Raw genomic sequence first — 57,671 nt, 5'->3', positions numbered from 1 at the left:
CGAGAATGGCAAGCCTGTGAAGGAAGCCGGCCCGTCGATCCCGGTCGAGATCCTTGGCCTGGACGGTACCCCGGAAGCCGGTGACGAGCTGTCCGTGGTTGCCGACGAGAAGAAGGCCCGCGAAGTTGCCCTGTTCCGTCAAGGCAAGTACCGCGAGGTCAAGCTGGCCCGTGCTCACGCTGGCAAGCTGGAAAACATCTTCGAGACCATGGGTCAGGAAGAGAAGAAGACCCTCAACATCGTCCTCAAGACCGACGTGCGTGGTTCCCTGGAAGCACTGCAGGGCTCGCTGGGCGGTCTGGGCAACGACGAAGTTCAGGTTCGCGTGATCGGTGGCGGCGTCGGTGGTATCACTGAAAGCGACGCCAACCTGGCGCTGGCTTCGAATGCAGTACTGTTCGGCTTCAACGTGCGTGCCGATGCCGGCGCGCGCAAGATCGTCGAGCAGGAAGGTCTGGATATGCGTTACTACAACGTGATCTACGACATCATCGAAGACGTCAAGAAAGCCCTGACCGGCATGCTCGGCAGCGATGTTCGCGAGAACATCCTGGGCGTTGCAGAAGTGCGTGACGTGTTCCGTTCGCCGAAGTTCGGCGCCATCGCTGGCTGTATGGTCATCGAAGGTACCGTTTACCGCAACCGTCCGATCCGCGTACTGCGCGATGACGTTGTGATCTTCGAAGGCGAGCTGGAATCGCTGCGTCGCTTCAAGGACGACGCTTCCGAAGTGCGTTCGGGCATGGAGTGCGGTATTGGCGTCAAGAGCTACAACGACGTCAAGGTCGGCGACAAGATCGAAGTCTTCGAGAAAGTCCAGGTTGCTCGTACCCTTTAAGGGTGAGCAGGGCGCCAGCCCCCGCCGCAGGGCGGTGGGCAGCGCCTCAGTAGGTAGCGCCCGGTCAGGCTTCAGCCTCACCGGGCGTTTGCCGCTTTAAGTTACAGGTAGCAAGAATGGCCAAAGAATACAGCCGTACCCAACGTATCGGTGATCAGATGCAGCGCGAGCTGGCCGAGCTGATCCGCCGTGAAGTCAAGGACCCACGCGTCGGTCTGGTGACCATCACCGCTGTGGATGTCAGCCGCGACCTGGGCCACGCCAAGGTCTTCATCACCGTCATGGGCGAAGAAACGCCAGACGCCGTGCAGCAGTCGCTCAAGGCCCTGAACAGCGCCGCAAGCTTCCTGCGCCTGCATCTGGGCCGCTCGATGCAGCTGCGCAGCGTGCCGCAGTTGCACTTCCACTTCGATGAAAGTGTCAGCCGCGGTGTCCACCTGTCGGCGCTGATCGAACGTGCAGTGGCCGAAGACCGCCTGCACAAGGATGCCGACGAGCCGGACGCCAAGGAGTAAGCGGTGGCCCAGGTCAAACGTATCCGCCGCAACGTCAGCGGCATCATCCTGCTCGACAAGCCGCTGGGCTTTACCTCCAACGCTGCGCTGCAGAAGGTGCGCTGGCTGCTCAATGCCGAGAAGGCTGGCCATACCGGCAGCCTCGACCCGTTGGCGACCGGCGTGCTGCCGCTGTGCTTCGGTGAGGCGACCAAGTTTTCGCAGTACTTGCTCGATTCCGACAAGGGCTACGAAACGGTCATGCAGATGGGGCAGACTACCAGTACCGCGGACGCTGAAGGCGAAGTCCTGCAGACCCGTGAGGTAACCGTTGGTCGCGCCGATATCGAAGCGGTGATCCCGCGTTTTCGCGGTGAAATCCTTCAAGTACCGCCGATGTACTCGGCGCTCAAGCGCGACGGCCAGCCGCTATACAAACTGGCGCGTGCAGGAGAGGTAGTGGAGCGCGAGGCGCGTTCTGTTACTATTGGCCGCTTGGAGTTGCTCGAGTGCGAAGGCACCCGTGCGCGGTTGTCGGTTGGCTGCAGCAAAGGCACCTATATCCGTACCCTGGTGGAGGATATCGGCGAGGCCCTGGGCTGTGGCGCCTATGTCGCCGAGTTGCGCCGGACCCAGGCCGGGCCTTTCGCTCTGGCCCAGACGGTAACCCTCGAGGAACTCGAGCAGGCCCATGCCGAAGGTGGCAACGAAGCGCTCGATCGCTTCCTGATGCCGTCCGACAGCGGGCTGCAGGACTGGCCACTGGTGTGCCTCTCCGAGCACAGCGCTTTCTACTGGCTGCATGGCCAGGCAGTGCGTGCGCCGGATGCACCACAGTTTGGCATGGTCCGCGTACAGGATCACAATGGCCGCTTCATCGGTATCGGTGAAGTGAGCGAAGACGGGCGCATTGCGCCGCGTCGACTGATTCGGTCGGAATGACCGAAACCATCGGCCGAGGCTTTGGCTGAAACCGGTGGACCGAGGGTGGCTGTCAATAGGCACGGTCACAGCTCATTTTATTAATACAGGGTTTTGTCCCTGGCCTATTGGGCCCCGTTTGCGGGATCCGTTTAAGTTTGGAGAAGCCTCATGGCCCTCAGCGTTGAAGAAAAAGCTCAGATCGTTGCCGAATACCAGCAAGCCGCCGGCGATACCGGTAGCCCGGAAGTGCAGGTTGCTCTGCTGACCGCCAACATCAACAAGCTGCAAGGCCACTTCAAGGCCAACGGTAAAGACCACCACTCCCGTCGTGGTCTGATCCGTATGGTTAACCAGCGTCGTAAGCTGCTGGACTACCTGAAGGGCAAAGACACCACTCGTTACAGCGCCCTGATCGGTCGCCTGGGCCTGCGTCGCTAATAGCGGCCTGGTCAGTGGTGTGCATGGCGTGTCGCAGGCTTCGGCTATGCTGCTTTGCAGCATCGCTGTCGGACACGCCACGCGTATCTCCGAGGTTGGCAGCCTGGTTTTGCTGAGCGGTTCACCGCGCAGCAGCCAGGCTCCCAACCTCGTGTTGTATCTGGACGGTCAATGGGGCCGATTCCCCGTTCTGCCCAAGAATTCGCAAGAAACCAGTTCCCCCAGAGCCACTGAAAAAGGTAGGAAACCGTGAACCCGGTAATCAAGAAATTCCAGTTCGGTCAATCGACCGTTACTCTCGAAACGGGCCGTATCGCCCGTCAGGCAACCGGCGCCGTGCTGGTGACCGTCGACAACGACGTCACCGTGCTGGTAACCGTGGTCGGTGCCAAGCAGGCCGATCCAGGCAAGGGTTTCTTCCCGCTGTCGGTCCACTACCAGGAAAAGACCTACGCCGCCGGCAAGATCCCGGGTGGCTTCTTCAAGCGTGAAGGCCGTCCTTCCGAGAAAGAGACGCTGACCTCGCGCCTGATCGACCGTCCGATCCGTCCGCTGTTCCCAGAAGGCTTCATGAACGAAGTGCAGGTTGTCTGCACTGTGGTTTCCACCAGCAAGAAGACCGATCCGGACATCGCCGCGATGATCGGTACTTCGGCTGCACTGGCAATCTCCGGCATTCCGTTCGAAGGCCCGATCGGTGCTGCCCGCGTTGCCTTCCACGAAAGCACCGGCTACCTGCTGAACCCGACCTACGAGCAACTGGCTGCCTCGAGCCTGGACATGGTCGTTGCCGGTACTTCCGATGCCGTGCTGATGGTTGAATCGGAAGCTCAAGAGCTGACCGAAGACCAGATGCTGGGCGCCGTACTGTTCGCCCACGACGAGTTCCAGGTGGTTATCCAGGCTGTCAAAGAGCTGGCTGCAGAAGCTGCCAAGCCGACCTGGGACTGGAAACCGGCCGTTGCCAACACCGAACTGTTCAACGCCATCCGCGCTGAGTTCGGCGAAGCTGTTTCGCAGGGCTATACCATCACCGTCAAGGCCGACCGCTACGCGCGCCTGGGCGAGCTGCGCGACCAGGCGGTTGCTAAGTTCTCCGGTGAAGAAGGCCAACCTTCGGCTGGCGAAGTCAAAGACATCTTCGGCGAAATCGAATACCGCACCGTTCGCGAAAACATCGTCAACGGCAAGCCACGTATCGACGGCCGCGACACCAAGACCGTACGTCCGCTGAACATCGAAGTCGGTGTGCTGCCGAAAACCCACGGTTCGGCGCTGTTCACCCGTGGCGAAACCCAGGCCCTGGTCGTTGCGACCCTGGGTACTGCGCGCGACGCCCAGCTGCTGGACACCCTCGAAGGCGAGAAGAAAGACCCGTTCATGCTGCACTACAACTTCCCGCCGTTCTCGGTGGGCGAGTGTGGTCGCATGGGTGGTGCCGGCCGTCGCGAAATCGGCCACGGCCGTCTGGCCCGTCGTTCGGTTCAGGCCATGCTGCCAGCCGCTGACGTGTTCCCGTACACCATCCGCGTGGTTTCGGAAATCACCGAATCCAACGGTTCCAGCTCCATGGCTTCGGTCTGCGGTGCTTCCCTGGCACTGATGGACGCTGGTGTACCGATGAAGGCGCCAGTTGCCGGTATCGCCATGGGCCTGGTCAAGGAAGGCGAGAAGTTCGCAGTCCTGACCGATATCCTCGGTGACGAAGACCACCTCGGCGACATGGACTTCAAGGTTGCGGGTACCGCCAAAGGCGTTACCGCACTGCAGATGGACATCAAGATCAACGGCATCACCGAAGAGATCATGGAAATCGCCCTGGGCCAGGCCCTGGAAGCGCGCCTGAACATCCTCGGCCAGATGAACCAGATCATTGGCGAGTCGCGTACCGAGCTGTCGGCCAACGCCCCGACCATGATCGCGATGAAGATCGACACCGACAAGATCCGTGACGTCATCGGCAAAGGCGGCGCCACCATTCGCGCCATCTGCGAAGAGACCAAAGCTTCGATCGATATCGAAGACGACGGCTCGATCAAGATCTTCGGCGAGACCAAGGAAGCTGCAGACGCTGCCAAGCAGCGCATCCTGGGCATCACCGCTGAAGCCGAGATCGGCAAGATCTACGTCGGTAAGGTCGAGCGCATCGTCGACTTCGGCGCCTTCGTCAACATCCTGCCTGGCAAGGACGGCCTGGTGCACATCTCGATGCTGAGCGACGCTCGCGTTGAGAAAGTGACCGACGTGCTGAAAGAAGGTCAGGAAGTCGAAGTGCTGGTACTGGACGTGGACAACCGCGGCCGTATCAAGCTGTCGATCAAAGACGTTGCCGCTGCCAAGGCTTCGGGCGTCTAAGCGACTGACTCGCAAAAGGAAAAAGGGCCCCTCGGGGCCCTTTTTTTTATGGGTCTCGGGAACCTTTTGCGTGCTTGCATCTTGCATGCAGGTTTTTCACCCTGATTGCAAAATGCACGACATACGTTTGCTTGAAAATTAGCTAAGTAGTTGATTTATATGAAAACAAGCGAGACGGCAAAGCTGGCACAGCGCATGCAACTACACTCTTACCTGTCGCCAGGACTTACGGCGCAGACCTTTCGAAAAACAGGAGTGACCCACATGAAGAAGTTCGCCATTGCTGCCGCTACTGCTACCGCTCTGACCCTGACCATGGCTAACGCGGCGTTCGCCCAACAGTCCACCCAGGCCCCCATGACGATCGCGGCCGGTGAGGTGACCAAAGCCAAGGAAGCGACCTCGGACACCTGGATCACTACCAAGGTGAAATCGGACCTCATGACCGAGAAGGGCATTCCAGGCTCCGATATCAAGGTCGAGACCAACAAAGGGGTTGTCTCCCTGTCGTCGACCACTGCCATCACCGAATCGCAGAAAAAAATGGCGGTTGATATCACCAAGAAAATCAAAGGCGTGAAGGCCGTCTCTGCGGATGGCCTGAAAGCCGAATAAGGAATGTCCCGTCGGCCAAACGGACTTGGCCACCTTCACTGAAAAGCCCCTGCCTGCGCCGGGGCTTTTTCATGGGCGCTCAATACACCGGATTGCGGGCGATCACATCGCTCTCGAAGCATTCCTGTTCGACGATCAGCGGCTCGACCAGCGGGCGGCTGTCGCGGAAATGGGCAGTCTGGGTGTGTGCTTCGTACGCATCATCGTCACGGTAGATCTCGTACAGGTAGATGACGTCCGGGTCGATCCGGTCCTGAGAGACGTCGAACACCAGGCAACCTGGCTCAGTGGCGACCGAGGCAGCGGCATTGACCTTGATGGCGGTGAGAAAGGCTTCGGCGCAGCCGGGTTTGACGCGGGTCTTGATGAACAGGCTATACACAGGGCGGTCCTTTTGTTTTAAATTCTATTCAGAATTGTATACAAAAATGGAGTCGTGCCAATGTCCGAATTACCTGTTCGTCCCGGTCGCCTGAATGGTCTGCGCCACATCGCCCTGCTGGTGCCCAACCTGGAGGAGTGCGAGCGTTTCTATGTCGATGTCATGGGCATGGAGGTGCTGAACCGGGCCAACGAAGACCTGGTTTACCTGACCTGCGGTAACGACAACTTGTCGCTGGGGCGTGGGGCAGGGGCGGCCAATGGGCTGCAGACCTTGGACCATTACGGGTTCATCGTGGACAGCGTTGATGAGCTGGAGGCCTGGTACCAGTATTTCAAGGCGCGTGGGGTGACCTTGCTCGACCGGCCGTTCAACCATGGTGACGGTGCGCGCAGCTTCCACCTGCTGGACCCGGCGGGGAACAAGGTGCAGCCGCTGTATCACCCATCGGTGTCAGGGCAGCGGCTGGTATAAGCCTTTACCGGGCTTTTCGCGGGGCAAGCCCCCTTCTACAGGAGCATGCGGTCCCTGTAGGAGCGGGCTTGCCCCGCGAAAAGGCCGGACCTGCTCACCCGGATCACTCGGCATCAAGGTGCATCGGCGTAATCACCCGCCCATCACTCTCGGCCTGCCCCAGGTTGGTATCGATGAAGTACACCCGATCATCCTCGAGCTTGCCCTTGTCGACCAGGTAGTCCTTGATGCTGCTCGCCCGCTCCTGGCCAAGGGTACGCAGCAATGCAGTGCTTTCAGCCCAGGACTTGATCACCGCCTCCCGCAACTTGGCGGTGCGCTCGTCACGGCTCAACTGCTCCCATTCTGCCGGCGGCTGCTGCTTCAGGCGGGTACGGTAGATACCTTCGAGCATTGCCGGTTTGTCGCTGTCATCGACCAGCAGCATCGAGGCGTTCGCCGGTACCTTGTCGCCACGGCGTTGCAGGATCTTGTACCAGGTCGCCTGATACTCGCGCTCCAGGCGCTGCTGGGCGATCAATGGGCCGTCGCTGCTCTGGGCGCTGGTGCCTTCGATTTCCAGGCGCAGCTCCGGGCGCTCCTTGAGGGCGGACGCGAGCTTGTCCAGCGTCGACTGCGCATCGCCACTGAGTTCACTGGAGCCTGGGGCAAACGACACGGTACCGAGGTCTTCCGAGCCACCACCGGAAATCAGCCCACCAATGAACTTGAACGGTGCCTGGGCCGCACGCAGCACCAGGTTGCGCAGGGTCTGCCAGACGATTGGCATGACGCTGAATTGCGGGTTGTTCAGGTCGCCTGAAACCGGCAGTTCGATTGAGATCCGCCCTTCGGTGTCCTTGAGCAGGGCAATCGCCAGGCGGATCGGCAGGTCCACCGCATCGGGGCTGTCGACCTTTTCACCCAGCTGCAGCTGCTCGACCACCACCTTGTTTTCGGCCTTGAGCTGGCCGTTGGTGATCAGGTAATGCAGGTCGAGGTTCAACCGCCCCTTGCGGATGCGGAAGCCGGCGAACTTGCCGGAGTAGGGCGTCAGGGTGGTCAGTTCGACGCGCTTGAAGCTGGTGGCGATATCCAGGCTGGCCAGCGGGTTGAACGGGTTGAGTGCGCCCTTGATGGTGACCGGGGCATAACGGTCGACCTTGCCTTTGACGTCGACTTTGGCCGGTGCCGGCTTGCGGTTGTCGATGGTGCCGATCTGGCCATTGAGCTGCTGGATGGCGGTGGCGAAGTTCGGTGTCAAGGTCAGGTCGGCGAAGTTGGCCGAGCCATCGTTGATGTCGATCTGGCCGATGTGGATGCCCAGGGGTTTGCTGGCCGCGGTGCTGGCTGGTTTGGCCGGACTGCGGGCCGATGCGCCGGCCGGTTGCGGGATGAGCAGGTCGTCGACACTGGTGGTGCGGTCTTCGTTGATGATGAAGCGCGCGTAGGGCTGCAGCAGGGTCACCTTGTCGATCGACAGGGCATCACCGTGCACATACGACAGGCCATCGACGTTGACTTGCTGCCATTTGACGAAATCTCGGCCCTTGATGGTGTCCAGGGTGTGCAGCTGGTTGACCTGTGCCTTGCCAGCGACGTTGAAGGCCAGTGGCTCGGTGCTCTTGAGGTCGACCTTGAGGTCGCTGGCGAGCATGCCGCTGCGCAGTTCGAGGCGAATGAACGGGCTGATGTAGGCCTGCGCAACACGCAGGTCGATGTCTCGGGTGCTGACATCGAGCTTGGCCGTGATCGGCGCCAGGTTCACTTCACCGGCCGCCTGCAGCTTGCCTTGCTTGCCAATGCCGGTGTCGAGCTTGAGCGTGAAAGGCGACTGGTTGAGGCTGTCGAAACCCTGCATGTCGAGATTCAGCGGGCCAACATCCAGTGCCACCGGTTCGTTCTGGCTGCGGTCGGCAAGGTGGACCTGATAGTTGCGCAGTTGCACGTCCTTGAGCAGTACCTGCCAGGGCTTGCTCGGCGCTTTCGCGGCTTTTTCTTCTGCGCTCGGTTCGGCAGCAGCTGGCTCGGCCTTTTCCTTCGGTGTGGCCTTGGCCGGCTGGCTGGCGAACAGCTTCTGCCAGTCGAGTTGGCCGTCCTTTTCCAGGGCTGCCCAGGTTTCCAGTTTTTCGCTGCGCACCTTGCCGACGGTGACCAGCTGCTTGGCCAGGTCGATGGATGTCTCGCTCACTTCCAGGCTGGCCAGGCGTGCCAACGACCGGCCATCCGGGGCCTTGATGGCGAACGGCGCGATCTTGAGCGCGGTGTTGTCCAGCAACAGCTCGGTTTGCTTGGACAGGTTCAGCTTGTAGTGGGTGTCCATGCTGAATACGCCGTCCTCGAGCACAAGGGGCACGGCATCACGCACATAGGGCCAGAACAGCTTCATGTTGCCGTCGGTGACCTTCAGCGTGCCTTCCGAGGCAATCGGCGCCAGGCTGAGGGTACCGCTCCAGTCGACACGTCCACCGTTGGGGCCAATCGCCACCAGGGTCATGTCGGCGTTGTCATCCGGCAGGGTGCTGAGGTTCTTCAGCTCCAGGTTCATGTCGTCGTAGACGAACTCGATCGGCTCGCTCGGGCGCTGATCCTGAAAATGCAGGTAGCCGCCGCTGAGCTTGATACTGTCGATACGCATTGGGAACGGGTCGCTGGGCGGCTCGTCCGGCTTGGGTTCGCTGGCAGGCAACTTGAACAGTTGGGTCAGGTTGAGCGTGCCGTCCTTGGCGAACAGCACTTCGTTGCGTGGCTTGTCGAGCTCGATCGCCTGCAGGTGGAGGGCACGTTTCCACAGGCTGTCGAGCGCCAGGTTGGCGTACAGCCGTTCGAAGCCGATCTGCTCCTTGCCGGGCTCGCCGAGCTGCAGGCCCCACACTGTCAGCTCGAGGCTGAAGGGGTTGAGTTCGATGCGTTGCAGGTGCGCCGGCACGGTGGCGTATTGCGCCAGCTGCTGGTTGGCGATACGCAAGGCGACACCAGGGAGAATGAGGAAGCCGAGCAGGCTGTAGAGGGCCACGAGAGCCAACAGGGCGCCGAGGGCGCGAGTCAATCCTTTGTACATGTGTCGCTTCATCTGTCTAAGCAGGAGTGCTTGGAGTATGGCACGTTAAATCGGTTCCGCTGAGGCGACCATTTCCCGTCAATCGATACCCATGCGTCGCCTGGCCCGGTGCGCCGAGCTGTCACGCATGGCCCAGCGCAGGATCGGTGCTGTGCGGCGCAGGCCAAGGCGGATCATGCGCTGTTGCAGCGACCCTTGCTGCAGGCCGAGCATGGTCTGGGCCCAGTCTGGAAGCAGATCGATGCCGGCATGCAGCATCAGCTTGCCGACCGGCTCGGCAAGGCGGCTCGGGGCTGGGGCTTCGAGCAGGATCCTGACCACTTCCAGGCTATGCGCGCTGCATTGCAGTTGTGGACGCATCTGCTGCAGATAATCCTCGACCTGCTGGCAGGAGCGTGGCACACCACGGGCACCGAGGCGTTCGGCAACCAGGGCGATCTCGGCGTAATAGGTGTCCTGATCGGCACGTGACAGTTGAGGGTCGCGGTAGCGCAAATGGGCAGCGAGAAAACTGCTGACTTCGGCCACATGCACCCAGGTCAGCAGGTCCGGGTCGCTGGCGGCATAGGGGCGGCCGTCCGGAGCTGTACCGGTTACCTGCAAGTGGATGGTGCGCACCTTGTCGATTAACCATTCGGCATCACGGGTGGAGCCGAACGTGGTGCCGGAGATGAACTGACTGGTGCGACGCAGGCGCCCGAGCAAGTCCTCGCGGAAATTGGAGTGGTCCCACACCCCGGCCAGGGCCAGCGGGTGCAGCAGCTGCAGCATCAGGGCACTGATGCCGCCGACCAACATGCTCGGGAAGTCGCCATGCACCCGCCAGCTGATGCTGTGCGGGCCGAACAGGCCGGGGTCGCCCTTGGGGGATTCGAGGTCGAGCTGGCCGAGGGCCAGCCCGGTGAGGCTCATGACCTGGGTTTCGATGCGTCGGCGTAGGGCTTCCATGGCGTCCTGTGCTTCAGGGCGGCCATGGAGCGTGGCCGCCCACTATTGATTGAGGCGTTTGTCGATCAGGCCCTGAACCACGCTCGGGTCGGCCAGGGTCGAAGTGTCGCCGAGGTTATCCAGTTCGTTGCAGGCGATCTTGCGCAGTATACGCCGCATGATCTTGCCCGAGCGGGTCTTGGGCAAGGCCGGTGCCCACTGAATCAACTCTGGCTTGGCGAAGCTGCCGATCTCTTTGCTGACCAGCGCCAGCAACTCGGCCTTGAGCGTGTCGTCCGGGGTGATGCCATTCATGGGGGTAATGAAGGCATACACGCCCTGGCCCTTGAGGTCGTGCGGGTAGCCGACCACGGCAGCCTCGGCGACGCTGTCGTGCAGCACCAGCGCGCTTTCCACCTCGGCGGTGCCGATGCGGTGGCCGGAGACGTTGATCACGTCATCGATGCGCCCGGTGATCCAGTAGTCGCCGTCGGCATCGCGGCGGGCGCCATCACCGGTGAAGTAGTAACCGGGCATGGGTTTGAAGTAGGTATCGACCATACGCTGGTGGTCGCCGTAGACGCTACGGATCTGCCCGGGCCAGCTGGCCTTGATCACCAGCAGGCCGGCGCCGGGGCCTTCGATCAGCTGGCCCTTTTCGTCCAGCAGCGCCGGTTGCACGCCGAACATCGGCTGGGTAGCGCAACCGGGCTTGAGCTTTTGCGCCCCTGGCAGTGGCGTGAGCATGATGCCGCCGGTTTCGGTCTGCCACCAGGTATCGACGATGGGGCAACGCTGCTGGCCGACGGCTTCGAAATACCATTCCCAGGCTTCCGGGTTGATCGGCTCGCCCACGCTACCGAGCAGGCGCAGGCTCTTGCGCGAGGAGCCCTGCAGCGGTGCCGAACCTTCACGCATCAACGCACGCAGCGCAGTGGGCGCGGTGTAGAAGATGTTCACTTGGTGTTTGTCCACCACCTGCCAGAAGCGCGAGGTGTCCGGGTAATTAGGTACGCCTTCGAACATCAGTGAAATCGCGCCGTTGGCCAAGGGCCCGTAGACGATGTAACTGTGGCCCGTGACCCAGCCGACGTCGGCGGTGCACCAGAACACCTCGCCGTCGCGGTAGTCGAACACCACCTTGAAGGTCATCGTCGCCTGCAGCAAGTAGCCCGCGGTGGTGTGCAGTACACCCTTGGGCTTACCGGTACTGCCGGAGGTATACAGGATGAACAGTGGGGCTTCGGCGTCCATCGGTTCGGGCGGGCATTCGTCGCCGGCCTTTTCGGTCACTTCGTGATACCAGAGGTCGCGGCCCTCGTTCCACGCGACATCGCCGCCGGTTCGGCGCACCACGAACACGTTGCTGACCGCGGGGCAGCTGCTCAGGGCTTTGTCGACGTTGTGCTTGAGCGGGATGCGCTTGCCGCCGCGCACGCCTTCATCGGCAGTGATCACGGTGCGGCAGTCGGCATCGAGAATGCGGTCCCGCAGGGCATCCGGGGAGAAACCGCCGAACACCACTGAGTGGATGGCACCGATGCGCGTGCAGGCGAGCATGGCGTAGGCGGCTTCGGGAATCATCGGCATGTAGATGCATACCCGGTCACCTTTGTGCACGCCGCGTGCCTTCAGGGCATTGGCCAGCCGGCAGACCTGGCGGTGCAGCTCGCGGTAGCTGATGGCCTTGGAGTCCTTGGGGTCGTCTCCTTCCCACAGTAGGGCGGTCTGCTCGCCGCGCTGGGCCAGGTGACGATCGATGCAGTTGTAGCTGACGTTCAGTTGGGCGCCGTCGAACCAGCGGGCCTTGCCAGTCTTCAGGTCGCATTGCTGCACGCTCGACCAAGGCTTGATCCAGTCCAGGCGTTTGGCCTGTTCGGCCCAGAAGGTGTCGGGGTCATCGACCGACTGGCGGTAGAGGCGCTGGTAGTCGTCGGGGGAGAGTCTGGCGGACTGGCTGACGGCCAGGGCCTGGGGATACTGCTTGATATCGAACATGGCGGGTGGTCCTGCTCTTGTGAGGGGCGAGGGACAGCAGCGGCTATTCGATGGACAGTGTAGCTGGAGGGAGCGTTCAACCTGTGCCGACCCCAAGGTCGGCACAGGTTGGCGGTCAACCGCGGTGACGGCCGCGGAAGTAGTTGATCAGACCTTGAGTGGAACCATCTTCGGCACTGTCTTCCAGGCTGCCGACCAGGCGCTGGTAAACACCCTTGCCCAGCTCCTTGCCCAGCTCCACGCCCCACTGGTCGAAGGCGTTGATGCCCCAGATCACGCTCTGCACGAACACCTTGTGTTCGTACATCGCCACCAGAGCGCCCAGGCGACGCGGGCTGATGCGCTCGACCACCAGGGTGTTGCTCGGGCGGTTGCCCGGGATCACCTTGTGCGGCGCGAGCTTTTCGATGTCCGCTTCGTTCAGGCCCTTCTGGCGCAGTTCGGCCTCGGCTTCTTCACGGGTCTTGCCGAGCATCAGCGCCTGGCTCTGCGACAGGCAGTTGGCGTACAGCCACTGATGGTGGTCGGCCACCGGGTTGAAGCTGACCACTGGCACGATGAAGTCGGCCGGGATCAGCTGGGTGCCCTGGTGCAGCAACTGGTGGTAGGCATGTTGACCGTTGCAGCCGACGCCGCCCCAGATCACCGGGCCGGTATCGGTCTTCACCGGGGTGCCATCCTGCAGCACACTCTTGCCATTGGACTCCATGTCCAGCTGTTGCAGGTGCTTGGTGATGTTGCGCAGGTAATGGTCGTACGGCAGGATCGCGTGGCTGCTGGCGCCCCAGAAGTTGCCATACCAGACACCCAGCAGCGCCAGCAACACCGGCATGTTCTTGTCGAACGGTGCGGTCTGGAAGTGCTGGTCCATGGTGTAGGCACCCGACAGCAGCTCTTTGAAATTGGCGGTGCCGATGGCCAGGGCGATCGGCAGGCCGATGGCCGACCACAGCGAATAGCGCCCGCCTACCCAGTCCCACATCGGGAAGATGTTCTCTTCGCGAATACCGAAGGCCACGGCGGCGGCCTTGTTGCTGGAAACCGCGATGAAGTGGCGGTACAGCTCGGCTTCCGAGCCGCCCTGGGCCAGGTACCAGGTGCGCGCGGCCATGGCGTTCTTCAGGGTCTCGAGGGTGTTGAACGACTTCGACGAGACGATGAACAGCGTGGTTTCGGCGCGCAGGTTCGCCGACAGTTCATGGAACTCGCTACCGTCGATATTGGCCAGGTAGTGGCACCGCACCCCGCGCTGGGCATAAGGCAGGAGGGCTTCGGAGACCAGCTCGGGGCCGAGGAACGAGCCACCAATGCCGATGTTGACCACATCGGTGATCGGCTTTTCGCTGTAGCCACGCCACAGGCCGTCATGAATACGGCCGACCAGCTCGGTGATCTGGTTGAGTACCTTGTGTACTTCCGGCATCACGTTGACGCCGTTGACGCTGAGCTTGTCGCCTACCGGGCGGCGCAGCGCGGTGTGCAGCACCGGGCGACCTTCCGAGGCATTGATGATCTCGCCGCTGAACATCGACTTGATCGCGTCCTGCAGGCCGACTTGTTCGGCCAGGTTCACCAGAAGATCTCGGGTTTCATCGGTGATCAGGTTTTTCGAATAGTCGAGGAACAGCCCGCAGCTACTCAGGGAGAACTGGTCGAAGCGCTTGGCGTCGGCGGCAAAGGCTTCGCGCATGCTGAAGCCTTGCATGGCGTCGCGGTGTTGTTGCAGGGCCTGCCAGGCAGGCAGGGCCGTAACATCGTGGGGGGTGCGGTAATACGCCATTGCGCGGAATTCCTTGATGCGAGGTGTGCCTTGGACAGGGCAGTCATTGCCGGGTTCAGGCTGGCCATCATTATAGGCAAAGGCCGCGCGCAGGGAATGGGTATGAAGGGAGGATTTTGGGGCCGCCAAGCGGCCCCAGGCGAGTTATGCGGTCTTTTCGTCCAGGTGCAGATACAGGTTGTCGATCAAACGGGTGTTACCCAGATACGCCGCAACCAGGATCACCAGGTCCCGGTCGCCAAAGGTCGCCGGGCGCAGATTCAGTGCATGGCGCACTTCCAGATAATCCGGACGCAGGCCGGCAGCGCTCAGCTGCGCCTTGCCTTGCTCGATCAGTGCCGCGAAATCCACCTGGCCGCGACCCAGCGCCTCGCCGATCTGCTGCAAGGTGCGATATACCACCGGCGCCGTGGCCCGTTGCTCAGTTGTCAGGTAACCATTGCGCGACGACAGCGCCAAGCCATCTTCGGCCCGCACGGTCGGCTCACCGATGATCTGGATGGGCATGTTCAGGTCGCGCACCATGGCGCGGATCACCGCCAGCTGCTGGTAATCCTTTTCGCCAAACACGGCCAGATCCGGCTGAACCATGTTGAACAGCTTGCTGACCACGGTCGCAACGCCCTCGAAATGCCCAGGGCGGCTGGCACCGCACAGGCCTTCGGACAGGTTGGGCACGCTGACGCGGGTTTGCACGCTCATGCCGTCGGGGTACATCTCTTCCACGGTGGGCGCGAACAGCAGGTTGCAACCTGCCTGAAGCAGGCGCTCCTGATCGGCGGCGAGGGTACGCGGGTATTTGTCCAGGTCTTCGTTGGCACCGAACTGCAGTGGGTTGACGAAGATGCTGGCGACCACGAAGTCGGCACGTTGGGCGGCCTTGGTCACCAGCGCGGCGTGGCCGCTGTGCAGGTTGCCCATGGTCGGCACGAAGCCGATGCGCTTGCCTTCGCCGCGTGCACGGGCGACGGCTGCACGCAGTTCGCGGACGGTCTTGACTGTGTTCATGCGCTGAATCCGTGTTCGGCAGCGGGGAAGGTAACGTCCTTGACGGCCTTGACGTAGGCGGTGAGGGCGCTCTGGATGTCGGATTGGCCTGCCATGAAGTTCTTCACGAACTTCGGTACCCGGCCGCTCAGTGACAGGCCGAGCATGTCGTGCAGGACCAGTACCTGGCCATCGGTGGCACTACCGGCACCGATGCCGATCACTGGAATGCTCACCGCCTGGGTGATTTCCGCAGCCAGTTCGCTTGGTACGCATTCGAGCAGCAGCATCGCCGCGCCGGCTTGCTCCAGGGCAATGGCGTCGGCGCGCATCTGCCGCGCTTGCGCTTCCTGGCGGCCCTGGACCTTGTAACCGCCCAGCACGTTGACGGTCTGCGGGGTCAGGCCCATGTGCGCACACACCGGCACACCGCGTTCGGCCAGCAGGCGGATGGTTTCGGCCAGCCAGGCAGCGCCTTCGAGCTTGATCATGTGGGCGCCGGCCTGCATCAGCGTGGCGCAGTTGGCAAAAGCCTGCTCGGGTGTGGCGTGGGCCATGAACGGCAGGTCAGCGAGGATCAGCGCACCGTCGTTGCCGCGTTTGACGCAGGCGGTGTGGTAGGCCATCTCGGCAGTGGTGACGGGCAGCGTGCTGTCATGGCCCTGCAGGACCATGCCCAGGGAGTCGCCCACCAGCAACACGTCGACGCCGGCCTGGCTGCAGGCCTTGGCGAAGGTCGCATCGTAGCAGGTCAGCATGGTGATCTTTTCACCCTTGGCCTTGAGGCCATGCAGGGTGGTCAGGGTTACTTCAGGCATGTAGGAAAATCCTCGTTCAGGCGCTGTGAAAAACGACTGCATTCAACGCGTGTAGTCATCTTCCGGAGCGGCACATCATCGCGCGTGATGTTCGGGCACAGGTCCGTCCGGGCCTAAATACGGGTGTGCGGCACTTTGCTGCCACACGGGACGCCTATAGTCGTGAGCGAGGTGGGGGAAGTCAATCACCCTGTTACCGCAATGTTACTAACAGGGTGTTACTGGCGTTACCGTGTTCTGAATAATGTCTCAAACGCCCGGTTTACAGGCGTTCCAGACCGACGAACGGGCACGCTTCGAGCAACTGGGTGAGGGCACGGCCATCGGCCAGGCAGAAGTCATCCGCCACCAGTTCGGCCAACGGGTACAGCACGAAGGGGCGCGCATGCATGTGGTAGTGCGGCACCTGCAGGCGTGGGACGTCGATCACCTGGTCACCGAACAGCAGGATATCCAGGTCGAGGGTGCGCGGGCCCCAGCGTTCCTGGCGTACACGGCCCTGGTCGTTCTCGATGGCCTGCAGCGCGTCGAGCAGGTCCAGCGGCGCCAGGGTGGTATCGAGGGCTGCTACCGCGTTGGTGTAACGCGGCTGGCCAGGCAGCAGCGAGTCGCTGGTGTACAGCGCTGATGCGCCCGCCAGGCGGCTGTCGGCAATCTGGTCGAGCGCCTGCAGGGCGCTGCGCAGTTGTTCTGCGGGCGCGTCCAGATTGCTGCCGAGGCCGATGAAGGCGCGCGTGGTCACTCGAACGCCTCGTCGCCGCCGCTGCGCTTGCGCTTGCTGCCACTGCGCTTGCGTTTGCGCGGGCCGGCACCGGTGCCTTCGTCACGGCTGCCAAGCTCGCGGATCATCTCGCGGCGCTCGCTGTCGTTGGCATCCTGGTAGTCGGTCCACCACTGGCCGAGGTCGTCGGTTTCCTCGCCGGCGCTTTCGCGCAGCAGCAGGAAGTCGTAACCGGCACGGAAGCGTGGGTTGTCGAGCAGCAGGTCGGCACGCTTGCCACTGCGACGCGGCAGGCGTTCCTGCATGTCCCAGATCTCGCGGATCGGCAGGGTGAAGCGCTTCGGGATAGCGATGCGCGCGCACTGTTCGGCGATCAGGTCGTGGGCCGCACCGTTCATGGCAGGGATTGGCGGCACGCCTTGGTTCTGCAGGTGCAGCACGCGGCCTGGCAGGGCAGGCCAGAGCAGGGCGGCGAACAGGAAGGCCGGGGTGACCGGCTTGCCTTGCTTGACGCGCAGGTCGGTATTGTTCAGCGCTTGGCTGATCAGGGTATGGGTATAGGTCGGGCGCTCGTCCAGGGCATGGGCACTGGCCGGGAACAGCGGCTCGAACAGCTCCAGGTCGACCAGCATTTCGAAGGCGATGGCACCCTGGCCGGAGAGGAACAGCTTGAGGCATTCCTCGAAAAGGCGTGCTGGCGGGATCTCGCGCAGCAGCGGGGCCAGTTTGCGAATCGGCTGGAAGGTGTGCTTTTCGATGCCGAAGTCGAGCTTGGCAGCGAAACGCACGGCACGCAGCATGCGCACCGGGTCTTCCTGGTAGCGGTGGGTCGGGTCGCCGATCAGGCGCAACAGACGGTTGCGGATGTCGTGCACGCCGTTGGCGTAGTCGAGGATGCGCTCGCTGACCGGATCGTAGTACAGGGCGTTGATGGTGAAGTCGCGGCGTTGCGCGTCTTCTTCCAAGGTGCCGTACACGTTGTCACGCAGGATACGACCACTGGCGTTGTGCGACGAACGGTGGCTGTCGCCCTGGTCGTCTTCCGAGTGGGGCGCGCGGAAAGTGGCGACTTCGATGATCTCACGGCCGAAATGCACGTGGACCAGCTTGAAGCGCCGACCGATGATGCGCGCGTTGCGGAATTCGGCACGGACCTGTTCGGGCGTGGCGCTGGTGGCGACGTCGAAGTCCTTGGGCGTGATGCCCAGCATCAGGTCGCGGACGCAGCCACCGACCAGATATGCCTGGTAGCCCGCACTCTGCAGGCGCTCGACGATGTTCACCGCGTGGCGGCTGAACTGGTGGCGCTGCAGCGAGTGTTGGCTCTTGTTGATCACCTCAGGCGTGGTGCGCCTGTGGTGCTGGCCCGGTACGGGAGGGCGGAACGACTGGAACAGCTTCTTCAGCATGGGATGCACTGTTTGAAGGAATGTTCGGCCAAGAATAGGAGAATGGCCGCATGATGGGCGGGGATTCTAGCATTTACTCGGGGAATGGTGTAGGCGGTAGCAGGAGAGCCTGCCGAAGGGGAGAAACGACAAGGGGAGCCTAAGCTCCCCAAGAAGTCGTTGCGTGCTCTTATTGTTTTTTTACTGGGCTTCTTGTTTTTGTTGAGTGCCCTGTCCACAAATCTCGAAGCTTGTGGACGACCCCCAATCCAGGGGTAAAGAGCAAACGGATTGCTTTGGCCGCTGATGTCACGTTGATCCTTCGATCCAACCAGTTCAGGCGCTGCTTTTAAGTGCAGTTTTTGTTGTTCTCTGCCTGGTCGTGGGGCAAGCCCCAAACACGCATCCTCTCCAAAAGAATCAGTTAGCTGCGCCTCCGCCGTCTTGTTTTTATTGTGCGTGAGCCGTTTCGTCTTGTTCTTATTCTGAGTTGCTGTGCTTGTTATTGTTCTTGTACCAGACATATAGCAGGTGCCGTGCCAACTTTTCGAAATCCAGTAAAATCAAGGGGTTGAGGCGGTTTGGCAGATTTCTGCAGGTCGAAAATGTAGATTTTTCGTTACCGTACGCCTCGGGAACTGTTACGCCGGAAAGGTTGGGTAACAGATTTGTGCGGGAACTGAGGTGTTACCTGGGGGAGAGGGTGTGGCTTTGCCACCCTCTTCGCGGGGTTGCCCGCGAAGAGGCCAGTAGGGCCAACGGAGATCCGAATCAGTTGTCGCTGGTCGCGTTGCTCTTGCGCCGCGGGATGCCCAGGCGCTGGCGCCGTTCCCACAGGCACTTGCGGCTGACACCGAGCTTGCGTGCGAGCTCGGTCTCGGTCATGTGGTCCTGGTGCTCGAGCACGAAGTGCTGGAAGTAGTCCTCCAGCGACAGATCCTCGGTCGGCTCATGGCTGGCACTGCTCGCGCTGGCCACGACCAAGGCATTGTCGAGGATGTCATCCTCTTCAAGGTCGCTCAGCTCGATGTCGATGCCCAGCATGTCGGCGGAAATTTCCGCGCTCTCGCTGAGGATCACCGCGCGCTCCACGGCGTTTTCCAGTTCGCGCACGTTACCCGGCCAGCTGTAATGACGAATGGCTTGCTCGGCCTCGGCCGAGAAGTGCAGGTCGTCACGGCCGATGCGCGCGCTCTGGCGGGCGAGGAAGGCATTGGCGATCTCATTGACGTCACTGCCGCGCTCGCGCAGGGCCGGCAACTTCAGGGCGATCACGTGCAGGCGGTAATAAAGGTCTTCGCGGAACTGCCCGGCCTTGGCCAGGTTCTTCAGGTCGCGGTGGGTCGCGGCGATCAGACGCACGTCGACTTTCTGCGACTGTACCGAGCCGACCCGGCGAATCTCGCCTTCCTGCAGCACGCGCAGAAGGCGCGCCTGGGCTTCGAGCGGCAGTTCACCGATCTCGTCGAGGAACAGGGTGCCACCGTCGGCGGCTTCCACCAGGCCGGCACGGCCGGCGCTGGCGCCGGTGAATGCGCCCTTTTCGTGGCCGAACAGTTCCGATTCGATCAGGGTTTCCGGAATCGCCGCGCAGTTCACCGAAATCATCGGCGCCTTGGCACGTCGCGACAGGTTGTGCAGCGCGCGGGCAACCAGCTCTTTACCAGTGCCCGACTCACCCTGGATCAGCACGTTGGAGTCGGTGGGCGCGACTTTGCGGATCTTGCTGTACATGTCCTGCATCGGCGGGCACGAACCGATGATGCCGATCTCGCCATTGGCGGCACTGGCAGCCTTCTCGGCAGGCGCGGCCTTGCCGTTGGCCCGCGGCTCGGCGGCCGGGGCTGGCGCGGCAGCAGGGGCATTCTGGCGATCACGCAGGATGCGCGCTACGGCCTGGAGCATTTCATCGTGGTCGAAGGGCTTGGCGATGTAGTCCACCGCGCCCATCTTCATCGAGTCCACCGCCGAGCGCAGGCTGGCGTAGCTGGTCATGATCAGCACGGGTGTGCCCTGGCCAAGCTTGATCAGCTCGGTACCCGGGGCGCCCGGCAGGCGCAGGTCGCTGACGATCAGGTCGAAGGTGGCAATGCTGAAGCGTTCCTGGGCTTCCTGCACCGAGCCGGCTTCGCTGACCTGGTACTGGTTCCGTTCGAGCAGCCGACGCAGGGCCGAGCGGATGATGGTTTCGTCTTCGACGATCAGAATGTGCGGCATTGATTCAATTCTCTCGACGGTCTCGAATTTCAGGGGACGTCGCTACGACATGCCGGGGCAGGGTCACGCGGATCCGGGTGCCACGTTGCCGTTCGATGTCGGCCGGGCTGTCGATGGTGATTTGCCCATAATGCTCTTCCACGATGGAATAGACCAGAGCGAGCCCCAGTCCGGTTCCTTCGCCCGGGTCTTTGGTGGTGAAGAATGGCTCGAACAGGCGGTCCATGATGTTCTTCGGTATCCCGCTGCCTTCGTCCTCGACGATCAGGTCGACGGTGTGCTCGCTGACTTCACTGCGCACCCGCACGGCACTGCCGGGCGGGGAGGCATCGCGGGCGTTGGAGAGCAGGTTGATCAGCACCTGGGCGAGGCGCTGCGGATCCCCCTCGGCCCAATGGTCCGGGTCGCAGAGGTTGAAGAACTGTACTTCGAAGTTGCGCCGGTTCAATGCCAGCAGACCGATGGCGTCTTGCGCCACTTCGGCCAGGCACACCGGCTCTTCGCTGTTCTGATGGCTACCACCGGCGTGGGCGAAGCTCATCAGTGACTGGACGATGCGCGACACGCGCTTGGTCTGTTCGAGGATCTGGCTGGACAGCTCGATGATTTCGCCATCGTCTTCGCGCTCCTCGCGCAGGTTTTGCGCCAGGCAGGCGATGCCGGTGATCGGGTTGCCGATTTCGTGGGCCACACCGGCAGCCAGGCGGCCGATGCTGGCCAGGCGCTCGGAGTGCACCAGCTTGTCTTCCAGTGCCTGGGTTTCGGTAAGGTCCTCCACCAGCAGCACAAGGCCGCTGTTACCCGGCGCCAGGGGCTCGTCGATGGCCGCCTTGTGCAGGTTCAGCCAGCGCGGCTGGCCGTCCAGCGCCAGGCGCTGTTTGTGCAGGTGTTCGTCGGGCACGTTGATGAAACCCTGCAGCAGGCCGCGCCAGGGTTCGCTGATGGTCACCAGGCGCGAGCCGACCACGTGCTTGGCGGCAATGCCGGTCAGCTCTTCCATGGCCTTGTTCCACATCAGGATTTCCTGGTCCTTGGCCAGCGAGCAGACGCCCATGGGCAGCTCTTGCAGGGTCTGGCGGTGGTAGCGGCGCAGCGCGTCGAGTTCGGCGGCAAGGCCGGTAAGGCGCGAGTGGTAGTCTTCCAGGCGGCTTTCGATGAAGTGGATGTCCTCGGTGACGTAGTTCTCGTTACCGGACTTGTACGGCAGGAAGGTCTCGACCATGTCCTGGGCCACACTCGGCCCCATCAGCCCGGAGAGGTTGGCCTCGATACGGTCACGCAGGCGGCGCAGGGCATAGGGGCGGCGCTCGTCGAACGGCAGGTAGAGGTCGCGCAGGGCCTGCTCGACCTCCTTCTGCGCCGCCTTGGCGCCCAGCGGTTTGGCCAGCTGGGTAGCGAATTCCTGCGGCGAGGCGGCATGCAGTTCACGGCGCTGCGGCCGGCGCACGTTGTCCACGGCGCAGGCTTCGGCGGCGCTGACTTCTTCGCTGCTGGCGTTGGTGAACAGCGAAATCAGCGTGAACAGCAGTACGTTGGCCGCCAGCGAGGCAATGGCCGCCATGTGCCAACTGGTGTCGTCGAGCACATAGATCATGTCCAGCAACGGGATATAGAAGCCCTGCAGGTTGCCCAGCAGCGGCAGCAGCATGGTCACCATCCACACCAGGGTCCCGGCCAGCAGCCCGGCTATGAAGCCGCGGCGGTTGGCGGTCGGCCAGTACAGCACCGACAGCACGCCAGGCAAGAACTGCAGAGTGGCGACGAAGGCGACGATACCCAGGTTGGCCAGGCTCTGGTGGTTGTTCTGGGTCAGGTAGAAGACAAACCCGGCAGTGATGATGGCGACGATCAGCGCGCGGCGTGTCCATTTCAGCCAGCGGTAGATATTGCCCTCGGCCGGTGGCTGGTACAGCGGCAGCACCAAGTGGTTGAGGGCCATGCCCGACAAGGCAAGCGTAGTGACGATGATCAGCCCGCTGGCGGATGCCAGACCGCCAACGTAGGCGAGCAACGTCAATGCCTGGTTGTTGGCGGCGAGCCCCAAGCCCAGGGTGAAGTACTCAGGGTTGGTGCTCGCGCCCAGGCGCAGGCCGGCCCACAGTACCAGCGGCACCGCCAGGCTCATCAGCAGCAGGAACAGCGGCAGGCCCCAGCTGGCGCTTACCAGCGCGCGCGGGTTGAGGTTTTCGGTGAAGGCCATGTGGTACATGTGCGGCATGACGATGGCCGAGGCGAAGAACACCAGCAACAGGGTGCGCCAAGGGCCTTCCTGCAGCGGCGTATGCAGCGCCGCCAGGGCGGTCTGGTTCTGCAGCAGCCATACTTCCAGCTCATGCGGGCCACCGAACACGCCATACAGCGCATACAGGCCGATGCCGCCCAGGGCCACCAGCTTGATCACCGATTCGAAGGCGATGGCGAACACCAGGCCTTCGTGTTTCTCACGCGTGGCGATGTGGCGCGAGCCGAAGAAGATGGTGAACAGGATGATCAGCGTACAGAAGGCAAAGGCCACCCGGGCCTTGACCGGCTCGCCGGTGAGGATGCTGATCGAGTCGGCCACCGCCTGGATCTGCAGTGCCAGCAAGGGCAGCACGCCGATCAGCATGATGATCGTGGTCAGCGCGCCGGCCCAGGTGCTGCGAAAGCGGAACGCCAGCAGGTCGGCCAGCGACGACAACTGGTAGGTGCGGGTGATCTTGAGGATCGGATACAGCAGCACCGGTGCCAGCAGGAATGCACCGGACACCCCCAGGTAACAGGCGAGGAAACCGTAGCCGTACTGGTAGGCCAGGCCCACCGAGCCATAGAAGGCCCAGGCGCTGGCGTAGACGCCCAGCGACAGGGTGTAGGTCAGCGGGTGGCGAATGATGGAGCGCGGGATCAGCCCACGCTCGCTGATCCAGGCCACGCCGAACAGCACCATGAGGTACGCGGCGCTGATCAGGATCATCTGGGTCAGGCTAAAGCTCATCGGCATCTCGTTGGCTCTGCAGGATGAAGGTGACGACGATCAGGATCAGCCAGAGCAGGTAGGGGCGGTACCAGGCACCGGTCGGTTCGATCCACCAGTCCATGATGGCCGGGGAGAACAGGTAGATCCCCACGACCAGAAGCAGGACCAAACGATAGATGTACATGCTGGCCTCGATGGTTGAGCGCTGCGGGCTTGGACTTATTATTGGCGCAAATGGCCGAGGGGATGCTAGCGGGAATCCATAGGGTTCGCCAAGGTTTTGAATTTGCTGGGCTTTTGATTTCGACAGGTATTTCGCCTGTACTGGCCTGCTTTAGTGCAAATCAGCCTCTGGGACAGTAGCCTGCCGGGCAATCGCCTCCGGCCGCCATTGCTTGCGGGCAATCGCCAGCACTTCAGCCGGGGTCGCCAGCAGCAATTCTGGGTCTGCTTCCTGGCCAAGCGCCCGCAACGCCCGCAACAACAGCGGCGTCGCATGCTCCGCTTGCAATGGCGGCGAGCGGTACGACTTGCCCAACTTGTGCCCATCCGGCTGCACGATCAGCGGAATATGCAGGTAACGCGGCTGCGAAAAACCCAGCAACTCCTGCAGGTAGAGCTGGCGTGGGGTGTTGTCGAGCAGGTCGGCGCCACGCACGATGTCGGTGACGCCCTGCCAGGCATCGTCCAGCACCACCGCCAGTTGATAGGCATACAGCCCATCCCGGCGCTGGATGACGAAATCGCCCACCTCACACCCCAGGTGCTGCTGGAACTCGCCCTGCACCCGGTCGGTAAAGCGGTAGATCAGTTCTGGCACCCGCAACCGGATCGCCGCGCCCTCACGGGCATGACCCGCATTACGGCAAAAGCCTGGGTAGATGCCGTTGTGCGCCTCCAGCTGCTTGCGCGAGCAAGTACAGGCGTAGGCCAGGCCCATGTTGAACAGGCGGTCGACCACGGCGGCATAGGCTTCGTGGCGCTGGCTCTGAAAAACCACCTCGCCATCCCATTCCAGGCCGTAACGCTCAAGGGTCTGCAGGATCGCGTCGCGGGCCCCTGGCATCTCCCGGGGCGGGTCGGTGTCTTCCATGCGCAACAGCCAGCGGCCGTCTACCGCGCGGGCGTCGAGCCAGGAGGCGAGAGCGGCAACCAGCGAGCCGAAGTGCAGGAAACCGCTCGGTGTGGGGGCGAAGCGTCCGATGTAGCGGGAGTCTTTCATGGCATTGCCGGGCATATAAATGAAACGGGGCGCATGATGCGCCCCGTTCGGATGGAAGAAGTGTCAGCCTTTGCCGACAGTCTTTTCCTTTTTCTCCGAGATTTCCTTGCAGTCGAAGCACAGGTCGGCGGTCGGGCGGGCTTCCAGACGGCGCAGACCGATCTCGATACCGCAGGAATCGCACCAGCCGTAATCCTGGTCCTGGATCTTCTGCAGGGTCTTGTCGATCTTCTTGATCAGCTTGCGCTCGCGGTCGCGGTTGCGCAGCTCCAATGCAAATTCTTCTTCCTGGCTGGCACGGTCGGCCGGGTCGGGGAAGTTGGCTGCTTCGTCCTTCATGTGGTCCACGGTACGGTCCACACTGACCATCAGCTCACCTTTCCAGGCATTGAGGAGTTTGGTGAAGTGCTTGCGCATGGGCTCGCCCATGTACTCTTCGCCCTTGGTCTCTTTATAGGGCTCGACACCGTACATGGTCTGACCGGTTTTTTGCTTTTCTACGGTGGACATGAATAGACCGCCTCTCACTCATCTGATCCAATGCGCAGGATGCTCCATCTCCGGCACCCGCCGGCCCTGCGACTGCGAGCCGCCGAACTTACCAGATAGATCGGGGGTGCGCTACCCCGCCCGATCCTAGGTGTTGACCGCAGCGCGCGGCGTATGTTCGGTGCTGTGCAAGGGTAGAATCAACAGTTTAGACCCAATTGAGAGAAGGTCATGGCCCACCCCTACAGTGCGCGCAGCCGCGCCATCGAACCCTTCCACGTCATGGCGTTGCTGGCGCGGGCCAACGAGCTGCAAGCGGCCGGCCATGACGTGATCCACCTGGAAATCGGCGAGCCAGACTTCACCACCGCCGCACCGATCGTCGCTGCCGGCCAGGCCGCACTGGCCGCCGGTCATACCCGCTACACAGCCGCCCGCGGACTGCCAGCGCTGCGCGAGGCGATCGCCGGTTTCTATGGCCAGCGTTATGGCCTGCAGATCGACCCTGAGCGGATTCTCGTCACTCCGGGCGGCTCCGGGGCGTTGCTGTTGGCCAGCAGCTTGTTGGTCGACCCTGGCAAGCACTGGCTGCTGGCCGACCCGGGTTACCCGTGCAACCGCCACTTCCTGCGCTTGGTCGAGGGTGGCGCGCAGCTGGTGCCGGTGGGGCCGGAGGTCAACTACCAGCTGACTGCCGACCTGGTCGAGCGTTACTGGGACAAGGACAGCGTCGGCGCCCTGGTCGCTTCGCCAGCCAACCCGACGGGCACCGTGCTGGACCGCGACGAGCTGGCCAGCCTGTCCAAGGCCACCCGTGAGCGCCATGGCCACCTGGTCGTGGACGAGATCTACCACGGCCTGACCTACGGCATGGACGCACCGAGTGTGCTGGAAGTGGACGACTCGGCGTTCGTTCTGAATAGTTTTTCCAAGTATTTCGGCATGACCGGGTGGCGGCTCGGCTGGCTGGTGGCGCCGCCCAATGCCGTGGCCGACCTGGAGAAGTTGGCGCAGAACCTCTACATCAGTGCGCCGAGCATGGCCCAGCATGCGGCGCTGGCCTGTTTCCAGCCGGAAACCCTGGCGATTTTCGAAGAGCGCCGTGCCGAATTCGCCCGTCGCCGCGATTATCTGCTGCCGGCCCTGCGTGAACTGGGCTTCCGCATCGCCGTCGAGCCGCAGGGGGCGTTCTACCTGTATGCCGACATCAGCGCGTTCGGTGGCGATGCCTTTGCCTTCTGCCGGCATTTCCTCGAAACCGAGCACCTGGCCTTTACTCCGGGCCTGGACTTCGGCCGCCATTTGGCGGGTCACCACGTGCGTTTTGCCTATACCCAGAGCCTGCCGCGCCTGGAACAGGCGGTCGAGCGCATCGCTCGTGGCCTGAAAAGCTGGCAGGGGTAAAGGGTGTTTTTTCCTCCATTAGAGCAAGGGCGCCTGCTGCGCCGCTACAAGCGCTTCCTGGCCGACATCGAACTGGCCAATGGCGAGCAACTGACCATCCACTGCCCGAATACCGGCTCCATGCTCAATTGCATGCGCGAGGGTGGGCAGGTGTGGTTCAGCCGCTCCAACGACCCCAAGCGCAAGCTGCCAGGTACCTGGGAAATCAGCGAAACGCCCCAGGGCCGCCTGGCCTGCATCAATACCGGGCGCGCCAATGCACTGGTTGAAGAGGCGCTTCACGCCGGGGTGATCCACGAACTGGCCGGTTTTACCGCACTGAAGCGTGAAGTGGCTTACGGCGAAGAGCGCAGCCGGGTGGATTTTCGCCTGGAGTACGCTGACGGGCCGGCTTATGTCGAGGTCAAGAGCGTGACCCTGGGTTATCCGGAGACTGCCGTGGCGGCGTTCCCGGACGCAGTGACCCAGCGTGGCGCCAAGCACCTGCGCGAGCTGGCGGCCTTGGCCCGCCAAGGCATCCGTGCGGTGCAGCTGTACTGCGTGAACCTTACCGGCATCGAGGCGGTACGCCCTGCCGACGAGATCGACCTCGCCTATGCCAACGCCCTGCGCGCGGCGGTGGCGGACGGGGTCGAGGTGCTGGCCTACAGCGTGCGCCTGGATGACCAGCAAATCGTCATCGATCGCCCGCTGCCGGTATTGCTCACTCCTTGATCCAGATGCCCTGGCTGTCCTCATGGCAGTCCAGGGCCTGCAGCATTTCGCCTTCGCAGGGGCCGGCCACGCATTCACCACTGTCTATGAGAAACAGCGCTCCATGATGGGCGCAGTGGATCAGGCTGGCGCTGTCGTCGAGAAAGGCGTCCTGCGCCCAGTTCAGCGGGATGCCGCGGTGAGGGCAGCGGTTACGGTACAGGTACACCCGGCCCTGTCGGCGCACACCGAACAGATCGATGCCGTCTACGCTGAAGGCGCGGCTATGGCCCTCGTCCAGGGCCGCGGAAGGACAGAGAAAATGCATTGCAGGGAAGGCTCGTGAAACAAAGTGATGGCTTGACGCGTCAATGCGAATAATTATCAAATTGTCCGCATTTGCCGCGCCGGCCGCCTATGGTGCGCAGTTCCGCCGCTCGCCACAAGGCGTGCGGCCCGCCTTCAGAAGGAATCCGATGATGCGCCGTCCCGCTGCCTTGCTCGCCCTGTGCGCAGCTTTCGTTGCTTCCACCCAGGCCCTGGCCGCCGAATTGCCGCAGCGCTGGGTCAGCGCTGGCGGGGCGTTGAGCGAGTGGATCACTGAGCTGGGCGGCGAGCCACGCCTGGTGGGCGTCGATACCACCAGCCAGCACCCTGACTCGCTGAAGGCCTTGCCGAGTATCGGTTACCAGCGGCAGTTGTCGGCCGAAGGCATTCTCAGCCTGCGCCCGGATGTGCTGGTGGGCACCGAAGAGATGGGGCCGCCGCCCGTATTGGCGCAGGTGCGCAAGGCGGGTGTGCGGGTGGAATTGTTCTCCAGCCAGGCCGAGCTGGCTGCCGTGGACCAGAACCTCAAGCACTTGGGTACCTTGCTGGGGGCTGAGGAAAAAGCCGCACAGTTGGCGGCGGGCTATCGCCAGCAACTCGAAGCGCTGCAGTTGAAGGTCAAGCAGGCTCAGCAAAACCATAAGGCCCCGGGTGTGTTGCTGCTGGTCGGGCATGCCGGCGCCAAGCCGCTGATTGCCGGGCAGGGCACCGCCGGTGACTGGGTGCTGCGCCAGGCGGGGGCTCGCAACCTGGCCGAGCACCAAGGCTACAAGAACTTCTCCAACGAGGCGCTGGCGGCGCTCGACCCGGATGTTGTGGTGTTCTCTGATCGTGCGCTGAGCGGCGAGCAGGCCTTGCAGGCGTTGCTCAAGGAAAACCCGGCGCTGGCTGCTTCCCGTGCCGTGCGCGACAAGCGCCTGGTGCCGCTCGACCCGACATTGTTGGTGGGTGGCCTTGGCCCGCGCCTGCCCAGCGCCTTGCAGGCACTGGCGACTGCGTTCTACCCGGCAAGCACTGCCAAATGAAGCAACGAATCGAGCCGCGAACGCTTTTTGTTTGCCTGACATTGCTGTGCCTGCTGGCGGTGTGGCTGTCGCTGGCGTTGGGGCCGGTCAGCCTGCCGCTGATCGATACCCTGCGCGCAGGCCTGCGTCTGTTGGGCCTGCCGATTGCTGCAGACGGTCTGCAGCAGGCCGAGATGATCCTGGGGCAGATCCGCCTGCCGCGTACCCTGCTGGGGTTGGCCGTGGGCGCGGTACTGGCATTGTCGGGAGTGGCCATGCAGGGGTTGTTCCGCAACCCGTTGGCCGACCCTGGTCTGGTGGGCGTTGCCGCAGGAGCAGCGATGGGCGCGGCGGTGGCCATCGTTGGCGGTAGCTGGCTGGGTGGCATGCCGGATGCGCTTGCCCCCTATCTCTTGTCGCTGTGTGCCTTCATCGGCGGGCTGGGCGTGACAGCCCTGGTGTATCGCCTGGGGCGTCGCGACGGTCAGACCAACGTCGCCACGATGTTGTTGGCCGGTGTGGCCATGACGGCGCTGGGCGGTGCTGCCGTAGGCTTGTTCTCCTACCTGGCCGATGATGCCACCCTGCGTACGCTGACCTTCTGGAACCTGGGGAGCCTCAATGGAGCCAGTTACGAGCGCCTTTGGCCTTTGCTGCTGATCGCGGGCGGTGTGGCGATGTGGTTGCCACGCCGGGCAAAGGCGTTGAACGCCTTGTTGCTGGGGGAGTCGGAAGCACGGCACCTGGGTGTCGACGTGGAGCGGCTCAAGCGCGAACTGGTGTTCTGCACGGCACTGGGCGTAGGCGCAGCGGTGGCGGCTGCCGGGCTGATCGGCTTCATTGGCCTGGTGGTACCCCATCTGGTGCGTCTGCTGGCAGGGCCAGATCACCGCGTGGTACTGCCCGCCTCGCTGCTGGCCGGGGGCGTGCTGATGCTGTTTGCCGATCTTGCGGCACGGCTGCTGCTGGCGCCTGCCGAGTTGCCGATCGGTATCGTCACAGCCTTTATAGGCGCTCCGTTCTTTCTGGTGCTGTTAATACGAGGGCGCAGTTGATGTTGCAAGTCGAGGGGCTGCACCTGAGGCGGAGCAGCAATGACGTATTGCACGGTATTGATCTTCATCTGAGCCCTGGTCAGGTCGTGGGGGTACTTGGCCCTAATGGCGCGGGCAAGAGCAGCCTGCTTGGAGTCTTGTGTGGCGAGTTGGCGCCGGATCGCGGGCAGGTAACGCTGCAAGGCCAGCCGCTGGCGGACTGGGCAGGGCAGGAGCGCGCCAGGCGCCTGGCGGTGCTGCCACAGGTGTCCAGCCTGGGGTTCTCGTTCAAGGTCGAGGAGGTGGTGGCCATGGGGCGTATGCCCCACGACACCGGGCAACGGCGTGATGCCGAGATCGTCGAAGAGGCGCTGAAGGCGGCGGATGCGTCGCACCTGGTAGGGCGCAGTTACCTGGCCTTGTCGGGTGGCGAGCGGCAAAGGGTGCATCTGGCCCGCGTGCTGGCTCAGCTCTGGCCGGGAGAGAAGGGCACCACGCTGCTGCTCGATGAACCGACCTCGATGCTCGACCCACTGCATCAGCATACGACCCTGGAAGCTGTGCGTCGTTTTGCCGACTGCGGTGCCGCTGTGCTGGTGATCCTGCATGACCTGAACCTGGCCGCGCGCTACTGTGATCGCATCCTGCTCCTCGAAAGCGGGCGCTGCCATGCCTTGGCCACGCCACCGGAGGTACTGACGCCTGCATCCCTGAAGGCCGTGTTCGGTATCGACGTGCTGGTGCAGGCGCACCCGGAACGGGGGCACCCGCTGATCATTACCCGCTAGGAGGTACTGCCCATGGGGCATCCTTTGCTGTGTGGTTCATTACTCGGTCTGGCGCTGGCGTTGGGTGGCTGTCAGGCCAGCCTGCCGCCGTTGCCTGCCTGGCAGAGCAGCGAAGGGCGGGACAACGTCGAACTGGGACAGATCCACGATCTGGCCAGCGGGCGGGTGATCAGCCCTGAACAGTTGATCGAGGGCCTGGCCGGTGCGCCGCGGGTGTTAGTCGGCGAGAAGCATGACAACCCGGATCATCACGCCTTGCAGCTGTGGTTGATGCGTGGGCTGCAGCAACGCCGGGCGCAGGGCAGCCTGCTGCTGGAAATGCTGCAACCCGAGCAGCAGGCCCGTGTCGATGCGCTCGCGGGGCAGGCGCAGTTGCCGCAGGACCTGCCCAAGGCCCTGGCCTGGGAAGATGGTTGGGACTGGCAGCTTTACGGCCCTATCGTACGTGAGGCTTTGCAACATCACGTGCCGCTACTGGCGGCCAACCTGTCACCCAGCGAAATGCGCCAGGCCTATCGGCACCCGGCGGCGCTGTCGGGAACCCGGTCGAATGCGCCAGCGGTGAGGGCAGCACTGCTCGAACAGGTGAAGCAGGGGCATTGTGGCCTGCTGCCGGAAAACCAGCTGCCAGCGATGCTGGCCGTGCAACAGCAGCGGGATCGGCGTATTGCCGAGCGGCTGATGGCAGCGCCGCAGCCGGCATTGCTGTTGGCAGGTGCTTACCATGCGCGCAAGGACCTGGGGGTGCCTTTGCACCTCGCCGACCTGGGTGCGGCAGGCGAGAGCAAGGTTGTGCTGCTGGCCGAGGTGGGCGAACAGGTAGAGCCTGGGATAGCCGACTATGTCTGGTATACGGCGGCGATGCCTGATCAGGACTACTGCGCCCAATTGCGCCAATAACGGTTACTCGCCTGGGCGGGGAAAAACTGCGGGTAAAAAAAGACCCGGCAAAATGCCGGGTCAATAACCGTGATTAGCCTGATGAGGAGATAATCTGAGAGTCCGAACCAGGGGCTCTTAGCTTATCCAACCAGTCTCGCGACCAGTTGTGGTAATCATAACGATTCTCATTTCGGCGTCAATCCCCTTCGTGTGTTTATTTCAGATTTTTTTTGGGATTGGGCATTTCGCATCGAGTTGTTGGTTGAGCGCTTCCTTGCGTTCGGCTGGCAAATCGTTCCAGTGCATGTCCAGCAATGCACCTTCAATGGCGTACAACAGCACCTTCGACGCCCGGAAACCTCGGGTTTTCACGGCCTGGTAGGCACCCACCGCGCCCAACCTGCGCAAGTCCGATGCACTGTGGATACCGGCTGCATGCAACCACTGCGCAGAGGTCTTGCCAAGATTCTTCAGGTGCTGCAATTCATCGTTCATCGAGCCTCCTTGCGATGGCTGAACGGGTCTAGGGGGATAAATCGCGAGCAGGTCTGAGAGGAGTGTAGCGGGGCTTGGGAAATGCGCGGCCTTTTGCCATCGGGTACGACGAGCTGTCCTGGCCGGGGCGGAACCTGTTCCGGCAACAGGCCGGAACAGGTGTAAAGCGAACTTACAGGCCTGGCAGACGCTGGCGAATCTGGTCGATCACCTGGTCCATGCCGCTGGCTTCCTGGGTATCGATGCGGGTGCTGAGTGCTAGTTCCTGGGCATCCAGTGGCTCACGGCTGGCCTGCTGGGCCTTGACCACCTCCAGCGTGGCATCCGACGGGTCGCTGTTCTCGGCCTGGCGCTGCTCCAGCCAGCTGGCGATCACCGCTTCCGGGGCATGGCAGTCGAGGATCAGGAATGGCACGCCAGTGGCGTTGGCCACGGCTGCGGCGGCCTGGCGCTGTTCAGCCTTGAGGTAAGTGGCATCGAGCACCACCGGGAAACCGGCACGCAAGATCGTCGCCGCCAGCTCGTGCAGGCGCTCGTAGGTTGCCACGCTGGCGTCCTGGTCATAGATGCCGGCCGCCAGTTGACCGGCGTTTGGTGCCTGCTGTTCACCGAACAGGCGCTTGCGTTCCACATCCGAACGCACGCGAACCGCGCCCAGCGCTTCGACCAGGCGCATGGCCACGTGGCTCTTGCCTACTGCCGATACGCCATGGGTGATTGCCAGCAGGCGGGAAGGGATGGCGCTGTAGCTTTCTGCCAGGTTGGCGTAGTTGCGGTAGGTGCGCAGGGTGGTGGCGCGCTGCACGGCGTCGGCATCGGTCGACAGGCTGAACAGGGCAACCTTGGCTCGCACCAGTGCACGGTAGGCCTTGTAGAAGTTCAGCAGCTCCAGGCCGGCGTAGTCGCCGGTCAGCTCCAGGTACTGGCTGATGAAGCGACGGGCCAGGCACTTGAGGCCGCGGTCTTCCAGGTCCATGGCCAGGAAGCCGACGTCGGCATAGACGTCGGTCAGGCGGAACGGCTCGTTGAACTCGATGCAGTCGAAGATCACCACCTTGCCGTCGATCAGGGTGGCGTTGCCCAGGTGAATGTCACCGTGGCATTCACGGATGAAGCCATTGGCCTTGCGCGCCTGCAGCAGGCCATGCAGGCGCTCGAAGCTGCTGCGTGCCCAGGCCTGGAGGTTGTCCAGCTGCAGCAGGTCGGCTTTTTCGCTGAGGAACGGGCGGATCTGCTCGAAGTTCTGCTCGACCGGCGCCATCACGCTTTCCGGGGTACCCAGCGGATGCTCCGGCGACACTTTCGGTGCCAGCAGGTGGAATTCGGCAATCTGTCGGGCCATCTGGTCGATGTGGCTAGTATTCAGTTCGCCGTTGGCCTGCAGGGTGCTGAGCATCTGGCCCTGGGGGAACTGGCACATCTTAAGTGCATATTCGATCGCTTCGCCTTCACCACCGATCTGTGGCGCTTCGGCACTGCCGGTGATCGGCAGGACTTCAAGGTACAGGCCCTTGGTCAGGCGCTGGTTCAGGCGCAACTCTTCGTTACAGAAATGCTGGCGCTGGTCCAGGCTGGTGAAGTCGAGGAAACCGAAGTTCATCGGTTTCTTGATCTTGTAGGCGTACTCGCCGGTGAGCAGGACCCAGGAGATGTGCGTCTCGATGAGCTGGAACCCGTCCACGGGGTGAGAGTACAGGGCTGGGTTCTGCAACGCGTTGATCAAGGCTTGGCTCACTAGAAATCCTTCCGGGGGCAGGGAATTCGAAAGCGCCATTATGGTCAATGGTGCCGTCCCTGCCTACCGCCAGAGGGCGCCTGCCTCCCCTTTGTAAAGTGCGTATAATCCGCCGCCATGACTCGAACCCGAAATCCTCGTACCCCTCAGAAACGCCCGACCGGCCGCTCGCGCGCCTGGCTGGGCTGGGCCTTGAAGCTCAGCCTGGTCGGCCTGGTGATCGTCGCTGGCTTCGCGGTTTACCTCGATGCTGTCGTTCAGGAGAAGTTCTCCGGCAAGCGTTGGACCATCCCGGCCAAGGTGTATGCCCGGCCGCTGGAGCTGTTCAGTGGCCAGAAACTGAGCAAGAGCGACTTCCTCACCGAACTCGATGCCCTGGGTTACCGGCGTGAAAGCGCGGCCAACGGCCCGGGTGCGGCAGCGGTCAACGGCAATACCGTCGACCTCAACACCCGTGGTTTCCAGTTCTACGAGGGCATGGAGCCTGCGCAGTTCGTGCGTGTACGCTTCTCTGGCGACTACGTGGCAGATCTCGCCGGCGCCAACGGCAAGAAACTCGATGTGGTACGCCTCGAACCGCTGATGATCGGCGGTATCTACCCGAAGAACCTCGAAGACCGCATCCTGATCAAGATCGACCAGGTGCCGCCGTACCTGCTCGAGACCCTGGTCGCCACCGAAGACCGGGACTTCTACAGTCACTTCGGTGTGTCACCCAAGTCCATCGCCCGTGCCATGTGGGTCAACACCTCGGCAGGTTCCATGCGCCAGGGCGGCAGTACCCTGACCCAGCAGCTGGTGAAGAACTTCTACCTGACCAGCGAGCGCAGCCTCAGCCGCAAGCTGACCGAAGCGATGATGGCCGTGCTCCTGGAGATGCACTACGACAAGCGCGAGATCCTCGAGGCCTACCTGAACGAAGTGTTCGTCGGCCAGGATGGCCAGCGCGCCGTGCACGGCTTCGGCCTGGCCAGCCAGTTCTTCTTCAGCCAGCCGCTGTCGGAGCTGAAGCTGCACCAGATCGCCTTGCTGGTAGGCATGGTCAAAGGGCCGTCCTATTACAACCCGCGGCGCTACCCTGATCGCGCGCTGGCGCGGCGCAACCTGGTGCTCGACCTGGTGGCCGAGCAGGGCGTGGCCAGCCAGGCGGAAGTCGATGCGGCGAAGAAGATGCCGCTGGGCGTGACCAAGCGCGGCAGCCTCGCCGACAGCTCGTTCCCGGCCTTCCTGGATCTGGTCAAACGTCAGCTGCGCCAGGACTACCGCGACGAAGACTTGACCGAAGAAGGCCTGCGCATCTTCACCAGCTTCGACCCGATCCTGCAGATGAAGGCCGAAACCTCCATGGCCGAAACCTTCAAGCGCTTGTCCGGGCGCAAAGGTGCCGACGAAGTGGAATCGGCGATGGTCGTGACCAACCCGGAAACCGGCGAAGTGCAGGCACTGATCGGCAGCCGCCAGTCCGGCTTTGCCGGTTTCAACCGTGCCATAGATGCCGTGCGACCGATCGGCTCGCTGGTCAAGCCGGCGGTCTACCTGACCGCACTGGAACAGCCTAGCAAGTACACCCTGACCACCTGGGTGCAGGATGAGGCGTTCTCGGTCAAAGGGGCGGACGGCCAGGTGTGGCGCCCGCAAAACTATGACCGCCGCTCGCACGGTACGATCTACCTGTACCAGGGGCTGGCCAACTCGCTGAACCTGTCGACCGCGAAACTCGGCCTGGAAGTGGGTGTGCCGAACGTGATCAAGACCATCGGCCGCCTCGGCGTCAACGTCGACTGGCCAGCCTTCCCTGCGATGCTGCTGGGCGCTGGCGGCATGTCGCCAATGCAGGTCGCGACCATGTATCAGACCATCGCCAACGGTGGCTTCAACACGCCGATGCGTGGCATTCGCAGCGTGCTCACCGCCGAAGGCGAGCCGCTCAAGCGCTACCCGTTCCAGATCCAGCAGACCTTCGACCCAGGTGCCATCTACCTGGTGCAGAACGCCATGCAGCGGGTGATGCGTGAGGGTACCGGCCGCTCGGTCTACAACGTGCTGCCAAGCTCGCTGACCCTGGCGGGCAAGACCGGTACCAGTAACGACTCGCGCGATAGCTGGTTCTCCGGCTTCAGCCAGGACCTGCTGGCTGTGGTGTGGATGGGCCGTGACGATAACGGCAAAACGCCATTTACCGGTGCCACCGGCGCCTTGCAGGTCTGGACCAGCTTCATGAAGAAGGCCGATCCGTTGCCGTTGGACATGCCGCAGCCAGATAACGTGGTGCAGGCGTGGATCGATCCGTACAGCGGCCACGGCTCTGACAGAAGCTGTCCGGGAGCCGTGCAGATGCCGTATATTCGCGGCAGTGAACCGCCCGCCGGTGCGACCTGCGGCGGCGAGCAGAATCCCGTAGAGTCGGTCATGGACTGGGTCAAGGGCTGGATGAACTGAGCCCTTAGCAGCATTGATGAGGTGTGAATTGAACAAGTGGCTGTTTCCTGCCGTGACGGCGCTGGTAGTGCTCCAAGGTTGCTCCAGCGTGCAGCGTGGCAACATTCCGGTGGTGGACTCGAGCACCCGGGTGTCCAATAGTGAGCGTGTCCAGGCCCACCGTTCGGCTGCGGGCATGAGCAACGGCACCGCGCAGGCACAGTCGCTGCCCGAGGACTCGGGCGTGACCGTGATGATTCCGCAAGGCGCCGGTGCCGCTGGCATCCAGACCTTCCCGGCAGGCAATGGCGCGGCGCCGATCAGTACCGGCCCGATCACGCCCGGCCCTGTCACTTCGGCACCGATGACCACCAACCCCAACCCGATCGCCGACGAACCGTTCGATATCGCTTCGATGAGCAGCGCGCCGGCAGCTTCCAATGCACCGACCGGCATTCCGCGCAGCAACGCGGCTTCCGGTGGGCTGTCGGCCGATGAACAGCTCGACGGCCCGGTGCTGGCGCTGCTGACCACCGCCCAGTCGCAGCAGGGTAGCGGTGACTACAATGGTGCCGCCTCGAGCCTGGAGCGTGCCCAGCGTATCGCCCCGCGCGAGCCGCAGGTGCTGTTCCGCCTGGCCCAGGTGCGCCTGTCGCAAGGCGACGCGCCCCAGGCCGAGCAACTGGCCCGCCGTGCGCTGACCTACGCCAACGGTCGCCCCGACCTGCAGGCCGAGCTGTGGAACACCATCGCCCTGGCCCGCGAGAAGCAGGGTGACAGCGCCGGTGCCGCGCTGGCACGGCAGAAAGCGCGGGTCAATTCGTGATGGTCGAGCAACGCATTCTCGATATCGCCGACCACCTGCTGCTCATCGAGCGTGAGTTGCAGGTCCAGGGCTGGTGGGATGACGAGCCGCCCAGCGACGAAGCGCTGGCCAGTACCGTACCGTTCGCGGTCGACACGCTCAGTTTCGAGCAGTGGTTGCAGTGGATCTTCCTGCCGCGCATGAAGATCATCATCGAGCTCGGCCACCCGCTGCCCAATGCCTCAAGCATCCTGGTGATGGCGGAGACCGTGTTCACCAGTCGTCCGGAAGAAAGTCGCGAGCTACGCCGGCTGTTGGCAGCATTCGATCAATTGATTGCTCCTTCCGCCTGATTTCTTCAGTTTTTCCTTCAAGGGCCGCAGATTGTGGCCCTTTTTTATGGAAATCTTATTTTTTCTGCTTCTGACTCGGTTTTTAGTGGTGGCAGGAATTCATCTTGTGGAAAAATTAGCAATAATTTTTCTTGACTTGTAGGCGCCAAATCACAAGAATCCAGATTCCGCTGTAGAGGGACTGCCAGAAGCAGACCCGCTAAGCAGATCATGAGGCGCATACCCGCGCCGCCTGTTACACCCCGCAACGCGTTACCTCGCGCTGGGTGGGAACCCCCCGCAACACTCTGGGGAGCTCCCAATACTTGCTCAGTCAGTGCTGACGTTCGCTCATGCTCTGCTTGGCAGTAAACCTATTAAGACCCGTCCACTAGGGACGGTATTCTGGCGTTTTAGAGGTGAACAACGTGGAGCTTTTATCTGGCGCTGAAATGGTCGTCCGCTTCTTGCGTGACGAAGGCGTTAAGCACATCTACGGGTACCCTGGTGGTGCTCTCCTGCATGTTTACGACGCGCTGTTCAAAGAGCCGGAAGTGGAACACATCCTGGTTCGTCACGAGCAAGCGGCAACCCATATGGCGGACGGCTACGCCCGCGCCACCGGCAAGGCCGGTGTGGTGCTGGTAACCTCCGGCCCGGGCGCGACCAATGCCATTACCGGTATTGCCACCGCCTACATGGATTCGATTCCGATGGTCATTCTGTCCGGCCAGGTGCCTAGCACCATGGTTGGCACCGATGCCTTCCAGGAAACCGACATGATCGGTATCTCGCGGCCGATCGTGAAGCACAGCTTCATGATCAAGAGCCCGACCGAGATCCCTGAAGTACTCAAGAAAGCCTTCTACCTGGCGCAATCCGGTCGTCCAGGCCCGGTCGTGGTCGACATTCCAAAAGATATGACCAACCCGGCCGAGAAGTTCGAGTACGTCTATCCGAAGAAGGTCAAGCTGCGCTCGTACAGCCCGGCTGTACGTGGTCACTCCGGCCAGATCCGCAAGGCTGCCGAGATGCTCCTGGCTGCCAAGCGTCCGATCGTCTACGCCGGTGGTGGTGTGATTCTCGGCGGTGGCTCCGAAGCGCTGACCGAAATCGCCAAGTCACTGAACCTGCCCGTCACCAACACCCTGATGGGGCTGGGTGGCTTCCCGGGCACTGACCGCCAGTTCCTCGGCATGCTCGGCATGCACGGCAGCTTCACCGCCAACATGGCCATGCACAATGCCGACGTGATCTTCGCTGTCGGTGCGCGTTTCGATGATCGCGTGGTCAACGGCCCGGCCAAGTTCTGCCCGAACGCCAAGATCATCCATGTCGACATCGACCCTGCGTCGATCTCCAAGATGATCAAGGCCGACGTGCCGATCGTCGGCCCGGTCGACAGCGTGCTCAGCGAGATGCTCGGCATCCTCAAGGAAATCGGCGAGCAGCCTGACAAGGTGGCGCTGGATGCCTGGTGGAAGCAGATTGACGAATGGCGTGGCAATGGCGAACTGTTCCCTTACGACAAGGGCGACGGCAACGTCATCAAGCCGCAGAAGGTCATCGAGACGCTGTGCGAAGTGACCCATGGCGATGCCTTCGTCACCTCCGACGTTGGCCAGCACCAGATGTTCGCGGCGCAGTACTACCGCTTCAACAAGCCGAACCGCTGGATCAACTCCGGTGGCCTGGGCACCATGGGCTTCGGCTTCCCGGCGGCAATGGGCGTCAAGCTCAACTTCCCAGACCAGGACGTGGCCTGCGTGACTGGCGAAGGCAGCATCCAGATGAACATCCAGGAGCTGTCCACCTGCATGCAGTACGGCCTGCCGGTGAAGATCGTCAACCTGAACAACGGTGTGCTGGGCATGGTCCGCCAATGGCAGGACATGGCCTACAACGGTCGTCACTCGCACTCTTACGTCGAGTCGCTGCCTGACTTCATCAAGCTGGCCGAGGCCTATGGCCATGTAGGTATCCGCATCACCAGCCTGAAGGACCTCAAGCCGAAGCTGGAAGAAGCGTTTGCGATGAAAGACCGCCTGGTGTTCATCGACATCGCGGTTGACCGCAGCGAGCACGTCTATCCGATGCAGATCAAGGATGGCTCGATGCGTGACATGTGGCTGAGCAAGACGGAGCGTACCTGATATGCGGCACATCATTTCCCTGCTGCTGGAAAACGAACCCGGTGCTCTGTCCCGTGTGGTCGGCCTGTTCTCCCAGCGCAACTACAACATTGAAAGCCTGACCGTGGCGCCGACCGAAGACCCGACCCTGTCGCGTCTGACGCTGACCACCGTTGGCCATGACGAAGTGATCGAACAGATCACCAAGAACCTGAACAAGCTGGTCGAAGTGGTGAAACTCGTCGACCTGTCGGAAAGCGCTCACATCGAGCGTGAGCTGATGTTGGTCAAGGTCAAGGCCACCGGTGCCCAGCGCGCCGAGATCAAGCGCACCACGGATATCTTCCGTGGCCAGATCGTCGATGTGACCGCCAGCGTGTACACCGTGCAGCTCAGCGGCACCAGCGACAAACTGGACAGCTTCATCCAGGCGATCGGCACCGCATCGATTCTCGAAACCGTGCGCAGCGGCGTTACCGGCATTGCCCGTGGCGACAAAGTGCTCAGCATCTAAATTCAAAAATTAGCGATGGCTCCGCAGGGGCCGAGATATAACCAGGGGTATTTTCATGAAAGTTTTCTACGATAAAGACTGCGACCTTTCCATCATCCAGGGTAAGAAAGTCGCCATCATCGGTTACGGTTCGCAAGGCCACGCTCAGGCGTGCAACCTGAAGGACTCCGGTGTAGACGTTACCGTCGGTCTGCGTAAAGGTTCGGCTACCGTTGCCAAGGCCGAAGCCCACGGCCTGAAAGTTGCCGACGTGGCTACCGCCGTCGCTGCTGCCGACCTGGTCATGATCCTGACCCCGGACGAGTTCCAGGGCCAGCTGTACAAGAACGAGATCGAGCCGAACATCAAGAAGGGCGCTACCCTGGCCTTCTCGCACGGCTTCTCGATTCACTACAACCAGGTTGTTCCGCGTGCCGACCTCGACGTGATCATGATCGCGCCGAAAGCCCCGGGCCACACCGTTCGCTCCGAGTTCGTCAAAGGCGGCGGCATCCCTGACCTGATCGCTATCTACCAGGACGCTTCGGGCAACGCCAAGAACGTCGCCCTGTCCTACGCCGCTGGCGTCGGTGGTGGCCGTACCGGCATCATCGAAACCACCTTCAAGGACGAGACTGAAACCGACCTGTTCGGTGAGCAGGCTGTTCTGTGCGGTGGTACCGTCGAGCTGGTCAAGGCCGGTTTCGAAACCCTGGTTGAAGCTGGCTACGCGCCAGAAATGGCCTACTTCGAGTGCCTGCACGAGCTGAAGCTGATCGTTGACCTCATGTACGAAGGCGGCATCGCCAACATGAACTACTCGATCTCCAACAACGCCGAGTACGGTGAGTACGTCACCGGTCCGGAAGTCATCAACGAAGAATCCCGCAAGGCTATGCGCAACGCTCTGAAGCGCATCCAGGACGGCGAGTACGCGAAGATGTTCATCTCCGAAGGTGCTACCAACTACCCATCGATGACCGCCAAGCGCCGTAACAACGCCGCTCACGGCATCGAAATCATCGGCGAGCAACTGCGTTCGATGATGCCGTGGATCTCGGCTAACAAAATCGTCGACAAGACCAAGAACTAAGTCTTATCGAAAGATGAAAAACGCGGCTTCGGCCGCGTTTTTTCGTTCTGGCAGTCAGCTTCTGGTATAAAGCAGACCAGTGGCTCGCCGTCAGAACCTGTTTCGCGGGCCCGTGTCGAACATTTTCCATCCTGTTGCAAGGTACCCTCCATGAGCGAACGTCCCGAAGAGCCGAACAAGCCCTCCGACGCCGAAAGCCTGCTACCTGTCGATGAGCACGTTGAAGAAGGGCATGACGCCGAAGGGCGCAAGGTGCGCCATCGCGGCATCTATCTGCTGCCCAACCTGTTCACTACCGCCAACCTGTTTGCCGGCTTCTATTCCATCATCAGCTCGATGAGTGCGCAGAGCGCTGGTGACCCACGCGAGGCGAGCAAGTATTTCGCCTTCGCTGCCATTGCGATCTTCGTGGCCATGGTGCTCGACGGCCTGGATGGCCGTGTGGCGCGCATGACCAATACCCAGAGCGCCTTCGGTGCCGAGTACGACTCGCTGTCGGATATGGTCGCCTTCGGCGTGGCCCCGGCCTTGCTGGCCTTTGGCTGGGCGCTGGGTGACATGGGCAAGGTCGGCTGGATGGTCGCCTTCATCTATGTTGCCGGTGCTGCGTTGCGTCTGGCGCGGTTCAATACCCAGGTCGGCACTGCCGACAAACGCTACTTCATCGGCCTGGCCAGCCCGGCCGCCGCCGGGGTGGTCGCCGGTACCGTCTGGGCCTTCAGCGACTACGGCATCCAGGGCTCCAAGCTGTCGTTCCTGGTGGCGCTGCTGGTTGCCGCTGCCGGCATGCTGATGGTCAGCAACATCAAGTACAACAGCTTCAAGGAGCTGGACCTCAAGGGGCGCGTGCCGTTCGTGGCAATCCTCGCGGTGGTGCTGGTGTTTGCCGTGGTGTTCAGCGACCCGCCGCGCATCCTGCTGCTGATCTTCCTCGCCTATGCGGCTTCGGGGCCGATCCAGTTCCTGCTGCGCGGGCGTCGGCGCAAGGCGTGATAATTATTTAATGCTGGAATAACCCTCCGGCTCCATAGTCTTACTGGTACATCCGTTATCCAGTGCTGTGGAGCCGACCATGCTCATCAAGCTTCCCAGGTCTTCCGACTGCAAAACAGCGGAGATCACCCCCGAAGGCATCTACCTTTCCCGTCGTACTCTGCTCGGTAGCTCTCTGGCCGGCCTGGCCCTGGGCGCGCTGCCGGGTGGGGCGAGTGCGGCTGATGTGTCGCGCTATGCCGATGTGGCGCCCGGCGCAGCGCCAGGCTGGTTCACCGACAAGCTCGCTGCCGCACGCTGGCAGGCGGTGACGGTCAAGGATGAGACGATCACGCCGTTCAAGGATGCCACTCACTACAACAACTTCTATGAGTTCGGGCCCGACAAGGGCGACCCGGCCGCCAATGGCGATAGCCTGAAGACCGAGCCCTGGTCGGTGGTGGTGGACGGCGAGGTGGGCAAGCCGGGGCGCTATGCGCTGGAAGACTTCATCAAACCTTATCAGCTTGAAGAGCGCATCTACCGGCTGCGTTGTGTCGAGGCGTGGTCGATGGTCATTCCCTGGCTGGGTTTTCCGTTGGCGCAGGTGCTCAAGCAGGTCGAGCCGACTTCGAAAGCGAGGTATGTACGGTTCGAGACGCTAAAAGATCCGCAGCATATGCCTGGGCAGCGCTCGGGCTTTGCCCTGATCGACTGGCCATATAGAGAAGGCTTGCGCCTGGATGAGGCGATGCATCCACTGGCGATTCTGGCCGTAGGGATGTATGGCCGGGAGCTGCCCAACCAGAATGGTGCACCGTTACGTCTGGTGGTGCCCTGGAAGTACGGCTTCAAAAGCATCAAGTCGATCGTGCGAATCAGTCTGGTGGCCGAGCAACCGGGGACAACCTGGCAGGGGCTGGCACCGGATGAGTATGGTTTCTATGCCAACGTGAATCCGACCGTTGACCATCCGCGTTGGACTCAGGCACGCGAGCGGCGCTTGCCCAGCGGGCTGTTCAGCCCCAATGTACGACAGACACAGATGTTCAATGGCTACGCCGATGAAGTGGCGTCGCTGTATTCCGGGCTCGATCTGCGGAAGAACTATTGATGCGCTATCCCTGGTTGCGACTGGGCATCTTTGTCGTGGGCTGCCTGTTCCCCGTGTGGTGGTTGTATGAGGCTGCGATGAGCCTGCTGGGGCCAGACCCTGGAAAGATCATGATGGATCGCCTTGGGCTTGGCGCGCTGACCTTCCTGCTGGTTACATTGAGCATGACGCCGCTGCAGAAACTCACGGGGTGGTCAGGTTGGATCATCGTGCGGCGGCAGCTAGGACTGTGGGTGTTTGCCTACATCGTGCTGCACATCCTGTCTTATCTGTTCTTTATCCTTGGGTTGGATTGGGGGCAGTTGGCGGTCGAGCTGCGCAAGCGGCCTTACATTATTGTCGGTGCGCTCGGCTTTCTCGGGCTGCTGGTGCTGGCGGTTACCTCGAATCGCTATAGCCAGCGGCGACTGGGGGCGCGGTGGAAGAAGCTGCACAAGTTGGTGTACGGGGTGCTTGGCCTGGGGCTGCTTCACTTCCTGTGGATCGTTCGCTCGGATCTCAGAGAGTGGGCTATTTATGCATCCATTGGTGCTGTGCTCATGTTGATGCGGGTCCCAGTGGTTTCACGGGTGCTGCCGAGGATTGCCGGTAGGCAGGGGAGGGCGATTTGAAATGCTTTTGAAAAAAGAGTTGACGCGCTTTCGAATCCACTTATAATGCGCCCCACTTCCAGCGACATCGGAACGACAAACTCCTTGAGATTCAATGAGTTAGGTGGTTAAGATGGTGCTAGAGGGGCTTCGATCGAAAGGTCGATAGCGGTTGAGATGAAGGTTGACAGCGGTTTTAAACGCTGTATTATTCGCCTCCCGCTAGCGAGTGATCGCAGTGAGTCAAGTGTTTGAAGCTAAACGAATTTCTCGGAAAAAACTTCAAAATAAACGCTTGACACGAAATGAGGAAAGCGTAGAATGCGCGCCTCGGTTGAGACGAAAGGCTCTTAACCAAACGCTCTTTAACAAATCGAATCAAGCAATTCGTGTGGGTGCTTGTGAGTACGGACTGATAGTCACAAAGATTATCAGCATCACAAGTGGCCATGCGAGAAATCACATAGTCATTTGAGATTGCTGAGCCAAGTTTAGGGTTTCTTAAAAACCCAAGCAGTATTGAACTGAAGAGTTTGATCATGGCTCAGATTGAACGCTGGCGGCAGGCCTAACACATGCAAGTCGAGCGGATGACGGGAGCTTGCTCCTTGATTCAGCGGCGGACGGGTGAGTAATGCCTAGGAATCTGCCTGGTAGTGGGGGACAACGTTTCGAAAGGAACGCTAATACCGCATACGTCCTACGGGAGAAAGCAGGGGACCTTCGGGCCTTGCGCTATCAGATGAGCCTAGGTCGGATTAGCTAGTTGGTGGGGTAATGGCTCACCAAGGCGACGATCCGTAACTGGTCTGAGAGGATGATCAGTCACACTGGAACTGAGACACGGTCCAGACTCCTACGGGAGGCAGCAGTGGGGAATATTGGACAATGGGCGAAAGCCTGATCCAGCCATGCCGCGTGTGTGAAGAAGGTCTTCGGATTGTAAAGCACTTTAAGTTGGGAGGAAGGGCAGTAAGTTAATACCTTGCTGTTTTGACGTTACCGACAGAATAAGCACCGGCTAACTCTGTGCCAGCAGCCGCGGTAATACAGAGGGTGCAAGCGTTAATCGGAATTACTGGGCGTAAAGCGCGCGTAGGTGGTTTGTTAAGTTGGATGTGAAAGCCCCGGGCTCAACCTGGGAACTGCATCCAAAACTGGCAAGCTAGAGTACGGTAGAGGGTGGTGGAATTTCCTGTGTAGCGGTGAAATGCGTAGATATAGGAAGGAACACCAGTGGCGAAGGCGACCACCTGGACTGATACTGACACTGAGGTGCGAAAGCGTGGGGAGCAAACAGGATTAGATACCCTGGTAGTCCACGCCGTAAACGATGTCAACTAGCCGTTGGAATCCTTGAGATTTTAGTGGCGCAGCTAACGCATTAAGTTGACCGCCTGGGGAGTACGGCCGCAAGGTTAAAACTCAAATGAATTGACGGGGGCCCGCACAAGCGGTGGAGCATGTGGTTTAATTCGAAGCAACGCGAAGAACCTTACCAGGCCTTGACATGCAGAGAACTTTCCAGAGATGGATTGGTGCCTTCGGGAACTCTGACACAGGTGCTGCATGGCTGTCGTCAGCTCGTGTCGTGAGATGTTGGGTTAAGTCCCGTAACGAGCGCAACCCTTGTCCTTAGTTACCAGCACGTTATGGTGGGCACTCTAAGGAGACTGCCGGTGACAAACCGGAGGAAGGTGGGGATGACGTCAAGTCATCATGGCCCTTACGGCCTGGGCTACACACGTGCTACAATGGTCGGTACAGAGGGTTGCCAAGCCGCGAGGTGGAGCTAATCTCACAAAACCGATCGTAGTCCGGATCGCAGTCTGCAACTCGACTGCGTGAAGTCGGAATCGCTAGTAATCGCGAATCAGAATGTCGCGGTGAATACGTTCCCGGGCCTTGTACACACCGCCCGTCACACCATGGGAGTGGGTTGCACCAGAAGTAGCTAGTCTAACCTTCGGGAGGACGGTTACCACGGTGTGATTCATGACTGGGGTGAAGTCGTAACAAGGTAGCCGTAGGGGAACCTGCGGCTGGATCACCTCCTTAATCGACGACATCAGCCTGCTGATGAGCTCCCACACGAATTGCTTGATTCATTGTAAAAGACGATGCTGTAACGCGACCCTGTTATAGGTCTGTAGCTCAGTTGGTTAGAGCGCACCCCTGATAAGGGTGAGGTCGGCAGTTCAAATCTGCCCAGACCTACCATTACTTGGTTCAGCCGTATACGGGGCCATAGCTCAGCTGGGAGAGCGCCTGCCTTGCACGCAGGAGGTCAGCGGTTCGATCCCGCTTGGCTCCACCACTTTGCATCACTGTTCAGAACTTAGAAATGAGCATTCGGTTTGAATGTTGATTTCTGACTTTTGTCAGATCGTTCTTTAAAAATTCGGATATGTGATAGATATAGACTGAACACCAGTTTCACTGCTGGTGGATCAGGCTAAGGTAAAATTTGTGAGTTCTGCTCTTAATTGAGCGAAATGCGAATTTTCGGCGAATGTCGTCTTCACAGTATAACCAGATTGCTTGGGGTTATATGGTCAAGTGAAGAAGCGCATACGGTGGATGCCTTGGCAGTCAGAGGCGATGAAAGACGTGGTAGCCTGCGATAAGCTTTGGGGAGTCGGCAAACAGACTGTGATCCAGAGATCTCTGAATGGGGGAACCCACTCAGCATAAGCTGAGTATCTTGTACTGAATACATAGGTGCAAGAGGCGAACCAGGGGAACTGAAACATCTAAGTACCCTGAGGAAAAGAAATCAACCGAGATTCCCTTAGTAGTGGCGAGCGAACGGGGACCAGCCCTTAAGTTGGTTTGAGATTAGTGGAACGCTCTGGAAAGTGCGGCCATAGTGGGTGATAGCCCCGTACACGAAAATCTCTTATCAATGAAATCGAGTAGGACGGAGCACGAGAAACTTTGTCTGAACATGGGGGGACCATCCTCCAAGGCTAAATACTACTGACTGACCGATAGTGAACCAGTACCGTGAGGGAAAGGCGAAAAGAACCCCGGAGAGGGGAGTGAAATAGAACCTGAAACCGTATGCGTACAAGCAGTGGGAGCCTACTTTGTTAGGTGACTGCGTACCTTTTGTATAATGGGTCAGCGACTTATATTCAGTGGCGAGCTTAACCGAATAGGGGAGGCGTAGCGAAAGCGAGTCTTAATAGGGCGTTTAGTCGCTGGGTATAGACCCGAAACCGGGCGATCTATCCATGGGCAGGTTGAAGGTTAGGTAACACTGACTGGAGGACCGAACCGACTACCGTTGAAAAGTTAGCGGATGACCTGTGGATCGGAGTGAAAGGCTAATCAAGCTCGGAGATAGCTGGTTCTCCTCGAAAGCTATTTAGGTAGCGCCTCATGTATCACTGTAGGGGGTAGAGCACTGTTTCGGCTAGGGGGTCATCCCGACTTACCAAACCGATGCAAACTCCGAATACCTACAAGTGCCGAGCATGGGAGACACACGGCGGGTGCTAACGTCCGTCGTGAAAAGGGAAACAACCCAGACCGTCAGCTAAGGTCCCAAAGTCATGGTTAAGTGGGAAACGATGTGGGAAGGCTTAGACAGCTAGGAGGTTGGCTTAGAAGCAGCCACCCTTTAAAGAAAGCGTAATAGCTCACTAGTCGAGTCGGCCTGCGCGGAAGATGTAACGGGGCTCAAACCATGCACCGAAGCTACGGGTGTCATCTTTGATGACGCGGTAGAGGAGCGTTCTGTAAGCCTGTGAAGGTGAGTTGAGAAGCTTGCTGGAGGTATCAGAAGTGCGAATGCTGACATGAGTAACGACAATGCGAGTGAAAAACTCGCACGCCGAAAGACCAAGGTTTCCTGCGCAACGTTAATCGACGCAGGGTTAGTCGGTCCCTAAGGCGAGGCTGAAAAGCGTAGTCGATGGAAAACAGGTTAATATTCCTGTACTTCCAGTTATTGCGATGGAGGGACGGAGAAGGCTAGGCCAGCTTGGCGTTGGTTGTCCAAGTTTAAGGTGGTAGGCTGAAATCTTAGGCAAATCCGGGATTTCAAGGCCGAGAGCTGATGACGAGTGCTCATTAGAGCGCGAAGTGGTTGATGCCATGCTTCCAAGAAAAGCTCCTAAGCTTCAGATAACTGGGAACCGTACCCCAAACCGACACAGGTGGTTAGGTAGAGAATACCAAGGCGCTTGAGAGAACTCGGGTGAAGGAACTAGGCAAAATGGCACCGTAACTTCGGGAGAAGGTGCGCCGGCGAGGGTGAAGGACTTGCTCCGTAAGCCCATGCCGGTCGAAGATACCAGGCCGCTGCGACTGTTTATTAAAAACACAGCACTCTGCAAACACGAAAGTGGACGTATAGGGTGTGACGCCTGCCCGGTGCCGGAAGGTTAATTGATGGGGTTAGCGCAAGCGAAGCTCTTGATCGAAGCCCCGGTAAACGGCGGCCGTAACTATAACGGTCCTAAGGTAGCGAAATTCCTTGTCGGGTAAGTTCCGACCTGCACGAATGGCGTAACGATGGCGGCGCTGTCTCCACCCGAGACTCAGTGAAATTGAAATCGCTGTGAAGATGCAGTGTATCCGCGGCTAGACGGAAAGACCCCGTGAACCTTTACTATAGCTTTGCACTGGACTTTGAATTTGCTTGTGTAGGATAGGTGGGAGGCTTTGAAGTGGGGACGCCAGTTCTCATGGAGCCATCCTTGAAATACCACCCTGGCAACTTTGAGGTTCTAACTCAGGTCCGTTATCCGGATCGAGGACAGTGTATGGTGGGTAGTTTGACTGGGGCGGTCTCCTCCCAAAGAGTAACGGAGGAGTACGAAGGTGCGCTCAGACCGGTCGGAAATCGGTCGTAGAGTATAAAGGCAAAAGCGCGCTTGACTGCGAGACAAACACGTCGAGCAGGTACGAAAGTAGGTCTTAGTGATCCGGTGGTTCTGTATGGAAGGGCCATCGCTCAACGGATAAAAGGTACTCCGGGGATAACAGGCTGATACCGCCCAAGAGTTCATATCGACGGCGGTGTTTGGCACCTCGATGTCGGCTCATCACATCCTGGGGCTGAAGCCGGTCCCAAGGGTATGGCTGTTCGCCATTTAAAGTGGTACGCGAGCTGGGTTTAGAACGTCGTGAGACAGTTCGGTCCCTATCTGCCGTGGACGTTTGAGATTTGAGAGGGGCTGCTCCTAGTACGAGAGGACCGGAGTGGACGAACCTCTGGTGTTCCGGTTGTCACGCCAGTGGCATTGCCGGGTAGCTATGTTCGGAAGAGATAACCGCTGAAAGCATCTAAGCGGGAAACTTGCCTCAAGATGAGATCTCACTGGGATCTTGAATCCCCTAAAGGGCCGTCGAAGACTACGACGTTGATAGGTTGGGTGTGTAAGCGCTGTGAGGCGTTGAGCTAACCAATACTAATTGCCCGTGAGGCTTGACCATATAACACCCAAGCAATTTGCTAACGCAGATTGCGGTGGTGAAGACGAAAGAACCGAAAGTTCGCAACATCACAAATTCACATATCCGAATTCGCCAAGAGTGTTCAACAGACATTCTGGCTACAGAATTTCTTGACGACCATAGAGCATTGGAACCACCTGATCCCATCCCGAACTCAGTAGTGAAACGATGCATCGCCGATGGTAGTGTGGGGTTTCCCCATGTGAGAGTAGGTCATCGTCAAGATTCATTTCGCAAAACCCCTATCTGCGCATGCAGGTAGGGGTTTTGTCTTTTCTGGCTTTTACTCGGGGCAGCATCGGCAGCCAGCCGTGATATCGTTCCCCATTCTCTTCCCAGGGATTTCTCCATGCCCAACACCACCTCGCTGCAGCCCGGTTTCATGATCGTCCACGGCAACCGCCTGGACGACCTGCGCAGCCTGGTAGTGAGTTGGATGCGCCGTTATCCGCTGGCACCGTTGGAAAACGAAATCGCCCTGGTACAGAGCAATGGTATTGCCCAATGGCTCAAGCTGGCCCTTGCCGAAGACCCTCAGGAAGATGACATGGGTGGCTGCGGTATTGCAGCTGCCATCGATGTGCAACTGCCCGGTAGCTTCATGTGGCAGTTGTATCGCAAGGTGCTCGGGCGCGACGAAATCCCTGAAGTGTCGCTGCTCGACAAGGCACCGCTGACCTGGCGCCTGATGCGCCTGCTGCCCGCATTGATCGAGCGCCCACATTTCGAACCGCTCCGCCGCTTCCTCACCGATGACAATGACCTGCGCAAGCGCTATCAGCTGGCCGAGCGCCTGGCCGACCTGTTCGACCAATACCAGGTCTACCGCGCCGACTGGCTTAAGGACTGGGCATCCGGCGAGCACATCCTCAATACCGCTCGCGGTGAGCGCAAACCACTCGCTCCAGGTAACCGCTGGCAGGCCGAACTGTGGCGAGCGTTGCTCGAGGATGTCGGTGAACAGGGCATGGCGCAGAGCCGGGCAGGGGTGCATCAGCGCTTCATCGAACGCATCAACAGCCTGGAAACCGCACCCCATGGGCTCCCTTCGCGGGTCATCGTGTTTGGTATTTCTTCGTTGCCTGCCCAGGCATTGGAGGCACTTGCCGGCCTGTCCCGTTTCAGCCAGTTATTGCTCTGCGTTCATAACCCTTGCCGTCACCATTGGGCCGACATCGTTGCCGACAAGGACCTGCTACGCCACCAGTACAAGCGGCAGCAGCGCAAGCAAGGTATGCCCCTGCAAATGGACGACGAGTCGCTGCATCAACACGCCCACCCACTGCTGGCCGCCTGGGGCAAGCAAGGCCGCGATTACATCAACCTGCTGGACAGCTACGACGACCCCGGCAGCTATCAAGGCGTGTTCAGCGACGGGCGCATCGATCTGTTCAGTGAAGGCCAGCCCACCACGCTGCTGAATCAGCTGCAGGACGATATTCTCGAACTGCGTCCGCTCGCAGAAACCCGCGAACGTTGGCCTGAGGTCGACCTGACCAAGGACCGTTCCGTGCGCTTTCACGTGGCACATAGCCCACAGCGCGAAGTGGAAATCCTGCACGACCAGTTACTGGCCCGCTTCAGCGCCGACCCCACGTTGCGCCCGCGAGACGTCATCGTCATGCTCCCGGCAATCGACACCTACGCGCCGCATATCCGTGCGGTGTTTGGCCAACTGCTGCGCAACGACCCGCGCTACATTCCGTTCACCCTGACCGACCAGGGCCAGCGTGGGCGCGACCCCCTGCTGATTGCCCTTGAGCACCTGCTCAAGCTCCCGGACAGCCGCTTCGCGGTCAGTGAAGTGCTCGACCTGCTCGACGTTCCGGCGGTCCGTGCGCGTTTCGGCATCCGCGAAAGCGACCTGCCTACCCTGCACCGCTGGATCGAAGGCGCAGGCATTCGCTGGGGGTTGAACGCCGACCAGCGTGCCACCCTTGGGTTGCCCCAGGGGCTGGAGCAGAACAGTTGGCGCTTCGGTCTGCGGCGTATGCTTCTGGGTTACGCCGTGGGCATGGGAGAGGGCTGCGACGGTATCGAACCCTACGATGAAATCGGCGGCCTGGACGCCGCTTTGATCGGCCCCTTGGTCGCGCTGCTCGATGCCCTGGAAGTGGCCAACGAGGCATTGTCCCAGCCCGCCACGGCCAGCGAGTGGGGCGAACGCCTCAACGCTCTGTTACAGGTGTTCTTCCTCGCCGAGGAGGAGCACGACGAATACCTTTTGATGCAACTGCAGGAATTGCGCGATAGCTGGCTTGAAGTCTGTGAAACCGTAGGCCTGCAAGACCAGCTGCCACTCACGGTGATCCGTGAGGCCTGGCTGTCGGGCCTCGACGAAGGCAAGCTGTCCCAGCGTTTTCTCGCCGGTTCGGTGAATTTCTGCACCTTGATGCCGATGCGGGCAATTCCTTTCCGCGTCGTCTGCCTGCTGGGCATGAACGATGGCGATTACCCGCGTGCCCAGCCGCCGCTGGACTTCGACCTGATGGCCAGCGACTACCGCCCCGGTGATCGTTCGCGCCGCGAGGACGACCGTTACCTGCTGCTCGAAGCGCTGCTGTCGGCACGTGACCAGCTCTACATCAGCTGGGTGGGCCGCAGCATCCGTGATAACAGTGAGCGGCCGGCCTCGGTGCTGATCGGCCAATTGCGTGACCACCTGGCTGCTGGTTGGCGCCTGAAGGGCCATGCTGGCGGCGAGCAACTGCTGCCCGCCTTGACCCAGGAGCACCCGCTACAGCCTTTCAGCGCGCGTTATTTCCAGAAAGGCAGTGCGCTGTTCAGCTATGCCCATGAGTGGCAATTGTTGCACCAGCAAACCACCGATGACGAGCAACCCGATCTCGGCCTGCCACCTTACGTCAGCGATGAAGCGCTGACGCTGACCCAGCTGCAGGACTTCTTGCGTCACCCCGTCCGGCACTTCTTCAGCCAGCGCCTGAAAGTGTTCTTCGAAGCCCTGGAAGCGCCCACGCCAGACGATGAGCCATTCGTCCTCGATGCCTTGCAGCGCTATAGCGCCAGCGAAAGCCTGTTGAGCGCAGCCCTGAGCGACCCTGACAATGCCGAACGGGCGCTGCAAGCCCAGGCCCGCCGCCTGCAAGCCTGCGGCATGCTACCCCTGGCGGGTTTCGGCGAACTGCTGCAAGCCGAGCTGATTCAGCCTCTGCCCGATCTACTGCAACGTCATCGCCAACTGTTGCAGCGCTGGCCAACAGTGGTCGACGGCGCGCTGCCGATCCATTTCGAGCATGCCAACCACCGTCTTGAAGGCTGGCTGGGCCGGGTCTACCAAGCCGACGATCAAAGCCTGTTGAGCATCACTACGGTGCCCAACACCATCAGCGCCGGGCGCAACAACCTCAAGTGGCACCGCCTGATCGCCAGCTGGGTGATGCACCTGGCCGCCTGCGCCGCCGGTTATCCCCTGCACAGCGCATTGCTGGCCAGTGACATCACCCTGCTGCTCGGCCCGTTGCCACAGGCTCAGGCTGCCGAACAACTGGGTCACCTGCTGGTAGCGCGCCAGGCCGCAATGAATGCGCCCCTGCCTGTCGCTGCCAAGACCGCCTTTGCCTGGCTGGCTCAGGAGGATCCGGACAAGGCCCTGGCAGCCGCCACCCGTGCCTATGAGGGAGATGGCCGTACCAGTTTCGGCGAGCGCAGCGAAAGTGTTGCCCTGGCCCGGCAGTTCCGCGATTTCGCCGCGCTCAGCGCCGACGAAACCTTCGAAGGCTGGTGTGAAGCCTTGTATCGCCCCCTGTTCAGCGCTGCCTGGCAAGCCCAGGGCAATCCGGAGAGTGAAGCATGACCCAGGCCCGCCCCCTGGCACTGAGTTTTCCCCTGCATGGCAGCCAGCTGATTGAAGCCAGTGCCGGCACGGGCAAGACGTTCACCATTTCCGCGCTGTACCTGCGCCTGATCCTCGGCCACGGCGGTGAGCAAGGCTTTGGCCGCGAACTGCTGCCACCGCAGATTCTGGTGGTGACCTTCACCGATGCCGCCACCAAGGAGCTGCGCGAGCGTATTCGCGCCCGCCTTGCCGAGGCAGCGCGCTTCTTCCGCGGCGAGCTGGAAGGTGCCGACCCGCTACTGCATCAGCTGCGTGACGACTATGCCGAAGAGCACTGGCTACGTTGCGCCAATCGCCTGGAAGTCGCTGTGCAGTGGATGGATGAAGCGGCAGTGTCGACCATCCATGGCTGGTGCCAGCGCATGCTTCGTGAGCATGCCTTCGACAGTGGAAGCCTGTTTACCCAGAGCCTGGAAACCGACCACAGCGACCTGCTCGGCCAGGTCATGCGCGATTACTGGCGGCGCTTCTGCTATGGCATGCACGGCGAAGCGCTGAACTGGGTGCGCAGCTATTGGGTCAGCCCCGATGCCCTGCTGCCGCGCATCCGCCCGTTGTTCGGTTGTGTGCGTGCACAGCAGGACGAAGCGGAGCCGCAAGCGCTGATCGATACCGCGCTGCAACAGCGGGTCGAGCAGTTGCGCCAACTCAAGGCACCGTGGGTGCGATGGGCGGACGAGCTGCAGCAGATCTGCCGCGACGCCGTGGCCGCGAAACAGGCCGATGGCCGCAAACTGCAGGCGCGCTACTTTGAGCCCTGGTTCGAGAAACTGCGAACCTGGGCCGGTGATGAACAAGAGGTGGAGCTCGACCTGGGCACCGGCTTTACCCGGCTGACCCCGGCGGGGATGGCTGAAGCCTGGAAAGCCGGTGATCCGCCCGACCATCCGGCCTTTCATGCCATGCAGAACCTGCAGCAACAGCTGCAGGCCCTGGTCAGCCCGGAAGCGCGCATGCTCGAACACGCAGCGGCCTGGGTTGCGGCGCGCTTCGAGGTGGAAAAACGCCGGCGTGCCGAAATGGGCTTCGACGATATGTTGCTGCGTCTGCAACATGCTTTGGGCACGGAATCGGGTGAGCGCCTGGCGGCGCTGATTCGTGAGCAATTCCCTGTGGCGTTGATCGATGAGTTCCAGGACACCGACCCAGTCCAGTACGGCATCTTCGAAAGCATCTATCGCATCAGCGAGAACCACCCAGAAACTGGCCTGTTCATGATCGGCGACCCCAAACAGGCGATCTACGCCTTCCGTGGCGCCGATATCTACACCTACCTGTCGGCCCGGCGTGCCACTGCCGGCCGCCTGCACAGCCTGGACACCAACTACCGCTCCAGCCAGGCAATGGTCGCGGCGGTCAACCAGGTGTTCCTGCAGGCCGAAGCCCGCGCGCAGGGCAAGGGGGCCTTCCTGTTCCGCGAAGCCGACGACAACCCGTTGCCCTTCGTCGAGGTCCGTGCCAAGGGCCGCAGCGAGCGCCTGCTGATCGATGGCGAGGCGTGTGCAGCGTTGCAATGCTGGCAGCTGGAAAGCGAAGAGCCGGTATCCAGCACGCTCTACCGGCAGCAGCTGGCCGCCAGCTGCGCGAGCCACATCGTTGCCGTGTTGAATGGCGGCCAGCGTGGGGTGACCGGCTTCAGCGATGACCAAGGCGAGCTGCGCCCGTGCCAGCCTTCGGACATCGCCATCCTGGTGCGTGATGGCCATGAAGCGCAACTGGTGCGTAGCGAGCTTGCCGCCCGTGATGTGCGCAGCGTGTATCTTTCCGACAAGGATTCGGTGTTTGCCGCCCAAGAGGCCCATGACTTGCTGGCCTGGCTCAAGGCCTGCGCCGAACCGGATTCCGAGCGCCTGCTCAAGGCCGCACTGGCCAGCCTGACCCTGGAGCTATCGCTGGCTGAACTGGACCAGCTGAACCAGGACGAGCGGGTGTGGGAGGGCTGGGTCATGCGCTTCCGTCGCTACCGCGAAATCTGGCAGCGCCAGGGTGTGCTGCCCATGCTGCGGCACTTGCTGCACGACTTCGAGCTGCCGCGCATGCTGATCGGCCGCACGGATGGCGAACGCGTGCTGACCAACCTGCTGCACCTCGCAGAATTGCTGCAGCAGGCAGCCGGCGAGCTGGACGGTGAGCAGGCGTTGATCCGTCACCTGGCCGAGCACCTGGCCAACGCCGGCCAAGTGGGCGAAGAGCAGATCCTGCGCCTTGAAAGTGACGAGCAGCTGGTCAAGGTGGTGACTATCCACAAGTCCAAGGGCCTGGAATACCCCTTGGTCTACCTGCCGTTCATCTGCACCAGCAAGCCGGTGGACGGCAGCCGCCTGCCATTGACCTGGCACGACAGCCAAGGCAATGCACAACTGACGCTGAGCCCCGATGCCGCGCAGATCGCCCTGGCCGACGAGGAGCGCCTGGCTGAAGACCTGCGCCTGCTCTATGTGGCCCTGACGCGTGCCCAGCACGCCTGCTGGCTGGGTGTTGCCGACCTCAAGCGTGGCAACCAGAAGAGCTCGCAGCTGCACCGCTCGGCGCTTGGCTACCTGCTCGGTGGCGGCCTGGCCCTGCCTGGCTCGGAGCACCTCAAGGCGTGGCTGCAGAGCTTGCGGGCAGGCTGCGCGAATATTGCCTGCCCGGCCCTGCCGCAAGCCTGCGATGAGCACTACCGCGCCTCCCAGGCCGAGCATGAGCTATTACCCGCTCGCAAGCCACGCCGGGCTGCCGCCGAGCACTGGTGGATCGCGTCTTACAGTGCCTTGCGCGTTGGCGAACAGACCCTCGGGGCCGACAGCTCTCAGGCCCAGCAACTGCTCGATGATGAAGTGGCCGATACCCAGCTGATCCGCGAAGTGCCTGCCGACGGGGGCGACATCCATCGCTTCCCCCGCGGCCCCAACCCGGGCACCTTCCTCCACGGGCTGCTGGAGTGGGCCGGTCGTGAAGGCTTTGCCGAAGTCGCCGGCAACCCCAAGCTCATCGAGCGTACCGTTGGCCAGCGTTGCAACCGCCGCGACTGGGCCGGCTGGATCCCGACACTCAGCCAATGGCTGCAGCGCTTGCTCAACGAGCCCATGCCGGCCGGTGCTTCGCAGCTGACGCTTGGGCAATTGCAGCATTACCAGATCGAGATGGAGTTCTGGTTCGCCAGCCACAACGTCGACGCCGAGCAGCTCGACCGCCTGGTGGCCCGGCATACCCACCCCGGTACAGTACGCCCGGCTGCGCAGCCGACCCTGCTCAACGGCATGTTCAAAGGTTTCATCGACCTGGCCTACGAGCTCGACGGGCGCTATTACGTGGCGGACTACAAGTCCAACTGGCTCGGCCCGGATATCCAGGCCTACGACACCCAGGCCATGGAAAAAGCCATCCTCGAACACCGCTACGACCTGCAGTACGTGCTCTACTTGCTGGCCTTGCATCGCCAGTTGCGCGCACGGCTGCCGGATTACGATTACGACCACCATATCGGCGGTGCCCTGTTCATCTTCCTGCGCGGCGCCAGCAGCAGTGGCCACGGTGTGTACTTCGCCAAGCCGCCACGCGCGCTGATCGAGGCCCTCGATGCGCTGTTCCGTGGCGTGCACGCGCCCGAGCAGCAGGACCTGTTTGCCGGAGCCGTGACATGAGCCGAACCCTCGACGATCTCTTGCCTACGCCACTGCACGCTGAGCACCTGCTGGCCCTGGCCCCCCAGCACAACAGTGCGGACCTCGTGCAGTTGCTCGATCGCTGGGTCGAGCGGGGCTGGCTGCGTGCGCTCGACCGGGCGTTCGTCAGTTTTCTTGAAGAGCGAGCCCCAGGCAGTGACCCGTTGCTGTTGCTGGCGGCAGCCCTGGCCAGCCATCAGCTGGGCCACGGGCATGTCTGCCTCGACCTGCGGCAGACCCTCGCCGAGCCTGATTTCGCGCTGTCACTGCCGCCGGAAGGCGATGCCTTGACCGGCCCGTTGCTGTTGCCCTCGCAGCTGCTGGCCAACCTAGGCTTGCCCACCTGGCTGCAGCGTATAGCTGCCAGCCCGCTGGTGGCTGCCGGCGATACGCCGGGCCAGCACGCGCGCCCGCTGGTACTCAGCGGCCAGCGCCTGTACTTGCGTCGCTACTGGAGCTACGAGCGGCAGATCGACCAGACCCTGCGCCAACGCCTGAATCAGGACGAAGCGGCCTCGGCCGACCTGCCCGCGCGCCTGGCGCAGCTGTTCGACGAAAGTGCCCTGGCAGGTCAGGTGGACTGGCAGAAACTCGCCTGCGCCTTGGCCACCCGCGCAGGCTTCAGCATCATCACTGGCGGCCCCGGTACCGGCAAGACCACCACGGTGGTGCGCTTGCTGGCGCTGCTGCAGGCGCCTGCGGTAGAGCAGGGCAGGCCGCTGCGCATTCGCCTGGCCGCGCCGACCGGCAAGGCTGCAGCACGCCTGACCGAATCCATCGGCCAGCAGGTTGAACGGTTGCAAGTGAGTGCCGATGTGCGCGGGCAGATTCCCACCGACGTCAGCACCGTTCACCGCCTGCTCGGCAGCCGCCCCGGCTCGCGGCACTTCCGTCACCATGCCGGCAACCCGCTGCCGCTGGATGTGTTGGTGGTCGACGAAGCGTCAATGATCGACCTGGAGATGATGGCCAACCTGCTTCAGGCTATGCCGCCCAAGGCGCGGCTGATTCTGCTGGGGGACAAGGACCAGCTGGCCTCGGTAGAGGCTGGCGCTGTGCTCGGTGACCTGTGCCGGGATGCCGAGGAGGGGTGCTATTCGCCCGCGACCCAGGCCTGGCTGGAACAGCTCGGTGGCCAATCGCTGGCCGCCAGTGGCCTGAAAGTTGGCGATGCCCAACGCAATCCGTTGGCCCAGCAGGTGGTGATGCTGCGCTTCTCGAGGCGCTTTGGTGAAGGCAGTGGCATCGGCCAGCTGGCGCGCCTGGTCAATCGCCAGGAGGCCCAGGCGGCGCGGGACCTGCTGAGCATGCCGCCAGCAGACGTGTTC

42 protein-coding genes, 2 tRNA genes and 3 rRNA genes (2 of these 47 cut by a window edge) are annotated in these 57,671 nt (G+C 61.5%); 30 read left to right on the top strand and 17 right to left on the bottom strand.

Annotated elements, in window-relative coordinates; translation table 11 throughout:
• The 6 genes from infB to ACOKS3_RS25245 form a co-directional block, all read left to right on the top strand.
• A protein-coding gene (gene infB / locus ACOKS3_RS25270) for a translation initiation factor IF-2 (RefSeq protein ID WP_103448911.1) crosses the window boundary here: on the top strand, nt 1-838 show its final stretch. It extends 1,709 nt beyond the left edge of the window; only the last 838 of its 2,547 coding nucleotides appear in the window; the start codon falls outside the window, past its left edge; its stop codon occupies nt 836-838.
• Between the two features lie 116 nt (nt 839-954).
• Nucleotides 955-1,353 (top strand): 30S ribosome-binding factor RbfA, encoded by a 399-nt coding sequence (rbfA, locus tag ACOKS3_RS25265; protein WP_085677211.1) that lies wholly within the window; start codon nt 955-957, stop codon nt 1,351-1,353.
• A 3-nt stretch (nt 1,354-1,356) separates the two neighbouring features.
• On the top strand, nt 1,357-2,274 hold the full coding sequence (gene truB / locus ACOKS3_RS25260) for a tRNA pseudouridine(55) synthase TruB (RefSeq protein WP_027917683.1): 918 nt from the start codon (nt 1,357-1,359) through the stop codon (nt 2,272-2,274).
• Nucleotides 2,275-2,424: 150 nt separating this feature from the next.
• The gene (rpsO, locus tag ACOKS3_RS25255; protein ID WP_103448913.1) at nt 2,425-2,694 is read left to right on the top strand and encodes a 30S ribosomal protein S15; all 270 of its coding nucleotides are present in this window, start codon (nt 2,425-2,427) and stop codon (nt 2,692-2,694) included.
• Between the two features lie 249 nt (nt 2,695-2,943).
• Nucleotides 2,944-5,049 carry a polyribonucleotide nucleotidyltransferase gene (pnp, locus tag ACOKS3_RS25250; RefSeq protein WP_103448915.1) on the top strand — a complete coding sequence of 702 codons (2,106 nt, stop codon included), beginning with the start codon at nt 2,944-2,946 and terminating at the stop codon, nt 5,047-5,049.
• A 264-nt stretch (nt 5,050-5,313) separates the two neighbouring features.
• Nucleotides 5,314-5,664 (top strand): BON domain-containing protein, encoded by a 351-nt coding sequence (locus ACOKS3_RS25245; RefSeq protein ID WP_079226478.1) that lies wholly within the window; start codon nt 5,314-5,316, stop codon nt 5,662-5,664.
• Between the two features lie 79 nt (nt 5,665-5,743).
• Here ACOKS3_RS25245 and ACOKS3_RS25240 read toward each other — a convergent pair whose 3' ends face one another.
• Nucleotides 5,744-6,046, bottom strand: a complete 303-nt coding sequence (locus ACOKS3_RS25240) for a heme-binding protein (protein ID WP_103448916.1) — start codon at nt 6,044-6,046, stop codon at nt 5,744-5,746.
• Nucleotides 6,047-6,106: 60 nt separating this feature from the next.
• Between ACOKS3_RS25240 and ACOKS3_RS25235 the strand changes: the two genes are divergently transcribed.
• Entirely contained in the window at nt 6,107-6,520 is a 414-nt protein-coding gene (locus ACOKS3_RS25235) for a VOC family protein (protein WP_103448917.1), read from the top strand.
• Between the two features lie 103 nt (nt 6,521-6,623).
• On the opposite strand, the gene ACOKS3_RS25230 is transcribed toward ACOKS3_RS25235, so the two are convergent.
• The 13 genes from ACOKS3_RS25230 to dksA all read right to left on the bottom strand — a co-directional run bounded on the left by ACOKS3_RS25230 (nt 6,624) and on the right by dksA (nt 25,084).
• Nucleotides 6,624-9,560, bottom strand: a complete 2,937-nt coding sequence (locus tag ACOKS3_RS25230) for a DUF748 domain-containing protein (RefSeq protein WP_422764515.1) — start codon at nt 9,558-9,560, stop codon at nt 6,624-6,626.
• A 78-nt stretch (nt 9,561-9,638) separates the two neighbouring features.
• Entirely contained in the window at nt 9,639-10,508 is an 870-nt protein-coding gene (locus ACOKS3_RS25225) for an oxygenase MpaB family protein (protein ID WP_422764516.1), read from the bottom strand.
• 42 nt (nt 10,509-10,550) lie between these two features.
• Nucleotides 10,551-12,485 carry an acetate--CoA ligase gene (acs, locus tag ACOKS3_RS25220; protein ID WP_422764517.1) on the bottom strand — a complete coding sequence of 645 codons (1,935 nt, stop codon included), beginning with the start codon at nt 12,483-12,485 and terminating at the stop codon, nt 10,551-10,553.
• 115 nt (nt 12,486-12,600) lie between these two features.
• Entirely contained in the window at nt 12,601-14,265 is a 1,665-nt protein-coding gene (pgi, locus tag ACOKS3_RS25215) for a glucose-6-phosphate isomerase (RefSeq protein WP_103448921.1), read from the bottom strand.
• A 144-nt stretch (nt 14,266-14,409) separates the two neighbouring features.
• Nucleotides 14,410-15,273, bottom strand: coding sequence for a pantoate--beta-alanine ligase (panC, locus tag ACOKS3_RS25210; protein ID WP_422764518.1), 864 nt, complete (start codon nt 15,271-15,273; stop codon nt 14,410-14,412).
• Nucleotides 15,270-16,070, bottom strand: a complete 801-nt coding sequence (gene panB / locus ACOKS3_RS25205) for a 3-methyl-2-oxobutanoate hydroxymethyltransferase (protein WP_103448924.1) — start codon at nt 16,068-16,070, stop codon at nt 15,270-15,272. The genes panC and panB overlap by 4 nt, the downstream gene beginning before the upstream one ends.
• 262 nt (nt 16,071-16,332) lie before the next feature.
• Nucleotides 16,333-16,812, bottom strand: a complete 480-nt coding sequence (gene folK, locus ACOKS3_RS25200) for a 2-amino-4-hydroxy-6-hydroxymethyldihydropteridine diphosphokinase (RefSeq protein ID WP_103448925.1) — start codon at nt 16,810-16,812, stop codon at nt 16,333-16,335.
• A complete protein-coding gene (locus tag ACOKS3_RS25195; protein WP_103448927.1) occupies nt 16,809-18,200 on the bottom strand; it encodes a polynucleotide adenylyltransferase PcnB in 1,392 nt (463 codons plus the stop codon). Before ACOKS3_RS25195 ends, folK begins: the two co-directional genes overlap by 4 nt.
• Before the next feature lie 750 nt (nt 18,201-18,950).
• Entirely contained in the window at nt 18,951-20,396 is a 1,446-nt protein-coding gene (locus ACOKS3_RS25190; protein ID WP_103448930.1) for a sigma-54-dependent transcriptional regulator, read from the bottom strand.
• Nucleotides 20,397-20,400: 4 nt separating this feature from the next.
• The gene (locus tag ACOKS3_RS25185; protein ID WP_181004533.1) at nt 20,401-23,376 is read right to left on the bottom strand and encodes a sensor histidine kinase; all 2,976 of its coding nucleotides are present in this window, start codon (nt 23,374-23,376) and stop codon (nt 20,401-20,403) included.
• Nucleotides 23,360-23,536 carry a hypothetical protein gene (locus tag ACOKS3_RS25180; protein ID WP_003250005.1) on the bottom strand — a complete coding sequence of 59 codons (177 nt, stop codon included), beginning with the start codon at nt 23,534-23,536 and terminating at the stop codon, nt 23,360-23,362. The genes ACOKS3_RS25185 and ACOKS3_RS25180 overlap by 17 nt, the downstream gene beginning before the upstream one ends.
• Nucleotides 23,537-23,686: 150 nt before the next feature.
• A complete protein-coding gene (gene gluQRS / locus ACOKS3_RS25175; protein WP_422764519.1) occupies nt 23,687-24,574 on the bottom strand; it encodes a tRNA glutamyl-Q(34) synthetase GluQRS in 888 nt (295 codons plus the stop codon).
• Between the two features lie 63 nt (nt 24,575-24,637).
• A complete protein-coding gene (gene dksA, locus ACOKS3_RS25170; protein ID WP_103448934.1) occupies nt 24,638-25,084 on the bottom strand; it encodes an RNA polymerase-binding protein DksA in 447 nt (148 codons plus the stop codon).
• 210 nt (nt 25,085-25,294) lie between these two features.
• Here dksA and ACOKS3_RS25165 point away from each other — a divergent pair, with 210 nt between their 5' ends.
• Both ACOKS3_RS25165 and sfsA read left to right on the top strand, forming a co-directional pair.
• Nucleotides 25,295-26,467, top strand: coding sequence for a pyridoxal phosphate-dependent aminotransferase (locus ACOKS3_RS25165; RefSeq protein ID WP_103448937.1), 1,173 nt, complete (start codon nt 25,295-25,297; stop codon nt 26,465-26,467).
• A gap of 3 nt (nt 26,468-26,470) precedes the next feature.
• Nucleotides 26,471-27,181, top strand: a complete 711-nt coding sequence (gene sfsA, locus ACOKS3_RS25160; protein WP_422764520.1) for a DNA/RNA nuclease SfsA — start codon at nt 26,471-26,473, stop codon at nt 27,179-27,181.
• Here sfsA and ACOKS3_RS25155 read toward each other — a convergent pair.
• A complete protein-coding gene (locus ACOKS3_RS25155; RefSeq protein ID WP_103448941.1) occupies nt 27,171-27,488 on the bottom strand; it encodes a Rieske (2Fe-2S) protein in 318 nt (105 codons plus the stop codon). The two genes, sfsA and ACOKS3_RS25155, sit on opposite strands and share 11 nt — an antisense overlap.
• A gap of 148 nt (nt 27,489-27,636) precedes the next feature.
• On the opposite strand from ACOKS3_RS25155, the gene ACOKS3_RS25150 reads away from it, so the two are divergent.
• The 4 genes from ACOKS3_RS25150 to ACOKS3_RS25135 are packed head-to-tail and all read left to right on the top strand — an operon-like array spanning nt 27,637 to nt 31,213.
• Nucleotides 27,637-28,512, top strand: a complete 876-nt coding sequence (locus ACOKS3_RS25150) for a heme/hemin ABC transporter substrate-binding protein (RefSeq protein ID WP_103448944.1) — start codon at nt 27,637-27,639, stop codon at nt 28,510-28,512.
• Nucleotides 28,513-28,562: 50 nt separating this feature from the next.
• Nucleotides 28,563-29,546, top strand: a complete 984-nt coding sequence (locus ACOKS3_RS25145) for a FecCD family ABC transporter permease (RefSeq protein WP_181004560.1) — start codon at nt 28,563-28,565, stop codon at nt 29,544-29,546.
• Entirely contained in the window at nt 29,546-30,313 is a 768-nt protein-coding gene (locus ACOKS3_RS25140) for a heme ABC transporter ATP-binding protein (RefSeq protein ID WP_422764521.1), read from the top strand. Before ACOKS3_RS25145 ends, ACOKS3_RS25140 begins: the two co-directional genes overlap by 1 nt.
• A gap of 12 nt (nt 30,314-30,325) precedes the next feature.
• A complete protein-coding gene (locus ACOKS3_RS25135; RefSeq protein WP_422764522.1) occupies nt 30,326-31,213 on the top strand; it encodes a ChaN family lipoprotein in 888 nt (295 codons plus the stop codon).
• A 201-nt stretch (nt 31,214-31,414) separates the two neighbouring features.
• On the opposite strand, the gene ACOKS3_RS25130 is transcribed toward ACOKS3_RS25135, so the two are convergent.
• Together ACOKS3_RS25130 and ACOKS3_RS25125 are read right to left on the bottom strand one after the other, a co-directional pair.
• Complete coding sequence (locus tag ACOKS3_RS25130) at nt 31,415-31,690, bottom strand: TfoX/Sxy family protein (protein WP_103448953.1); 276 nt, start codon at nt 31,688-31,690, stop codon at nt 31,415-31,417.
• 172 nt (nt 31,691-31,862) lie between these two features.
• The gene (locus ACOKS3_RS25125) at nt 31,863-33,425 is read right to left on the bottom strand and encodes a bifunctional aminoglycoside phosphotransferase/ATP-binding protein (protein WP_422764523.1); all 1,563 of its coding nucleotides are present in this window, start codon (nt 33,423-33,425) and stop codon (nt 31,863-31,865) included.
• A gap of 117 nt (nt 33,426-33,542) precedes the next feature.
• On the opposite strand from ACOKS3_RS25125, the gene mrcB reads away from it, so the two are divergent.
• From mrcB to recD, 17 genes are all read left to right on the top strand, one after another.
• Nucleotides 33,543-35,864, top strand: coding sequence for a penicillin-binding protein 1B (gene mrcB, locus ACOKS3_RS25120; protein WP_103448957.1), 2,322 nt, complete (start codon nt 33,543-33,545; stop codon nt 35,862-35,864).
• A gap of 16 nt (nt 35,865-35,880) precedes the next feature.
• Nucleotides 35,881-36,669, top strand: a complete 789-nt coding sequence (locus tag ACOKS3_RS25115) for a tetratricopeptide repeat protein (RefSeq protein WP_103448959.1) — start codon at nt 35,881-35,883, stop codon at nt 36,667-36,669.
• Nucleotides 36,669-37,001: a YqcC family protein gene (locus tag ACOKS3_RS25110; RefSeq protein WP_103448961.1), complete on the top strand. Its 333-nt coding sequence runs from the start codon at nt 36,669-36,671 to the stop codon at nt 36,999-37,001. The genes ACOKS3_RS25115 and ACOKS3_RS25110 overlap by 1 nt, the downstream gene beginning before the upstream one ends.
• 407 nt (nt 37,002-37,408) lie before the next feature.
• Nucleotides 37,409-39,133, top strand: coding sequence for an acetolactate synthase 3 large subunit (locus ACOKS3_RS25105; RefSeq protein WP_422764524.1), 1,725 nt, complete (start codon nt 37,409-37,411; stop codon nt 39,131-39,133).
• A gap of 1 nt (nt 39,134) precedes the next feature.
• Nucleotides 39,135-39,626: an acetolactate synthase small subunit gene (gene ilvN, locus ACOKS3_RS25100; RefSeq protein ID WP_003250040.1), complete on the top strand. Its 492-nt coding sequence runs from the start codon at nt 39,135-39,137 to the stop codon at nt 39,624-39,626.
• Nucleotides 39,627-39,681: 55 nt separating this feature from the next.
• Nucleotides 39,682-40,698: a ketol-acid reductoisomerase gene (gene ilvC, locus ACOKS3_RS25095; protein WP_027917653.1), complete on the top strand. Its 1,017-nt coding sequence runs from the start codon at nt 39,682-39,684 to the stop codon at nt 40,696-40,698.
• 150 nt (nt 40,699-40,848) lie between these two features.
• Nucleotides 40,849-41,691, top strand: coding sequence for a CDP-diacylglycerol--serine O-phosphatidyltransferase (pssA, locus tag ACOKS3_RS25090; protein ID WP_027917652.1), 843 nt, complete (start codon nt 40,849-40,851; stop codon nt 41,689-41,691).
• A gap of 79 nt (nt 41,692-41,770) precedes the next feature.
• Nucleotides 41,771-42,784 (top strand): protein-methionine-sulfoxide reductase catalytic subunit MsrP, encoded by a 1,014-nt coding sequence (gene msrP, locus ACOKS3_RS25085; RefSeq protein ID WP_103448963.1) that lies wholly within the window; start codon nt 41,771-41,773, stop codon nt 42,782-42,784.
• The gene (msrQ, locus tag ACOKS3_RS25080; protein WP_103448965.1) at nt 42,784-43,395 is read left to right on the top strand and encodes a protein-methionine-sulfoxide reductase heme-binding subunit MsrQ; all 612 of its coding nucleotides are present in this window, start codon (nt 42,784-42,786) and stop codon (nt 43,393-43,395) included. The genes msrP and msrQ overlap by 1 nt, the downstream gene beginning before the upstream one ends.
• Nucleotides 43,396-43,895: 500 nt before the next feature.
• Nucleotides 43,896-45,432, top strand: a 16S ribosomal RNA gene (locus tag ACOKS3_RS25075).
• Between the two features lie 85 nt (nt 45,433-45,517).
• Nucleotides 45,518-45,594: transfer RNA gene (locus ACOKS3_RS25070), tRNA-Ile, on the top strand.
• A 21-nt stretch (nt 45,595-45,615) separates the two neighbouring features.
• Nucleotides 45,616-45,691: transfer RNA gene (locus ACOKS3_RS25065), tRNA-Ala, on the top strand.
• A gap of 236 nt (nt 45,692-45,927) precedes the next feature.
• Nucleotides 45,928-48,819 (top strand): 23S ribosomal RNA (locus ACOKS3_RS25060).
• A 130-nt stretch (nt 48,820-48,949) separates the two neighbouring features.
• Nucleotides 48,950-49,065: ribosomal RNA gene (rrf, locus tag ACOKS3_RS25055) — 5S ribosomal RNA — on the top strand.
• Together the 16S, 23S and 5S rRNA genes with 2 tRNA genes alongside form the textbook arrangement of a ribosomal RNA operon.
• Before the next feature lie 124 nt (nt 49,066-49,189).
• Nucleotides 49,190-52,654, top strand: a complete 3,465-nt coding sequence (gene recC / locus ACOKS3_RS25050) for an exodeoxyribonuclease V subunit gamma (protein WP_422763706.1) — start codon at nt 49,190-49,192, stop codon at nt 52,652-52,654.
• Nucleotides 52,651-56,322 carry an exodeoxyribonuclease V subunit beta gene (gene recB, locus ACOKS3_RS25045; protein ID WP_422763707.1) on the top strand — a complete coding sequence of 1,224 codons (3,672 nt, stop codon included), beginning with the start codon at nt 52,651-52,653 and terminating at the stop codon, nt 56,320-56,322. Before recC ends, recB begins: the two co-directional genes overlap by 4 nt.
• Nucleotides 56,319-57,671, top strand: partial view of an exodeoxyribonuclease V subunit alpha gene (recD, locus tag ACOKS3_RS25040; RefSeq protein WP_422763708.1) — the 5' portion only. Its footprint extends 723 nt past the window's final position; the window shows 1,353 of its 2,076 coding nt (coding positions 1-1,353); it begins with the start codon at nt 56,319-56,321; its stop codon lies off the right edge, out of view. Before recB ends, recD begins: the two co-directional genes overlap by 4 nt.

Origin of the sequence: Pseudomonas sp. HS6-2 (genome assembly GCF_049325675.2) — a bacterium.
GTDB classification, from domain to species: Bacteria; Pseudomonadota; Gammaproteobacteria; order Pseudomonadales; family Pseudomonadaceae; genus Aquipseudomonas; species Aquipseudomonas putida_N.
Note: the sequence above shows the minus strand (reverse complement) of the source record. Positions and strands in the feature narration are given on the sequence as shown.

What these genes read in the sequence shown, in the direction of transcription:
- ACOKS3_RS25185 (WP_181004533.1), bottom strand. Translation starts at nt 23,376, where the DNA reads ATGCCGATGAGCTTTAGCCTGACCCAGATGATCCTGATCAGCGCCGCG.
- ACOKS3_RS25135 (WP_422764522.1), top strand. Translation starts at nt 30,326, where the DNA reads ATGGGGCATCCTTTGCTGTGTGGTTCATTACTCGGTCTGGCGCTGGCG.
- ilvC (WP_027917653.1), top strand. Translation starts at nt 39,682, where the DNA reads ATGAAAGTTTTCTACGATAAAGACTGCGACCTTTCCATCATCCAGGGT.
- gluQRS (WP_422764519.1), bottom strand. Translation starts at nt 24,574, where the DNA reads ATGAAAGACTCCCGCTACATCGGACGCTTCGCCCCCACACCGAGCGGT.
- rpsO (WP_103448913.1), top strand. Translation starts at nt 2,425, where the DNA reads ATGGCCCTCAGCGTTGAAGAAAAAGCTCAGATCGTTGCCGAATACCAG.
- ACOKS3_RS25115 (WP_103448959.1), top strand. Translation starts at nt 35,881, where the DNA reads ATGAGGTGTGAATTGAACAAGTGGCTGTTTCCTGCCGTGACGGCGCTG.
- ACOKS3_RS25130 (WP_103448953.1), bottom strand. Translation starts at nt 31,690, where the DNA reads ATGAACGATGAATTGCAGCACCTGAAGAATCTTGGCAAGACCTCTGCG.
- panB (WP_103448924.1), bottom strand. Translation starts at nt 16,070, where the DNA reads ATGCCTGAAGTAACCCTGACCACCCTGCATGGCCTCAAGGCCAAGGGT.
- ACOKS3_RS25140 (WP_422764521.1), top strand. Translation starts at nt 29,546, where the DNA reads ATGTTGCAAGTCGAGGGGCTGCACCTGAGGCGGAGCAGCAATGACGTA.
- msrP (WP_103448963.1), top strand. Translation starts at nt 41,771, where the DNA reads ATGCTCATCAAGCTTCCCAGGTCTTCCGACTGCAAAACAGCGGAGATC.
- rbfA (WP_085677211.1), top strand. Translation starts at nt 955, where the DNA reads ATGGCCAAAGAATACAGCCGTACCCAACGTATCGGTGATCAGATGCAG.
- msrQ (WP_103448965.1), top strand. Translation starts at nt 42,784, where the DNA reads ATGCGCTATCCCTGGTTGCGACTGGGCATCTTTGTCGTGGGCTGCCTG.
- mrcB (WP_103448957.1), top strand. Translation starts at nt 33,543, where the DNA reads ATGACTCGAACCCGAAATCCTCGTACCCCTCAGAAACGCCCGACCGGC.
- acs (WP_422764517.1), bottom strand. Translation starts at nt 12,485, where the DNA reads ATGTTCGATATCAAGCAGTATCCCCAGGCCCTGGCCGTCAGCCAGTCC.
- panC (WP_422764518.1), bottom strand. Translation starts at nt 15,273, where the DNA reads ATGAACACAGTCAAGACCGTCCGCGAACTGCGTGCAGCCGTCGCCCGT.
- ACOKS3_RS25190 (WP_103448930.1), bottom strand. Translation starts at nt 20,396, where the DNA reads ATGCCGCACATTCTGATCGTCGAAGACGAAACCATCATCCGCTCGGCC.
- ACOKS3_RS25165 (WP_103448937.1), top strand. Translation starts at nt 25,295, where the DNA reads ATGGCCCACCCCTACAGTGCGCGCAGCCGCGCCATCGAACCCTTCCAC.
- ACOKS3_RS25245 (WP_079226478.1), top strand. Translation starts at nt 5,314, where the DNA reads ATGAAGAAGTTCGCCATTGCTGCCGCTACTGCTACCGCTCTGACCCTG.
- recB (WP_422763707.1), top strand. Translation starts at nt 52,651, where the DNA reads ATGACCCAGGCCCGCCCCCTGGCACTGAGTTTTCCCCTGCATGGCAGC.
- ACOKS3_RS25110 (WP_103448961.1), top strand. Translation starts at nt 36,669, where the DNA reads ATGGTCGAGCAACGCATTCTCGATATCGCCGACCACCTGCTGCTCATC.
- ACOKS3_RS25195 (WP_103448927.1), bottom strand. Translation starts at nt 18,200, where the DNA reads ATGCTGAAGAAGCTGTTCCAGTCGTTCCGCCCTCCCGTACCGGGCCAG.
- ACOKS3_RS25155 (WP_103448941.1), bottom strand. Translation starts at nt 27,488, where the DNA reads ATGCATTTTCTCTGTCCTTCCGCGGCCCTGGACGAGGGCCATAGCCGC.
- ACOKS3_RS25230 (WP_422764515.1), bottom strand. Translation starts at nt 9,560, where the DNA reads ATGTACAAAGGATTGACTCGCGCCCTCGGCGCCCTGTTGGCTCTCGTG.
- ACOKS3_RS25150 (WP_103448944.1), top strand. Translation starts at nt 27,637, where the DNA reads ATGATGCGCCGTCCCGCTGCCTTGCTCGCCCTGTGCGCAGCTTTCGTT.
- ACOKS3_RS25225 (WP_422764516.1), bottom strand. Translation starts at nt 10,508, where the DNA reads ATGGAAGCCCTACGCCGACGCATCGAAACCCAGGTCATGAGCCTCACC.
- pssA (WP_027917652.1), top strand. Translation starts at nt 40,849, where the DNA reads ATGAGCGAACGTCCCGAAGAGCCGAACAAGCCCTCCGACGCCGAAAGC.
- ACOKS3_RS25235 (WP_103448917.1), top strand. Translation starts at nt 6,107, where the DNA reads ATGTCCGAATTACCTGTTCGTCCCGGTCGCCTGAATGGTCTGCGCCAC.
- ACOKS3_RS25180 (WP_003250005.1), bottom strand. Translation starts at nt 23,536, where the DNA reads ATGTACATCTATCGTTTGGTCCTGCTTCTGGTCGTGGGGATCTACCTG.
- ilvN (WP_003250040.1), top strand. Translation starts at nt 39,135, where the DNA reads ATGCGGCACATCATTTCCCTGCTGCTGGAAAACGAACCCGGTGCTCTG.
- pgi (WP_103448921.1), bottom strand. Translation starts at nt 14,265, where the DNA reads ATGGCGTATTACCGCACCCCCCACGATGTTACGGCCCTGCCTGCCTGG.
- dksA (WP_103448934.1), bottom strand. Translation starts at nt 25,084, where the DNA reads ATGTCCACCGTAGAAAAGCAAAAAACCGGTCAGACCATGTACGGTGTC.
- recC (WP_422763706.1), top strand. Translation starts at nt 49,190, where the DNA reads ATGCCCAACACCACCTCGCTGCAGCCCGGTTTCATGATCGTCCACGGC.